Raw genomic sequence first — 56,058 nt, forward strand, 5'->3', positions numbered from 1 at the left:
ATTACTGGCAGAAATTTCCACAGCCGGCAGTGCTGCTGCAGCGCTATCTATTGGGCGACACGGCCATCGAAGCGTACTGGAAGAGCGTGGCCTGGCCCGCGCAAGGCGTCTTTATCGGCGAACCGCTGAGCACGCCATACCGCCGCTAAGGCTTAGTGGCGGCGGCGCTTGAGCGCCAGGCTGACCAGCCCCAGGCCGGCCAGCAGCATGGCCCAGGTCGATGCTTCCGGGATGGCCGGGATATTCGGATCGACCGGTGTCACGATGGGCGGGGTGACTACCGGTGGCCCGACGACGGGCGGGATCGCCGGCAAGTCGGTGCCTGGGGTGTCTGGTGTACCGGTACCACCCGAAACAGGCGGATTGGTGCCGAACAGGCCCGGGTCGCCGGAGCCGCTGCCAAAGCCGCCAGGGCTGCTGAAGCTGGAAGCCGCCAGGCGTTCGGTGCCGCCCACATTGCCAGGCCGCCAGCCTACCGCTGCCGCCGGCTGGAACGGCTGTATCGTCGAGGTCGCATTAAAACTGTCCGTGCCCGCACTGAAGGCGGGACCATTGCCGGACGCCAGCGGACGGCTCGCCACGCTGGGGAAATTCAGCGCATCCGACGGCAGCCGTTTCACGCCCGTGTGGCCGTCGTCGCTGGCCAGGCTGCGGTGATAGGCGGCATCGTCGCCGAGACTGCTCACCGTGCCCGGACCCACGCCATCATTCTTGAATTCATCGTAATTGATATCGCCATTGGACAGGCTGCAAGGGCTGGACACGCCTTCCAGGCTGACGCCCGAGGTGGCCTGGTTCTGCGCCTTGCCTTTGTCATCTTGCATCGATTGTGAGCAATTGGGCTTTTTGGCAGGCGGCACGGCCTGCGGATTGACATAGTAGCCAGTGTAGCTGTTCGCTTGCGCGGCCAGCGGGGACAGCAGCAGTGGCGACAGCAGGGCTGCAAGCAAGAAGGTTGGGGTTGAACGGTGGTTATTTTTTCTCATGATCAATCTTCCCTGTCTCTGCTGTTCACCAGTTGTTATTGCTTGTGCGGCCGCTCGTGCGATCTGTTCCTGCTTCTTGATGGCAGATGTTTTATTGATACCGACACTAATACTAGCATGCTTGCACTGGAAGTAACATGCAATAACTTATTTTCATTGCCTCACAGGAAATAAAAGCGTACTTTTATACAACAAAATAGTGTGCATAAGACCAACTTGTCAGTCCTGCATCTAGCGGGGGCATGCATACCAATTAATTTTTGTCATCAAGTTGTCATGGTTGATAATTATGATTGCGTCAATAACAAAAAGACTAGTTAATTATTCAATTTTGTTGTCAGATTTTTAGTGCCTTCTGCCATTCATGGTAGGACGGAAATCTTAATTGCCATCAGGAATTCTTTATGAAAAATAGTTTTAATCCGGGCTATCCGGCATTGCCTGGACTGCCCTGCCGCGCGCCATGGCGCCTGACCGTCATGGCAGGCTTGCTCGCCTCGTTGAGCCTGCCTGCGCTGGCGGCTTCCGATATCGTCATCAGCCAGGTATATGGCGGTGGCGGCAACACGGGAGCCTTGTACCGTAATGACTTCATTGAAATCTTCAACCGCAGCGCCAGCCCCGTCAACTTGACGAACTGGAGCGTGCAATATGCGTCGGCCGCTGGATCGAGCTGGGCTGTGACAGCCTTGCCAGCCATCAATCTGCAGCCCGGACAATATCTGCTGGTGCAGCAGGCCCAGGGGGCAGGCGGTACGCAGGACTTGCCGGCGCCTGATGCCACGGGCAACATCGCCATGTCCGGCACGGCGGGCAAGGTCTTATTGAGCAATAGCAAGACGGCGCAGACCAGCGCCAACCCGAGCGGTGCGCAAGTGGTGGACCTGGTCGGTTTCGGCACGGCCAATGGCTTTGAGGGCGCCGTCGCGCCGGCCCCGTCGAACACGCTGGCGATCCTGCGCGCCAATGGCGGTTGCGTCGATACCGATGACAATAGCCTGGACTTTGCCACCGGCAGTGTCGCGCCGCGCAATACGGCTACCGAGCGCCGCGTGTGCGGTGGTCCCGTGCTGCACCCGATCGTCACCAGCTGCCCGGCCAGCCTGTCGCTGGCGCTGGGCAGTGGCGGCAACGCCGTGCTGCGCGCTTCCGACGTCGATGGCGTGGTCAATGCCGCCGTGCTGGCGTCCCCGGCCGTGGCCGGCATCAGCCTGGGCCAGTTCAGTGCCGCCGGCGTGGCGGGCGAGAGCGCCAGCGTGAACCTGCTGGTGGCTGCTGGCGTGCCGGCGGGTAATTACCCGGTGGTCGTCAAGTTCAGCAATGACCAGCAGCAAACGGCGACCTGCCAGGTGAACGTGGCCGTGCAGGGTGTCGCTGCCGTCAGCCACACGATCCCGCAAATACAAGGTCCGGGCGCAACCAGCCCGTATGCCAATTCCGTGCAGACCACGGAAGGCGTGGTGACCCTGAAAGTGGGCACAGGCTTCTTTATCCAAGACCCGGCCGGCGATGGCGACCCGACCACCTCGGACGGCATCTTCGTCTACACGGGCAGCACGGTCGCGCCTGTACAGCCGGGCGACCTGGTGCGCGTGACGGGTACGGTGTTCGAATACACGCCATCGGGCGCGAAAAATTCGTACACGGAATTGAAGGACGTGACTTCCATCATCACGCGAAGCAGCGGCCACAGCATCGTGCCGACCAATGTGACATTACCCAACGATAATCTGGGCCAGGTGGAAGGCATGCTGGTGCGATTCACGCAGCCATTGACCGTCTCGCAAAACGCCTACCTGGGCGCGCGTGGCGAACTGAGCTTGTCGGCCGGCCGGCGCGAAATACCGACCAACCGCTATCCGGCCGGGTCGGCCGAAGCGCTGGCGCTGGCGGCCGCCAATGCCAGCAACCTGATCGTGCTTGACGACGGTATTTTCGTGGCGCCCACCACCATCCCCTACATCGGCGAAGACAATACCGTGCGCAGCGGCGACACGGTGGCCGACCTGACGGGCGTGGTCGACTTCGGCGCCATCGGCGGCGGTGGCGCAGCGTATAAACTGCAGCCGACCGTGACGCCGCAATTCTCGCGCGACAACCCGCGTACCGGCGCGCCTGACTTGCCAGCGGGCAACGTCAAGGTGGCCAGCGCCAACGTGCTCAATTTCTTCACGACCTTTACCAATGGCAATACGGTGTTTGGACAAACGGGGCAGGGCTGCACCGTGGGTTCCTCGACCACCAGGAGCAATTGCCGTGGCGCCGACAACCTGGCCGAATTCATCCGCCAGCGCGACAAGATCGTGGCCGAGCTGAAAGCCATCGATGCCGACGTAGTGGGCTTGATGGAAATCCAGAACAATGGCGAAACGGCTGTCAGCTACCTGGTCGACCAGCTGAACGCGTCTATCGGCGGCGTCAGCTACGCGGTGGTGCCCAAGCCGGCCGCCACCGGCACCGACGCGATCCGCGTGGCGATGATCTACAAACCGGCCAAGCTGGGCCTGGTAGGCGGCGCGCTGTCCGATGCGGCCGCCATCAACAACCGTCCACCGATGGCGCAAACCTTCCGTGCCGCCAATGGCGAGAAATTCTCGCTGATCGTCAATCACCTGAAGTCGAAAGGCAGCTGCCCGTCCGGCAGCGGCCCGGATGCCGATAGCAACGACAGCCAGAGTTGCTGGAACGCCACCCGCGTGCAGCAGGCGCAGCGCCTGGTGAACAGCTTCGTGCCGCAAGTGGCCGCAGCCGCCGGCGACGCCGACGTGCTGATCATCGGCGACTTGAATTCCTATGGCGCGGAAGATCCGATCCAGGTCATCACGGGCGCCGGCTTCGTCAATGAGCTCGAGCGTTTCGTGCGGCCTGCCGGCATGCCGTACTCGTATGTGTTCGGCGGCTTGAGCGGCTACCTGGACCATGCACTGGCCAGCGCCAGCCTGAGCCCGCAAGTGGCTGGCGTGGCGGAGTGGCACCTGAATGCCGACGAGCCGGAAGTGATCGACTACAACATCGATGCGAGCAAGCCGCAAGACTTGTACGACGCCTCGCCGTACCGCGCTTCGGACCATGACCCGGTCGTCATCAGCCTGGACTTGCAGCCATCCTACCGCGACATCAGCGGCGCCGTTGCAGTGTCCAGCTCGGGCTTTGCCTACAACCGCATCACGCAAAAGTACACGGGCACCGTCAGCTTCACCAATACGGGGGCAAGCGCCATCAACGGCCCATTCCAGGTGGTCTTCGGCGGCTTGCCTGCCGGCGTCAGCCTCGACAACGCCAGCGGCAGCCGCGCAGGCGCGCCGTATGTCAGCGTCAATGCCGCCAGCCTGGCGCCAGGCGCGACAGCGTCGTTTGCCCTCAGTTTCACCAATCCGTCGAAAGTGACGATCAGCTATAACGCCGGCATTTTCGCCGGTAAATTCTAAGGAAACTGCCATGTTTGCAATCAACTTCAACCTGACCCTGCGCCGCGCCGTCCTGGCTGCCCTGCTGGCCGCCGGCAGCAGTGCTGCCCTGGCAGCGCCCTCGGCCGATCCGCTGCACTACCACGTGGAAATCGATACCAGCCAGTTCTCTGGCGCGGGTTTCCTGGACTTTACCTTTCTTGCTGGCAATAGCCCGGCGCCTGGCGCCACCGCCACGCTGAGCCAGTTCTCGGGTGCTTTTGGCGCGCTCGACAGCAAAGACGGCAATGTCAGTGGCAGCGCGCCAGGCACCCTGGTGTTCGGCAATGGCGGCGGTTATAACGACTGGTTCCAGAACGTGACCCTGGGCGGCAAGTTTGCCTTCGATATCGTGTTTGGCGGCGAATTCCTGGGCACCAGCGGCAATGCGGGCACCACCTTCAGCCTGGGCTTGCTGGACCAGTCGGCCTCGGCCTACCTGGGCAATCCGAATGGCAACTTGCTGCAGTTCGATTTGATGCCGCGCAACGGCGCCTTGCCCGCATCGATCGCTGCCAGCACCTATGCCAGCATCGCGTCGATCTCGGCCGTGCCGGAAGCGTCGGAATGGATGATGCTCACGGGTGGCCTGGCGCTGATCGGCTTTGCCCTGCGCCGCCGTACGCTGCCGACCGCCTGAGTACTTGCCGACTATTGTTGATTGTTCTTTAACGCCGGCCCGTTGAGCTGTTCAACGGTGTCCGGCGACACCTGCATCACGCCTGGCGCCGCTTTCAAGCAGGCTACTTCGGCTTGCGTCAGCATGGCGGCAAAGCCGTTCAAGGTCACCGTGTAGTGGTACTGCACGGGCGCCTTGCCAATCAGCGCCAGCACGGCGCGCTGCTTTTCTTCCAGATAACCCACATAACGGCGCGCCGCCTCGCTATCCGTCTCCAGATGCCGTCCCTGCACTGTATAAGACACCAGCGGCGGATCGGTCAGCTGCACGATATAGGCCCGTCTTTCCTCTGATGCTATCTGCATGGAAATACTCCCCTGTATTGAAGGCTGGCCAGGCATCATAGACCTTGCACGGGTGTCGTACGCATAAAAAAGGCTCTGTCCTCGTTAAATAGGGGAACCTGTCTGCAAAGCGGAGGCCCGACTGGTCAAGCTTGCGAGAATTCCCACATCTGACGGTGACATAGCCAAAAAAAACGCGCCCCGCAGGGCGCGTTTTGTGCCAGTAGCGAGACTGCGTTACAGCGCGCTATCGACTTTCACTTCGCGCAGGGCAGGCGCCGCCAGTGGCAGCGGGCTGTTGGTTTCTACCGACAGCACGGTGGTGGCTGCAGCTGCGTTGCTGCCGTCAAGGAAGACTACGCCGCCCAGGTAGCGTTTGCCGCTGTCCAGCGCAGACCAGCTGATGCCGGCCGTGGCGCTGCCGCCCACATACACTTTGCTCGGCAGGGTGGCTTTCAGGTTGCCGCCCTTGTCGGCTGTCGTGACGACCGCCGACGACAGGCCGAAGCCGGTCGACACGCCATTGGCCACCGAATAGCCGATCACGCACAGGCGGTAGTTGCCGGCTGCTGGCGTGCTCAAGGTGATGGACTCGTTCGAGCCGGTATTGGCCGAGGCGGCGACGGTGGTACCGGCGCTGTTCAACAGCAACAGGTCAAGATCGTTGCCTGCGCCTTCCGTCGTATCGCGGTCAAACGTTTCAAAGCGGGCGACCACGGTATTGGCAGGAATCGGCACGCTGAGCAGGCGGGTGCCAGCGGCGCCCGTACGGCATGCCGTATTCATTTGCGCCAGCGTTTCCACGCTGCCTGGCACCGACTGGCCCACGGTTTGCGCCGTGCGGACGACTTCCTTCAAGCCGCCCGTCGTCGCGCCAACCTTGCCGGCAAAGCCGGTCGACAGGGTGAGCGAACGCAAGCCGCTGACGGTGTTCGCCTGCACCAGCGCCGGCGATTGCACCGAGCGTCCCGAGCGCGCCGTCACAGGGCTGCGCACCGAGTGCACGCCATCGCTCCACACCAGTGCGCCGTATTGCCACACATTGTCTGGCGCCGTGGTGCGCGTCAGGGTCACGGTGAACGATTTGGTTTCGCCTGGAGCCAGGCTCAGGCTGCTAGGCGCAACCGCGACGGTATAACCCGTGATCGAGGCGCTGGCGTTGTAGGTGGCGCTGCTGCTGCCCACGTTGGTCACGCGGCGGGTGACGGTTTGCGTGCCGAGCACATTGCCGATGGTGATCGATGGCAAGTTCAGGTTGTAGCCAGCGATGCTGCCGGTGGCGCATTCCGCCGCCATGCCCGCGCCGCACATGTATTTCTTGTAGTCGGACAGGTCGGCGTCATACACCAGGCCTGGATCGGTCGCCTTGTTTGGCGTCACATGGCCGGCGCCCTGGCCCCATGGCAAGATGCCGCGTGCATCACCTGCCTGCACATCGGGCAGGGTGCTGCTGCCGGTGGTCATCAGGGCCGACTTGATGGCGGCAGGCGTCCAGGTCGGATGCTGCTGGCGCAGCAGCGCGGCCAGGCCGGCTACGTGCGGGCTGGCCATCGAGGTGCCTTGCAGGAAGATGTACGCTTGCTGCGGCACCAGGCTGCCATCTTGCACGGCGTCGCGCTGGACGCGGGTCAGGGCTGGCGTGCCGCCGGCCAGAATATCGACGCCAGGCGCGCTGACGTCAGGCTTGAGCACGTTGACATCGAACAGGTTCGGGCCGCGGGACGAGAAGTCGGCCACCACCGGTGCTGCTGGGCCATTGCCATTGGTCACGAAACGCGAGATGGCCGCCGTCGAGGCGCCCGTTTGTGCCTGTGCATTGATCAGCGCGCCATCGGCAGCGCTCACGTGGACGGCTGGCAAGACGTGCGGATCGGACACCAGGCCGATGCCCGTATCGACCAGCACCATGCCGGCGCCGCCGGCTTCCAGCACGGCCACGCCCTTGTCGGTGCGCGCCGTGGTGCCGCGCAGGCAGCTGACGACCTTGCCGGCAACCTTGGCCGGGTCCAGCAGGGCCACGCCGCCGTTGTCGCCGGCGCGGTAGCACAGGGCCAGTTTTTGCGGATCGGCGCCAGGCAGGCCCGCATCCTGCGCGCGGATCAGGGCGGTGGCAGGCAGCGGATTCCAGTTCAGCGATGCGCCCGTGTACTTGGCGCCATTGGCCAGGGTCACGGTGGCCTGATTGGCGCGGTTGTGCGTCGAGGCCGCCACGGTGGCCAGCCATGGGCTGATGTGGGCGACCGTATTGGCGGGGCCCGAGTTGCCGGCCGATGCAGCCACGAACACGCCGGCGTTCGAGGCGTGCAGGAAGGCTTGTTCGACCGGGTCGTTGATGACGGTGCCGCCACTGATCGAGTAATTGATCACGTGAACGCCATCCTTGACGGCCTTTTCGATCGCCGCCACGCTGTCGCCACCCCAGCAGCTGTTCTTGGCGCCGGTCGCCTGGGTCGCCAGGTTGTAGGACCAGCACACTTTGTAGACCGACAGGCGGGCGCGCGGCGCAATGCCGGAAATCTCGCCCAGCGGCGAACCGCTGACCGTGACAGGCACGCCGCTATTGCCGCCGGCGGTGGACGAGGTATGCGTGCCGTGGCCGCCTTCGCCATTCGGATCGCCGATCGAGTCGCGCGGCGAGGTGAATTCGCTCCAGTGGGCGATCTTGTCTGTCTCGGTCAGGCGCACGGCGTTGAAGTACTGCGCACCGATCAGTTTATTGTTGCAATGGGCTTCCGTAAAACCTTCGCCGGTCTGGCAGGTGCCGCGCCAGTTGGCGGGCGCCGGGCCATAGGCCAGGCTGGCGGACGCATCGAAGGTGGGCTTGCCGTTGGCGTCGGCGCGGTCTGCATACGACAGGTTTTCCGGCCAGACGCCGCCATCGACGACGCCGATGATGATGTCTTCGCCGGCATGCTGCTTGCCGCCCAGCTGGTTCCACAGGCCGCCCGGCTGGTCCAGGCCCAGGAAGATCGGCGTGTAGTTGGTTTGCAGCTGGCGTGGCTCGTCCGGTTCGATGCTGGCGACATCGCCGCTCGCTTGCAACTGGCGCACTTCGGCGTCGGTCAGCAGGGCGGAAAAGCCGTTGAGCACGATCTTGTACTGGTATTGCACGGGTGCCGCGGCCACGATGGCTTGCACGCGCGCCTGTTTCTGTTCGAGGTAGTCGGTGTACAGCTGCACTTCGGCGCTGGCCAGGTCGAGGCGGCTGCCGGCGGCCGGCTGGGTAGCGCTCAGGCCCGGCACCGCGCCGGCATAGGAAGCGACTGGTTTATCGGTCAGTTGCACGATGTAGGGGCGGCGCAGATCGTCGGCGTGGGCGTGGATGCTCAGGCTGGCAAACAGGCTCAGGACGGCAAGCGAAATGGGACGCAAAACGGGACGGAATGTCATGTATGGGTTTCCTGGTAGCAGTATCGGGATCAACAGGGAGAGGGAATCAGGCTTGTTTGCGGCGGCGCGCCACGAAACCGATGCCGGCCAGGCCCAGCAGCATCATGGCGTAGGTCGATGGTTCCGGTACCGAGGCGATGATGTTGTCGAGTGCAAACTGGCCCTTGTTGCTATTGAACGCGTTGCAATTGCCGCTGGTGTTGCAAGTGAAACCGAAGAAGGCCAGCGATTCGAAGCGCTGGCTGGAAAAGCCGGCGCTGGTGTCGAAATGCTGGAACTGGAAGCTGCCGCCCACGGGGCCGCCCAGTTGATAGGTTTCATACAGAGAAGAACCGTCGGCATAGAAGCCTTGCACGCGCAGCAGGCCGGCAATCGCCGGATAGCTGGCGCCCTGTGCGTAGCCGATGAAGCTGGCGTCGAAGCCTTGCAGGCTGACCGTGCCGCCCGCTTTCAGGGGATCGAGGTAGACGATGCCGTCGTTGAGGGCGGCGTAGTAGTTATTCGGATTGTTGGTGGGACAAGCCTGGCCGCAAGAGGCGGGGTCGCTGCCACTGAAGATCGCGCCGACCAGGTCGCCAGGGCTGGCGCCAGGGACATTCGAAATGCCGGTCAGCGAAAAGTTGGCGAAGTCAAAGGAATCACCGTGGCCGACGAATTGATTGTCCAGATTGTTGAAGGTGAGTACGTCGGCCATGGCGACAGGCGAGGCGGCCAGCGCCGCACCGAGCAGGGCGCCACCGAGCAATTTCTTCAGCGGAAAACGAGATGGGATGGATAGTTGTTGCGCATTACCGTACATAAATTGACTCATGAGCTCTTCCCTTGTGTATTTTGATGAAATTTTTTTAATATGCTTATGTGGATCTCGCCGTATGTCGCCGTTGAAATCTGGCCTGCATAAGGTTGGCTTTTAATATAGCAAAAGAGGAAATTAAATTTGCAAATATTGTTGTATTTTTTATTTGTAAGTTACAAAAAACAACAGAATTAAATTTTCTTTTTACTATCAAGTATTAACCAATAGTCACTCAGTTTTGAATTGAAAATAAGTCATGCCTTTAATGAAATGGTATTTTTGCATTCATGCTGGCGTAGCCGAGAGCTATTTCAAATTAGTTTCCATGGAAATAAGTTGCACTCAGGAAAAAATAAAACATTGTCTCAACCATTCGCACATGGTAGGCTGACGAATGGGGCCACTTTATTGCGTCATCATGGCGCAGGGGGGCAGCGATCAATTGAGGAGCGCCGCGGATGCACGCAGTACACAGTCAGGCAGTACACAGCCAGCCATTGAAGCAGGCAGGCCATGGTTTATCATGCGATAAAAGCAATAAAAAGGCGGTTCAAGCAGGCTTTACCTTGCTGGAATTGCTGGTCGTTATCGTGATTATTGGTTTGCTGGCCGCGTATGTCGGTCCCAAGTATTTTGCGCAACTGGGCAAGTCCGAAGTGACCGTGGCCAAGGCGCAAATCGAGGCGTTTGAAAAATCGCTCGATACCTATCGCCTGGACGTGGGCCGCTATCCCAACACGGAAGAAGGACTGGCCGCCTTGCTGGCCGCGCCGCCGGCCGCCGGCACCAAGTGGAATGGCCCGTACCTGAAAAAGGCCGTGCCGCTCGATCCCTGGGGCCACCCCTACCAGTACCGCGCGCCAGGCACCAAGGGCGAGTACGAGATCATTTCCCTGGGCAAGGATGGCCAGCCCGGCGGCAGCGGTGAAGACGCCGACATCACTTCACAATAAGATTCCAGCGCCATGCAGTTCGATGTTCGGGTCTTGTCTGCCGACATGACCGTCTCCAGTCTGATCATCGATGGCCGCGATGAAGCCGACGCCCGCCAGCAGGTCGAGGCGCGCGGCCTGTTCGTCAGCGCCATCGCCCCCTTGCGCGGCACGCCCTTCAATGCCGTCAGGCGGCGCCAGGGCAAGAGCCTGTCGCTGGTCCTGTTCAGCCAGGAATTGCTGGCCCTGCTGACGGCCGGTCTCGGCATCGTCGAGGGGCTGGAAGCGCTGCTGGAAAAAGAAGCCAATCCGGGCACCCGTGGCGCACTCGGCCGCCTGCTCGAAGGCTTACGCGAAGGCAAGCGCTTTTCGGCCGTGCTGGCCGACCAGGCCGATCTGTTTCCGCCGCTGTACATCGGCATCGTGCGCGCGGCCGAAGGCACCAGCGACTTGCCGCGCGCCCTGTCGCGCTACATCGACTACCAGCAGCGCATCGACCTGGTGCGCGCCAAGATCGTCAGCGCCGCGATTTATCCGGTGATCCTGCTGCTGGTCGGCGGCGGCGTCAGCACTTTCCTGATTACCTATGTGGTGCCGCGTTTTGCCGAGGTGTACCAGGGCGCCGGCCGCAGCCTGCCATGGATGTCGCAATTGCTGCTGAGCTGGGGCCAGTTCGCCAGCAACCACACCACCATGCTGCTCGGCGGGATTGCCGCGGTGATCGCGCTGGGCACCTTGCTGGTGCGGCGCATCACGGCCAATGGCGGCGCGATCCGCCTGGTGGCCAAGGTGCCGGGCATCGGCGAGCGGGTGCGCATCTATGAATTGTCGCGCCTGTACCTGACCCTCGGCATGCTGTCCGAAGGCGGCATCACCATCGTGCAGGCGATTGCCACGGTGCAAGACATGGTCTCGCCTGGCATGCGCAGCGCGCTGCAGGCGGCGCGCCTGAGCATCGAAGCGGGCTTGCCGCTGTCGACCTCGTTTGAAGTCAACCACCTGACCACGCCGATTTCGCTGCGCATGCTGCGCGTCGGCGAACGCACCGGCGACATGGGACCGATGCTGAGCCAGTCGGCGGCCTTTTACGATGGCGAGATCAGTCGCTGGATCGAGCGCTTCACGCGCACCTTCGAGCCGCTGCTGATGGCCGCCATCGGCCTGGTGGTCGGCGCCATCGTGGTGTTGTTGTACATGCCGATTTTCGATCTGGCCGGAGATATTTCATGAATGCTGTTCCCTTGGCCAGTGCGGCGCCCGCCATCGCAACCATCGATGCTGCGCTGCTGGGACGTGCGCGGGCCTTGCGCGCCATCTCGAAACGTTCGCTGGTGGAGGAGCTCGAAGGGCTGACCGGCATCGAGCCGCGCCTGGTGGTGCAGGCGCTGGCGCAGCCGTTCGGCCTGGCCGTGCTGGAAACGGCCGACATGCTGGCCTTGACGCCGGCCTTCGACTTGCTGCCGCTGTCGCAGGCCTTGCCGCGCCACGCGGTGCTGTTGCGCAGCGCGGACGGGCAGGTGATCGGCGTGATCGCCGACCCGTTCGACCTCGACCTGCAAACCTGGCTGGGCGCGCGTGCGCGCAGTTCGCCGCATTCCGCGCAATCACCGCTGCAATTGCGGCTGGCGCTGCAGGCCGATATCGGCGCCTACCTGTCGAAGCAGGAAGAATCGGCGCGCGCCGTCGACAGCCTGCTGCCGGGCGCCGCAGGCGATGCCCGGCGCGACGGCAAGACGGCCGCCGTGCTGTCGTTCGCCTCGGTGTCGGAAGCGGGCAGCCCGGCCGTCAAGCTGGTCAACTCGACCTTGTACGACGCCTTGAAAGCGGGCGCCTCGGACATCCACCTGGAAAGCACGGCCGGCGGCCTGGCCGTCAAATACCGCGTCGACGGCGTGCTCGACCACGCCACCTCGGTCAACGGCATCGAAGTGGCGGAGCACATCATTTCGCGCATCAAGGTATTGGCCGAACTCGATATCGCCGAACGGCGCGTGCCGCAGGACGGCAGCTTCCGGGTCGAGGCGGGCGGCCGCGAAATCGACTTGCGCGTCTCGATCATGCCCAGCATCCACGGCGAAGACGCGGTGATCCGGATTCTCGACAAGCGCGCCATGATCGAAGCCTACGGTTCGCTGACCCTGGAAGCGCTGGGTTTCGACGCCCCCTCGCTGGCGACCTTGCGCACCCTGGCGCAGGAAGCCTACGGCATGCTGCTGGTGACGGGGCCGACCGGTTCCGGCAAGACCACCACCCTGTACGCGGCGCTGACGGAAATCCATAACGGACGCGAAAAAATCATCACCATCGAAGACCCGGTCGAATACCAGCTGCCCGGCATCCTGCAAATCCCCGTCAATGAAAAGAAGGGCCTGACCTTCGCCAAGGGCTTGCGCTCGATTCTGCGCCATGACCCCGACAAGATCATGGTCGGCGAAATCCGCGACCGCGAAACGGCGGAAATCGCCGTGCAGTCGGCGCTGACGGGCCATCTGGTCCTGACCACCGTGCACGCCAATAACGTGTTCGACGTATTCGGCCGTTTTACGCACATGGGCATCGATCCGTACGCATTTGTCTCGGCCTTGAACGGCATCTGGGCGCAGCGCCTGATCCGCACCAACTGCCCCCATTGCGCCACCGAATACACGCCCGACGAGCAGGAACTGGCCAGCGTGGGCCTGTCCCGGGCCGACGTCATCGATTACCAGTTCATGCAGGGCAAGGGCTGCGGCGATTGCCGCGGCACCGGCTACAAGGGGCGCCGCTCGATTGCCGAGATATTGACCTTGAACGATGAAATCCGCGAACTGATCGTCGATAAGCGGCCGATCCGCCAGATCAAGGCCGCCGCCTACCAGAACGGCACGCGCAGCCTGCGCCTGGCCGCGCTGGAGCTGGTCAGGCGCGGCGCCACCACCATTACTGAAATCAAACGGGTGACTTTGCATGCGTAGAAAGTGGGGACAGGCATTGCGGATCGGCGTGTCGCGATCGGCTGTCGCCGTGCTGCGCAGCAGCCGCTGGTCCGGTGACAAGCTGAGCCGCCTGGCCGAGCAGGCCGTGGCGGCGGACGCCGAGGATATCCATGCGGCCATCGGCCAGGCGATCGATACGGTGCTGCGCAGCGCCGCTTGCGCCGGCCATGCCGGCTGGCCGGTCAGCTTCGTGCTGGACGACGACTTGCTGCGCCTGTGGCAGGTGGCGCTGCCGACGGGCGCGAGCCGGCCGCAAGACCTGGCGGCTGCTGCCGCGATGCGCTTCCAGGTGCTGTACGGTGAAAGCCCGGCCGCCTGGAGCATCAGTACGGGATGGGCTGCCGGCGCGCCGTTTTTCGGCGCCATGCCGCGCAGCTTGCTATTCCAGCTCGAACGGGCCGCTGCCGCCCATAAATTGCATATCGTCGCCATCGTGCCGCATTTCGCCGCCGCCTGGAACCGCTGGCAAGGGGCGCTGGCCAAGGGCGCCTGGTTCGGCTTGCTGCATGACGGCGTGCTGACCGTCGCCGCCGTCGAGGCAGGCGTATTGCGCGCGCTGCGGCCCTTGCCGGTGCCGGCCGGCGCCGGGCATGACTGGCTGAACCAGGCCCTGCGCCGCGAAGCACTGCTGCTGGACCTGGCGACGCCGTCGAAACTGATGTTGTCCGGCCAGGCGCCAGTCTTGTGGAGCAAGCCGTCGGCCACCGCCGGCGACTTGCCGCTGGCCTGGCTGGAGCCGGCCATGGCCGGTGGCGACTGGCCGCCCAGCGCCCGGCTGGCGCGGGCAGGGAGCATTGCATGAGCCGTTTGCATATTGATTTTGCGCCGCGTGGCTGGCGCCGCACGGTATTCCATACGCACCCGGCCGTGTGGGCCGGCGCCGTGCTGGGCCTGCTGCTGTGCGGCGGCGCCGCGCTGGCCGGCTATCACGTGTTCGAAGCGCGCCAGCAGCGCCTTGCCGCCATCGAGCGCGCCGCCCAGCGCCAGGCGATCGCGTCGCAACCGAAGCTGCCGGCGAAAAGCGCCGTACAGATTCCCGAGGCGCAGGCGGCGTTCATCAATGCGGCGGTGCTGCAATTGAATTTGCCATGGCGCGACTTGCAGGAGGCGGTCGCCGCCGCCACGCCACCGACGGTGGCCTTGCTGGCGCTGGAGCCCGATGCGCGCAAGCGGGTGTTGAAAATTACCGCGGAAGCGAAGAACAGCGATGACATGATTGCCTATATCGAGCAATTAAAGCAGCAGGAATTATTCAACGGGGTGCAGCTGGTGCGCCATGAAATCAGCCAGCTCGATCCGAACCGGCCGATACGCTTCCAGGTCGAAGCCGGCTGGAGTGCGCCATGAAGCCGTTGCAGCAACTGGATCTCCAGCAAGCGCTGTTGCCGCTGCGGCTGATGCTGCTGCGTGGCGGGCAAGCCCCGTTGATCGCTGGCGCGGTGCTGCTGTGCGTGCTGGGTGCATGCGGCTGGGGCTGGGTATTCCAGCAGCGCGCCGCCTTGCAGCATATGGTCGTTCCGCTGCCCAGCGCGCCGCCGGTGCTGGCTGCCGCGCCGGCGCCGGCCAGCGCCGAGCAGAACCTGGCCCTGTTCTACGACACGCTGGGCGAAAAGCGCTATGCCGAACAGCAGGTCAAGACCTTGTTCGACCTGGCTGCCAAGAACGGCCTGAGCCTGTCGCAGGGCGAATACAAGTCGGCCTACGACAAGGCCAGCCGGGTCAGCACCTATCAGGTGGTGTTGCCGGTCAAGGGCTCGTACCAGGCGCTGTGGTCGTTTGGCTTGCAGGCGCTGCGCGCGGTGCCGTTCGCCTCGCTCGATGAACTGGCTTTCCGGCGTGAACAGATTGCCGAGACCAGCCTGGAAGCGCGTGTGCGGCTGACGTTTTATCTGAAGGACGGTCTGCCGCAGGCGACTAGGGAGCAGCCATGAAGCGCCAGCATGTGATCATGGGCCTGGCCCTGGTGGGCGCTGCCGCGCTGCTCTTGTTCGGCGACCGCCAGGCCGGCTCCGAAGTGTCCGAGGCGGTCGAGCGCAAGCCGGCCGCGCCGCGTGACGATGCCGCAGCCGTGGCCAGGCCGGGCAAGCCAGGAGACAAGGAAGTGGCGATCCTGGCGCTGCGTCCGCGCGCCGAACTGGTCGGCGAAGCCGGCGAGGCCGTGTTCGATGGCGGCGATGCGGTGTTCCTGAGCCAGAACTGGAATCCGCCGCCGCCGAAGGCCAGCCTGCAGCCGTCCGGCCCGCCGCCTCCGCCACCGGTGCCGGTGGCGCCCGCGATGCCGTTCACCTATATCGGCAAGGCGGTCGGCGGCGGCGTGTGGGAAGTCTTCCTGTCGCGCGGTGCCGACAAGACCTATGTGGTGCGCGAACACACGATTATCGATGGCAGTTACCGGGTGGAAAAAATCGCCCCGCCATCGATGACGATGACGTATTTACCTTTGAACCAGGTTCAACAGATCAACATTGGAGCACTCGACTGATGCTTAGTCCATTACAGACCGCCGGCGACAGCCTGCCGTACAGGAAGCTGGCGCTGGCCGCGGCCGCCGCCATGTTTTTGTCCGGCTGCGCAGGCCCGATCGCTTACCGCGACGGCAACGATCTGATCGAAAAAAACCAGATCGAGGCGGGGCTGAAAAAGTTCCAGGATGCGATCGCGGCGGACCCCAGGAATGCCAAGTACCGCAGCACTTACCTCAATGTGCGCGATAGCAACAGCCGGCGTTATGTGCAGCAGGCCGATGACGAAGCGGCGGCCGGCAAGATCGAGCAGGCGCGCGAGACCTACCGCCAGGTGCTGGCGCTGGATGCGCAAAACGAACGCGCGCTGGCCGGCTTGCGTTTGATCGACATCAACCTGCGGCAAGCCAAGATGCTGGCCGAAGCCAGCACTGCGATTGCAGCCAGGCAATATGAACCTGCGCGCCAGCGCCTGAACGCGATCCTGACCGAAAACCCGAACAACGACAAGGCGCGTGCCATGCTGCACGACTTGAACGACAAGACCGCGCCGCCGCTGATCGAATCGGGCCTGGCGCGTTCGTACAAGCAGCCGATCTCGATCGAGTTCCGCGACGCGCCGCTGAAGCAGGTGTTTGAAGTGATCGCGCGCCGCTCCGGCCTCAATTTCGTGTTCGACAAGGATGTCAAGGCCGATAACCGGACCTCGATCTTCCTGAAGAACAGCACGGTCGAGTCGGCGATTTATTATCTCTTGATGACCAACCAGCTGGAACAGCAGGTGATGGACGCCAACACGGTGCTGATTTATCCGAACGTGGCGGCCAAGCTGAAGGAATACCAGGAAGTGATGGTGAAGACCTTCTTCCTGTCCAACGCCGACGCCAAGACGGTGGCCAATACCTTGCGCACCATCTTGAAGACGCGCGATATCGTGGTCGATGAAAAGCTCAACCTGGTGATCATGCGCGACACGCCGGAAGCGATCAAGCTGGCCGAGCGCATCGTCAACCTGCAAGACGTGCCGGAAGCCGAAGTGATGCTGGAAGTCGAAGTGCTGGAAGTGCAGCGCAACCGCACGCTCAACCTCGGCATCAACTGGCCGCAGTCGGTGGGCCTGACGCCACTGAGCACGTTTAACGGCAACAACCTGACGCTCGATGATCTCAAGCATATCAACAAGGGCACCATCGGCGTGACAGGCCTGGCGGCGACCACCATCAATGCCGGCAAGGTCGATGCCGACGTCAATCTGCTGGCCAATCCGCGCATCCGCGTGCGCAACAAGGAAAAGGCCAAGGTCGTCATCGGCGACAAGGTACCGGTGATTACCTCGACCATTTCGCCCGGCTTCAGCAGCCTGACGTCGGAATCGGTCAGCTATATCGAAGTCGGCCTGACCCTGAACGTGGAGCCGACGATTTACCTCAATGGCGACGTGGCGATCCGCGTGGCGCTGGAAGTAAGCAACCTGGGGCCGCAGACCGTGACCAACTCGGGCTCCAAGGTGTACCAGATCGGCACGCGCCAGGCGTCGACCCTGCTGCAGTTGAAGGATGGCGAAAACCAGGTGCTGGCCGGCTTGCTGAGCAGCGAAGAGCGTAGCGGCAGCAACAAGGTGCCCGGCATCGGCGAGTTTCCCGTGCTGGACCGCCTGTTTGGCACCGACAAGAGCGATGACAATAAAACCGAGATCGTGCTGTCGATCACGCCGCACCTGATCCGCAAGGTACAGCGGCCCGAAGCGCAGGATTCCGAATTTTCGGCCGGCACCGAGGGCAGCTTCCGGCGCCGTCCCGACCTCAGCGTCAAGGGCAACGTGGCGATGCCGAGCGCGGCCGCCGGTGGCGGCAATGTGATCGTCAGCGGGCGCGCTGGCGCCAGCGGCGGCAGCTTGCCGCCAGCGCCGCCGCAATCGCCGATGGCGCCGCCGCCAGTCGCCATGCCGCAAAGCATCGCTACGCCGGAAATCACGCCGGGTGGCTCGGCAAGCGCCCCGGCGCCGCAGGCCGGCACGCCGCCCGAGCAGACGCCGGCGCCGGCAGCCTTGCCGGCCAGCCAGCCGAGCCAGCCAGTACCGCTGGGCGTGCCCTTGTCGCCGAGCCAGCCGGTCCCGGTGCAAATGCTGCAGCCGCCGTCAAAATGAAGTTGCGTGCCGGCTTCACCTTGATCGAACTGCTGGTGACCCTGGCCATCCTGGGCGTGCTGGGCACCCTGGTGTTGCCCGTCACGCAAGTGACGGTGCAGCGGCGCCAGGAACAGGAGCTGCGCCGCTCCTTGCGTGAGATCCGGCAGGCCATCGACGCCTATAAAAAAGCGTACGACGATGGCCGCATGGTCAAGGCGGTCGACGGTAACGGTTATCCGAAAAAGCTGGAAGTGCTGGTCGAAGGCGTGCCGGACTTGCGCAGTCCGAAACACAGCAAGATGTTTTTCCTGCGCCGCGTGCCACGCGATCCATTCAATCCCGACGCGAGCCTGAGCGATGCGCAAACCTGGGGCAAGCGCAGCTATGCCAGCGAAGCCGACGATCCGCGCGAAGGCGACGATGTATATGACGTCTATTCGACTTCCGCCAAGATCGGCTTGAATGACGTGCCTTATCGCAAATGGTGAACATGAAGCCGACTTTGATACACCGCCGTGGCGGTTTTACCCTGATCGAACTGCTGGTGGTGCTGGGCATTATCGCCTTGCTGCTGACCTTGGCCGTGCCGCGCTATTTCCCCAGTTTCGACAAGGCGAAGGAAACCGTGTTGATGGATAACTTGCGCAATCTGCGCACCACCATCGACCAGTACCATAGCGATACAGGGCGCTATCCCGATTCGCTGGAGCAACTGGTGACCAAGAAATACCTGCGCGCCATGCCCATCGATCCCATCACGGATAGCGATGCCAGCTGGACCATCGTGGCGCCGCCCGACGATACGCCGGGCCAGGTGTATGACGTGAAGAGCGGCGCGCCGGGCAAGGACCGCAGCGGCACGCCGTTCGCCGACTGGTAGCGCGCATGCGCCCCATCGGCCGCCAGCGCGGCTTTACTTACCTGGGATTGATCATCCTGGTCGCCATCCTGGGCCTGGTGGGGGCGGCTGGCCTGAAGATGGGCTCGCTGTTGCAGCGCCAGGCGGCCGAGCAGGAGCTGCTCGATATCGGCGCGCAGTTTTCCGATGCGCTGCGCAGCTATGCCAAGGCCACGCCGGCGGGCCAGCTGCCACAGCCGACCAGCCTGGCCGCGCTGCTGCGCGATCCCCGTTATCCGCAAGTGCGCCGCCACCTGCGCAAGCTGTTTGTCGACCCGATCACCGGCCGTGCCGAATGGGGCTTGCTGTACCAGCCTGGCGGCAATGGCATCATCGGCGTGTATAGCCTGTCGCGCGCGGCGCCGTTAAAAGTTGGTCACTTTGAAACGCGTTTTGCGGGCTTCGAAGGCAAGCTGCATTTGTCGGAATGGCAATTCATGGGAAGTGATGAATTGCTTGCGCCGCCAGGCACAGTCCAGCTTCCTGCACCACTCCCCGTCCCGGCACCCACCGGTCTGCCTGCCACCTCGCCACCAGCAGTCCCTCCGGCCTTGCCTGCGCCGCTGGAACCCGTACATCCCGCTGACGATGCGGATGTGCCGGAACCCACGCCTTCTTAATTCAAAAGAAACAAGCACGCCATCCGAACTATTTTCGAATAGAAAGTACTCGATGCTTGCAACTATTTCGCGCTGAAAATAATTGTAATAAAAGAAATTAAGATAAAATATTTATAAGTAATTCAGTGATTTTATGCTACCATCCTCATCAGTACTTTTAGTAACAGTACTATCGGTGGCATGCACGGGGCAGCCATATTTTTAAAGGGATAAACTATGCAATTGAAATTTATCGCTGCAGGCGTGCTGGCTGTGGCTTCGTTCAGTGCTTATGCTGGCGATCAGACGATCAATGTGATCGCTGATGGCAACACCCATAGTTTCGACGCGGTGGTGGGTGACGGCATCCTGTCTGGCGGCCGTGACTTGATCACCCTGGGTAACCTGGGGGCTGGCAAATATGACATCGGCCTGACCGTCAGCGGTCAAAACCTGGCCTTCAACGACCTGCTGTCCAACCTGAACGGGGTGAAAGGACAATCCTTTGCCTTCGGAAAGCTGCAATTCTTCGGCGTGGAGTTTTCCGGCACGGGGCCATTCGTACTCGACCTGGTCGGTACCGCTTTTGCGGGCGCGGGTTATTCCGGCACCTATACGGTCAGCGCCGTACCGGAACCGGCAACCTATGGCATGTTGCTGGGCGGCCTGGGCCTGCTGGGCTTCGTGGCACGCCGCCGCAATGCGGTGAAAGCAGCCTGAAAAACGCTGCTGCCCAGATGTTGAAAAACCCGCCTGGTGCGGGTTTTTCTTATTGTGCTAGCGGGTATCAGGCGTTGCGCTTGAAGTCGCGGAAACGGAATCCGACGAGTAATAAAGTGCCGAAATAAGCGGCGCCGCAGACGGCGACCAGCAGCGCCAGGGCGCCTATGCGCAGCAGCGGGTGGTGCTGCATGGCAATCCAGTCGATACGCGATGCGCCCAGGGCCGCCACGCCGCCCATGATGGCCAGGGCGGGCAGCAAGCGCAGGAAAAACTTGCCCCAGCCCGCTTCAGGCTGGTAGATGCCGCGCTTGCGCAAACCCCAGTACAGGAAGCAGGCGTTCAGGCAGGCGCCCAGGCCGATCGACAGGGCCAGGCCGGCGACGGCCAGGTGGGGCACGAACAGCATGTTCATCAGCTGCGTGGCGACCAGCACGCCGATGGCGATTTTCACGGGGGTACGGATATCCTGGCGCGCATAAAAGGCGGGCGCCAGGGTTTTCACCAGGATGATGCCGATCAGGCCCAGGCTGTAGGCGATCAGGGGTTCGGTCGACATGGTCACTGACTCGGCCGTGAATTTGCCGTAGTGGAACAGGGTGGCGATCAGGGGCGTGGCCAGGGTGGCCATGCCGACTGCCGCCGGCAGGGCCAGCAAGAAGGTCAGGCGCAGGCCCCAGTCCAGCAGGGCCGAGTATTCGGTCTTGTCGCCATCGGCATTTGCTTTCGACAGGCTGGGCAGCAAGATGGTGCCCAGGGCCACGCCCAGCATGGCGCTAGGAAACTCCATCAGGCGGTCGGCATACGACAGCCAGGAAATACTGCCTTCGGCCAGGCGCGAGGCGATACTGGTATTGATCATCAGGCTGATCTGCGCGGCCGAGACGGCGAACACGGCCGGTCCCATCTTTTTCAGCACGCGGCGCACGCCGCCGTCGGACAAGCCCATGGCGGGGTTGATCGACAAGCGCGGCAGCATGCCGATACGCACCAGTGCAGGAATCTGCACGGCCACCTGCAGCAGGCCGCCGACAAACACGGCAATCGCCATGGCATAGACCGGCTGTTTCAGGAAGGGCGCCAGGAACAGCGAGGCGGCAATGAAGGCGACATTCAGCAGGACCGGGGTGAACGCAGGAATCTTGAACTCGCGCCAGGTATTGAGGATGCCGCCGGCCAGCGCCACGAAGGACATGCAGGCGATATACGGGAACATCAGGCGCGTCATCCAGACGGCCGCATCGAAGGCGCCCGGGTCTTTATTGAGGCCGGTAGCGATCGCATAGACAAACCAGGGCGCAGCCAGGATGCCGATCAGCGAGACGATCATGGTGGCCCAGACCAGGGTATTGCCCACGTGGTCGGCCAGCTTTTTGCTGGCTTCCTGGCCATATTGGCTCTTGTATTCAGACAAGATGGGGACGAAAGCTTGCGAAAATGCCCCTTCGGCGAACAAACGCCGCAGCAGGTTGGGAATCCGGAAGGCAACAATGAAGGCGTCCGTGTAGGCGCCGGCGCCGAAAGCGCGCGCGAACAGGCTCTCGCGCAATAAACCGGTTACACGGGACAGCATGGTCATGCTGGAGATGGCAGCGAGGGTTTTAAGCAAGTTCATGGGGGCAGATTATAGCTGGGCGCAGCCTGTGCCAGCGGTTAAAATACTGTAACAATCAACTGTGATTGCCCCATGATTCGCCCTTGCCAGCCCCGTTTTTGGCTGTTTTGGCGACGATAGTCGGTTTTTTGAATTGCCTCTGCTGCAAATTATCGCTATAATCGAAGGCTGTACAGAATTCTGTTACGCAGACACTAATGTTTGACAGGCACTGGTTTGGCACACATGGTTCGGCAGACGCACAGAACGCACCGGTTGGCAAACACTAATGTTTGCAAACGCACTTTGACCCTGTTTTAGGAAATTCCATGGCAAATACCGCACAAGCGCGCAAACGCGCTCGTCAAGCAGTTAAGCAAAACGCACACAATTCGTCCCAACGTTCGACCTTGCGCACGGCTATCAAAGCTGCTCGCAAAGCGATCCAAGGCGGTGACAAGGCAGCTGCTGCTGCAATCTTCCAGGCATCCGTGTCGACCATCGACCGTATCGCTGACAAGAAGATCATCCACAAAAACAAGGCAGCTCGCCATAAGAGCCGTCTGGCAGCTGCTTTGAAAGCACTGTCCGCTTAATATTAGCCGGCAGGCAAGCCGCCAAGGCGGCCTTGCCTGTGCCAGTCCGCTGGCACTGGTAAAAAGCAAAAACCCGCAGATTCGTTCTGGCGGGTTTTTTCGCGTTTCTGCATTGATTTTTGATAGGGAAAATCGCCGGCTTGCGGCGCATCCCGGCTACAGGTTTATCGCAATGGCGGCAGATTGCCTATCGTGATGCCCGGCTTGATATTCTTTTGCCTGAACCAGCCCAGGTTCATCTCCAGCGCATAGCGCACCGGCACGCCCTTGGTCGAACAATGGCTGTCGAGCGTGTGCGGCTGCATGTCTTCGATATTGACGATCTTGCCGGTGGCGTCGATGAAGGCGACCGACAGCGGCAGCGGCGTATTTTTCATCCACATGCACTGCGTGGCAGGTGCCCCGAAGACGAACAGCATGCCCGCATTGGCGGCCAGTTTTTCGCGGTACATCAGGCCCAGTTCGCGCTGGTCGTCGGTGGCGGCCACTTCCGCCTGGATCAGGTGCATGCCGGCCGACAACTGTGTGGTTTTCAATGACTGCGCCATGGCGCCGCTGGCGCAGGCCGCCAATGCAATCGCCAGACTGAAACGGAGGTAGGGATTTTTCATGGGGAGCGGATGCGCTGATGCGTGGTAGCAAGAGAAGCGGCGATTAAGCCATGCTGGCGCGCGGTGCGTCAAGCGCATGCTGTTGCGGGTGTCGCCAGGCAGGGCGTGCGGCATGAATTTGTTGCAATATTGCTGCAGCACGCCGGCCTGGAACAAGCGCCGGCGGCCGCAGCAAGCCAGCCTTAATTTGCCGGTTTGGCGGCGTCAGGCTGCTGCTTGTTTTTGCGTGCCTGTGGAATCAGGCGTTTTGGCGCATCGGTGCCGGCCGAGGCGTCAACCGTAGCGGCAGCCGGGCGCGCAGCATCGGTGCCGGCGGAAGCATCAAACGAGGCAGCGGCAGGACGTTTCGGACGCGCGGCGTCGGTACCGGCCGAGGCGTCGACGGTTGCGGCGGCTGGACGCTTGGCGCGTGGCGCATCCGTGCCGGCCGAAGCATTCACGGAAGCGGCGGCCGGGCGTGCAGCGTCGGTGCCGGCGGAAGCGTCAAACGAGGCAGCGGCAGGACGTTTCGGGCGCGCGGCGTCGGTACCGGCCGAGGCGTCGACGGTTGCAGCGGCTGGGCGCTTGGCGCGTGGCGCATCGGTGCCGGCCGACGCATTCACGGAAGCGGCAGCCGGACGTGCGGCGTCGGTGCCGGCGGAAGCCTTGAGCGATGCGGAAGCGGGGCTTTGCGCGCGCGGTGCATCCGTGCCGGCCGATGCATCAACCGTGGCGGCGGCTGGCTGGGGGCGCGCCGCATCGGTGCCGGCGGAGGCAGCCACGCGTGCGCCCGATTGTGCGAAGGCGGTACTGGCAAGCAGGGAAAATACCAGGCTGAGTGTAACTTTCGACATCGTCATTCCTTTGTGGTCATGAGGGTGACGATGATTTTAACGTATTATCTAGAAATAAATAGTGCTTGTTGGTAAATAATTTTTTACTAAGCAGATGCCTGCCATGCCGCCTGCCATCCTGACCGGCATGGGCCGCTTTCCCTTGCGCTGGCGGTGCTTATTTGCCGATGGCCTGGGCCGGTACTTCACACCATTCGCCCGGCATCAGCGGGTGGCTGGCCAGGGAAAACGGGCCGATCGCGCTGCGCACCAGGCGCAGGGTGGGCAGGCCGACGGCGGCCGTCATGCGCCGCACCTGGCGGTTCTTGCCTTCCTTGAGCGTGATCGCCAGCCAGGACGTAGGCTGTTCGGCGCGTGTGCGGATAGGAGGATGGCGCGGCCACAGCCATTCCGGTTCGGCGATGCGCACGGCATGGCAAGGCTTGGTGATGAAATCGCCCAGGTCCAGCGGCGCCTGCAGGCGCGCCAGGCTGGCCGCATCGGGTACGCCATCGACTTGCACCAGATAGGTTTTTGCCTCCTTGCGGTCGGGGTGGCTGATGTCGTGCTGCAGGCGGCCGTCGTCGGTCAGCAGCAGCAAGCCTTCGCTGTCGGCATCGAGCCGGCCGGCCGGATAAATGCCGGGTATCGACAGGTGGTCGGCCAGGGTCGCCTTGCCTTCTTGCGGGGAAAACTGGCACAGGACCTGGAACGGTTTGTTAAATAAAATGAGTGGCATGGTGAAAGTAGGTGGTTCGGTGCTGATGAAATTCTATGCTGAGTGGGTCGGAATTGCGCTGCGCATGACCTGGGTGTGCTATCCCTGCTAAAGTGCGTTATTGCTGTCATGTACGCTAATGGTTTTACAACTCTGCCATTGCAGAGTGCTTCCCACTTCGGAGATTACGATGTATCAACATATCACTGTACCTGCTGACGGCCAAAAAATCACCGTCAACGCCGATTTTTCGCTCAATGTTCCCGATAATCCCATTATTCCTTATATCCAGGGCGATGGCACGGGCATCGATGTCACCCCCGTGATGATCAAGGTGATCGATGCGGCCGTCGCCAAGGCCTATGAGGGCCAGCGCAAGATCCACTGGATGGAAATTTTTGCAGGTGAAAAATCGACCCAGGTATACGGCTCCGATGTGTGGCTGCCGGAAGAAACCCTGGCTGCGCTGAAAGAATATGTCGTGTCGATCAAGGGGCCATTGACGACGCCGGTCGGTGGCGGCATCCGTTCGCTGAACGTGTCGCTGCGCCAGAAGCTGGACCTGTATGTGTGCCTGCGCCCGGTGCGTTATTTCAAGGGCGTGCCTTCGCCGTTGAAAGAGCCGGAAAAGACGGACATGGTCATCTTCCGTGAAAATTCGGAAGACATCTATGCCGGCATCGAATACCAGCAAGGGTCCGAAGGCGCCAAGAAGCTGATCGACTTCCTGGTCAGGGAAATGGGCGTTACCAGCATCCGCTTCCCGGAAACCTCGGGCATCGGCATCAAGCCGGTGTCGATCGAAGGCACCGAACGCCTGGTGCGCAAGGCGATCCAGTACGCGATCGATCATGACAAGCCATCCGTGACGATCGTCCACAAGGGCAACATCATGAAGTACACGGAAGGCGGCTTCCGCGATTGGGCGTATGCGCTGGCGCAAAAGGAATTCGGCGCGCAATTGATCGACGGCGGTCCATGGTGCAAGTTCAGGAATCCGAAGACGGGCCGCGATATTGTGATCAAGGATTCGATTGCCGATGCTTTCCTGCAGCAGATCCTGTTGCGCCCGGCTGAATACAGCGTGATCGCCACCCTGAACCTGAATGGCGACTACATGTCGGACGCGCTGGCCGCGCAAGTGGGCGGCATCGGTATCGCGCCGGGCGCCAATCTGTCCGATTCGGTGGCCATGTTCGAAGCGACCCACGGTACTTCGCCCAAGTATGCGGGCAAGGATTATGTGAATCCCGGCTCGCTGATCCTGTCGGCGGAAATGATGCTGCGCCACCTGGGCTGGGTGGAGGCGGCCGGACTGGTGATTGCGGCGATGCAGAAATCGATCGCCATCAAGCGCGTCACCTACGATTTTGCGCGCCAGATGGAAGGCGCGACGCAAGTGTCGTGCTCGGGCTTTGGCGAGACCATGATCGCGCAGATGTGACGGCGAGGGCAGGGCGCACGCGCCCTGCAGGCGAAAAAAAACCCCGATTCGCAGAAACGGGGTTTTTTACACATCTGAGGGCTGGACTTGCTTAACCTGCCTGGATGTTGGAAGCTTGCTTGCCTTTAGGGCCTTGCGTGACTTCGAATTGAACTTTTTGACCTTCTTTGAGGGTCTTGAAACCGTTCATGTTGATTGCGGAGAAGTGAGCAAACAAATCTTCGCCGCCGTCATCTGGGGTGATGAAGCCAAAACCTTTGGAATCATTGAACCACTTAACTGTACCTGTTGCCATAAAAAGAACTTTCAAAATTAAAACAAATCACACGAGCCATAAAAGCAAGAAGCTTCTTGCCCCCTCCTCGACGTCTCACTTCTTATCAAGCTGTACATTACTGCAACAGTCGATACAGCATTGTTGGCGGAATAAATAATGAAGTCAAGCGCTTTTCCATTGATATTGCCAAAATCTCCACATGCGATAAAAAAGCAACTCTTGATTTTGGCAGCAGTATCGCCATCTGCGCAGTATTGAGAAAACGCGTAAGATTGAAAACAATTGGAAACGCGCAGATATTGCGCATGACAACCACTGTGAAAGCATTAGAATAAGCGTATGGCAACCAAGCACGACACAGAAACCCTGCTGGAGCGGCAAGTCCTCAAGCCGCCGCCGCTCTACCAGGTGGCCTTGCTCAATGACGATTACACCCCGATGGAATTCGTGGTGGCCATCATTCAGGAGTATTTCAACAAGGACCGTGAAACGGCGACGCAAATCATGCTCAGTGTTCATCGCTACGGCAAAGGAGTGTGCGGCGTGTTCTCTAAAGATATAGCGTGTACCAAAGTGGAGTTCGTTTTAACGCATGCGCGCAAGGCGGGGCATCCCCTGCAGTGCGTGATGGAGGAAGTATGATTGCGCAGGAATTAGAAGTAAGTTTGCACATGGCGTTTGTCGAAGCTCGGCAGGCACGGCACGAATTCATTACGGTTGAGCATCTACTGCTGGCACTGCTGGATAATCCCTCCGCTGCTGAGGTATTGCGTGCCTGCGCGGTCAATATTGATGACCTGCGCAAGACCCTCACCAATTTCATCGGCGATAACACGCCGACCGTGCCTGGCACGGGCGAAGTCGACACCCAGCCGACGCTTGGTTTCCAGCGCGTGATCCAGCGCGCCATCATGCATGTCCAGTCCGCTTCGAACGGCAAGAAGGAAGTCACCGGCGCCAATGTGCTGGTGGCCATCTTCGGCGAAAAAGATTCGCACGCTGTTTACTACCTGCACCAGCAGGGCGTGACGCGCCTGGACGTGGTCAATTTCATTTCGCACGGCGTGCGCAAGGACCAGTCGACCGAAAGCGCGAAAGCCTCGGACGGCGTGGAAGAAGCGCCTGTCGATGGCCAGCCGAAAGAAAGCCCGCTCGACCAGTTCACGCAAAACCTGAACAAGGCCGCCGCCGAAGGCAAGATCGATCCGCTGATCGGCCGTGAAGACGAAGTCGACCGCGTGATCCAGATCCTGTGCCGCCGCCGCAAGAACAATCCGCTGCTGGTCGGCGAGGCCGGCGTGGGCAAGACGGCCATCGCCGAAGGCCTGGCCTACCGTATCACGCAAAGCGACGTGCCGGAAATCCTGCAGAATGCCGTCGTGTATTCGCTGGACATGGGCGCCTTGCTGGCCGGTACCAAATACCGCGGCGATTTCGAACAGCGCCTGAAGGCCGTGCTGAAGCAGCTGAAAGACAATCCGAACGGCATCCTGTTCATCGACGAAATCCACACCATCATCGGCGCCGGTTCGGCCTCGGGCGGTACCCTGGATGCATCGAACCTGCTGAAACCGGCTCTGGCGAATGGCCAGCTGAAATGCATCGGTGCGACCACCTACACGGAATTCCGTGGCGTGTTCGAAAAAGACCATGCCTTGTCGCGCCGCTTCCAGAAGGTCGACGTCAACGAACCGACCGTCGAGCAGACCGTGCAGATCCTGCGCGGCCTGAAATCGCGCTTCGAAGAACACCATGGCGTGAAATACTCGGCCTCGGCCCTGTCGACGGCAGCCGAACTGGCGGCGCGCTTCATCAACGACCGCCATTTGCCCGACAAGGCGATCGACGTGATCGATGAAGCGGGTGCGGCACAGCGCATCTTGCCGAAGTCGAAGCAAAAGAAAACCATCGGCAAGACGGAGATCGAGGACATCATCGCCAAGATCGCCCGTATTCCGCCGCAAACCGTCAACCAGGACGACCGCAGCAAGCTGCAAACCATCGACCGCGATTTGCGCAACGTGGTGTTCGGCCAGGACCCGGCCATCGAAGCGCTGGCCTCGGCCATCAAGATGGCGCGCGCCGGCCTGGGCAAGACGGACAAGCCGATCGGCTCCTTCCTGTTCTCCGGTCCGACCGGCGTCGGCAAGACCGAAGTGGCGAAACAGCTGGCCTTCATCCTCGGTATCGAGCTGATCCGTTTCGACATGTCGGAATACATGGAACGCCATGCCGTCAGCCGCCTGATCGGCGCGCCGCCGGGCTACGTCGGTTTCGACCAGGGCGGCCTGCTGACCGAAGCGATCACCAAGAAACCGCATGCGGTGCTGCTGCTCGATGAAATTGAAAAAGCCCATCCGGACATTTTCAATATCCTGCTGCAAGTGATGGACCATGGCACCTTGACGGACAACAATGGCCGCAAAGCCGATTTCCGCAACGTGATCATCATCATGACCACCAATGCGGGTGCGGAAAGCCTGCAAAAGGCCTCCATCGGTTTCACCACCTCGAAACAGGCGGGCGACGAGATGGCCGACATCAAGCGCATGTTTACGCCGGAGTTCCGCAACCGTATCGATGCGACCATCAGCTTCCGCGCGCTGGACCAGGAAATCATCCTGCGCGTGGTCGACAAGTTCCTGATGCAGCTGGAAGAGCAGTTGCACGAGAAAAAGGTCGAAGCCATCTTCACGGAAAAGCTGCGTGCCTTCCTCGGCAAGAAAGGTTTCGATCCGCTCATGGGGGCGCGTCCGATGGCACGTTTGATCCAGGACATGATCCGCAAGGCGCTGGCCGACGAACTGCTGTTCGGCCGCCTGGTGTCCGGTGGCAAGGTCACGGTCGACCTGAACGACAAGGACCAGGTCTTGCTGGAGTTCCCGGAACCGCCTGATGCGGCGCCGACGGCTGCCCCGGAAACGGTGGAAGTAGAATAAGCGCAAGATAGAAATCGTTGTCATAAAAACCCGCCCACGCAAGTGGCGCGGGTTTTTTTGCGTGTTTCGCTAATTTCGCAACTGTGTTGCATTTATGCACCTCGCCGAAAATTAGTATTGCAATTGCGCAAGCTATGCAAGAATCATGCTCCGATGTCGGCCCTGTCCCACGTCGTTTTGTTTCCATGACCGCTATTTCATAAAAAGATTGACGATCGCTCCCATGAAAATTTCCCGTACGCTTGCCTTACTGTTATTGTCCGCCGGCTTGCTGGGCACGGCCGCCACGCAAGCCCTGGCCGCTGCTGCTGCCACGGCTCCTGCCACGGCTGCTGCCACCAATATTGCTGCTGCTGCTACCGCCTCCAACGCCTATTTCCGCTTTCCCGCCATCCGTGGCGACACCGTGGTCTTCACGGCCGAGGGCGACCTGTGGAAAACCAGCGTGCGCGGCGGCCAGGCCGAGCGCCTGACCACGCATCCCGGCTATGAAACCAACGCGGCCATTTCGCGCGACGGCCTGTGGGTGGCGTTTTCCGCGTCGTATGAAGGCGCGCAGGAAGCGTACGTGATGCCGCTGGCCGGCGGTTTGCCGCGCCGTATTTCCTTTGATAATGGCGGCGTGGTGGTACTGGGCTGGACGGCGCAGGGCGAAGTGCTGGTCAGTACGCAAAACACGGACGGTCCCGCCTCGCGGCGCGTGGTGGCCGCCATCGATCCCGTAAAACAGACGCGGCGCGTGTTCCCCGTGGCCGACGCCAATGACGCTGTGCTCGATGATGCCGGCAAGACCTTGTATTTCACGCGTTTTGGCCTGGCGGCAACCAATGACAATGTGCGCAACTACCGTGGCGGCGCCCACGCCCAGCTGTGGCGCTATGACCTCGACGGCAAGACGGAAGCCGTACCCATGATCACCGATGCGGCTGTGCGAGCAGGCAATAACAAACGCCCCATGTGGTGGCAGGGCCGCGTGTACTACATCAGCGATGCGGGCGGCGGCGACAATCTGTGGAGCATGCTGCCCGACGGTTCCGACCGCCGCGCGCTGACCAGCTACAAGGACTGGGACGTGCGCAATGCGTCGCTGGGCGATGGCAAGATCGTCTACCAGCTGGGCGCCGACCTGCATGTAGTGGATTTGGCAGCGCCTGCCGCCACGTCATCGCCGCTGGCCATCAGCCTGGTGTCGGACTTCGACCAGCAGCGCGCGCGCCAGATCCGCTCGCCGCTCGATACCCTGAGCAGCGTGCAGCTGTCTGGCAAGGATGAGCGCATCATCGTCACGGCGCGCGGCCGTGTCAGCATCGCCGGCACGGGCAGCCAGCGCAGGGTCGATATCGCCATTCCGGAAGGCGCGCGGGCGCGTGACGCGGTGTTTTCCAGCGATGACAAATCCGTGTTCGCGATCGTCGATACGACCGGCGAAAACGAAATCTGGAAGTATGCAGCCGATGGCTCCGGGCCGGGCGAGCGCCTGACCACGCAGGGCGACAACCACCGCTGGAAACTGTATCCATCGCCGGACGGCCGCTGGCTGGCGCACACGGACAAAAAGGGCCGCTTCTGGCTGCTGGACCTGGCCAGCAAGGCCAATCTGCTGATCGATGACGCGGGCAAGGCCGGCGTGGACAAGCACGATGAAGTGTTATGGTCGCCCGACAGCCGCAACCTGGCCCTGGTGCGCCCGGCCAGCGATCAGCAGCGCGAGCAGATCGGCCTGTACAACCTGGCCTCCAAACAATTGCATTTCGTCACCAGCGATCGTTATATGTCGGGTTCGCCCGTGTTCTCGCCTGACGGCCGCTGGCTGTATTTCCTGTCTGACCGCAATTTCAAGTTGTCCAATGGCTCGCCATGGGGCGACCGCAATATGGGTCCCGTATTTGACAAGCGCACGGGCCTGTATGCGCTGGCGCTGCAGCCGGGTAACCGTTTCCCGTTCCAGCCTGACGATGAGCTGAGCCGCCCTGGCGTGAAACCGGCCGAGACGGACGATGAAAAGGCCGCCGAGCAGGCTGCCGAAAAGGCGCTGGAAAAAGCCGGCGGCAAGACGGCTGCGAAGAAGGATCCCAAGGCCTTGCCCGACATCGTGTATGCGGGCCTGGCCGACCGCCTGTACGAAGTGCCGCTGCCGGCCGGTAATTACAATGGCCTGGACGTCGATGACAAGCGGCTGTATTTCCTCGACCGCGAGATGGGCGAAAACAAGTCCAGCCTGAAGACCCTGGCAATCGGCAATGCCGGTTCCAAGCCGGAACTGCTGGTGGCCGGAGTGCGCGATTTCGACCTGGCGCGCGACAAGAAGCATTTGTACTATCGCACGGCGGCGCCGAATGGCCCAGGCGACATGCTGGTGATCGACGCGGGCGCCAAGCTGCCGGGCGACCTGTCGAAAGCCAAGGTCAAGATCGACGACTGGACCTTCATTTCCAATCCGCGCCTGGAATGGAAGCAGATGTTCAACGACGCCTGGCGCTTGCACCGTGACTTCCTGTTCGACGCCAAGATGCGCGGCGTGGACTGGAACGCTGCGCGCCTCAAGTATGCGCCGCTGGTGGACCGCGTGACGGACCGTGCCGAACTCAATGACGTGCTGGGCATGATGGTGGCCGAAGTGGGGGCCCTGCATTCGCAGATCCGCCCTGGCGAATTGCGCCGCACGGAACAGGAAGGTTCACCGGCGGGCCTGGGGGCGGTACTGGTAAAAACGGCGGCCGGCTACAAGGTCGAGCATATCTACCGCAGCGAGCCGGAACTGCCATCCGAACGCGCGCCGCTGGCCCGTCCCGAAGTGGACGTCAAGGAAGGCGACGTGATCACGGCCGTCAATGGCAAGGACGTGCTGGCCGCGCGCGACATCAGCGATTTGCTGCTGAACCAGGCCGACAAGCAGGTGCTGCTGCAGGTGAAGCGGGGCAATGCCGCGCCACGCGCCGTGATCGTCACGCCGGTGAACATGGGAAAACAGACGGCGCTGCGTTATGGCGACTGGGAACTGAGCCGCGCCGAACAGGTGGCCAAGGTCTCGCAAGGGCGCATCGGCTACCTGCATCTGCGCGCCATGGGGGCCGGCGACATCGCTTCGTTTGCGCGCGACTTTTACGCCAATATCAACCGCGATGGCCTGATCATCGATGTGCGCCGCAATAACGGCGGCAATATCGATAGCTGGGTCATCGAAAAACTGCTGCGCAAGGCATGGGCATACTGGGCGCCGCCTGGCGTGCAGCCATCGCCGAACATGCAGAACAGCTTCCGCGGCCATCTGGTGGTGCTGGTCGATGAGCTGACCTATTCCGATGGCGAGACTTTCGCTGCCGGCATCAAGGCCCTGGGCCTGGCGCCGCTGGTGGGCCAGCGCACGGCAGGCGCGGGCGTGTGGCTCAGCGACAATACGCGTTTGAGCGACAACGGCATGGCGCGCGTGGCCGAAAATGGCCAGTTCGGCGTCGATGGACAATGGCTGATCGAAGGCGTGGGCGTGGTGCCTGACGTGGTGGTGGAAAATCCGCCGCACGACACCTTCAATGGCGGCGACCGCCAGCTGGACGTGGCGCTGGACCTGCTGGCGAAAAAACTCAAGGACCAGCCACTGCCGCGCTTCCAGCCGCAAGTGATCCCGGCCTTGAAGTAAAACAGGTGCATCTTTGATCCAGACGCCCGGGATATTTTCCGGGCGTTTTTTTTTGGTGCTACAGGCTGGTGATAGCCTTGAATTGCCGATCAGATCCAGAAGGCCTGGTCTTCGCCATCTTCCGGCAGATAAGTCAGGTATTGCACCATGCGGGGAAAGGCGCCGCGGTTGGCGCTGGCGCAATGGGGCAGCGCCTGGTGCCAGATGATGAAGTCGCCGGCCTGGCCTTCGACAGGCACGGGATGCAGATGGTCGATGGCCCATTCGCGCGGCGCCTGGCCGGGCGGCACGCTGGCCAGCCAGCCGCCGATGCGGCGATGGAAGCCGGGCACGCAGTGGAAGGCGCCATGCCCGGCCGGGCAGTCGGACAGGTACAGCATGCCTTGCAGCTTGAACGGGATCGGCTGCTGCAGGCTGGTGTCCCAGTGCAGCGGGCTGCCCATGAAGCGGTAGCCGTCGTTTTCCGGTGGATTGAAGCTGGTCTTGTCGACCGAGGCGTAGATGGCTTGCTTGCCATACAGCTGCTGGTACGCGCGGCGGATGCGGACACTGTGCCGGTTCGCTGCCAGTGCCGGGTGATCGGAAAACTGCAGCATCAGTCCCCGCTTGCCAGGGTGCGCCTTGTACCACGATGCCGGATCGTCCGGGCGGGCGTCCAGAAAGTCCCAGATAGCCGCCTGGGCGGCCAGGCACTGCGCCTGCGGCACGGCATGGCGCAGCACCAGGTAGCCATTTTCTTCCCAGAAGCGCAGCTCGGCGCCGGTCAGCACGTCTGCATGCGGCAGCAGCGCTTCGGCCGGCATAGGGCGGGTACGCGCCGCTATCCAGCTGAGAAAATCGTCTTCGGCCGGCTGCGCGTGAAACAGCAATTGCAGGGTATCTTCCAGTGTAATGCCACGCGCATACAGCGCCCGGGCTGCCTGCCGGCTGTTGGCCGCTGGGCCGCCCTGGGTGCAGTGTTGCCACAAGCCGTGCAGGATCTCCCTGTCGTCCATGGATTTCAGCCGGCGCGCAGCCGGCGCCAGAAGGTGGTGCGGCTCACGCCCATATATTGCGCGGCAGCGTCGTGGCGTCCGCCGAAGCGGGCCAGTACCTCTGCTGCGCTTTCCTGCGGCGGCGGTGCCGGAGCGGCAGCGGGAATCTGCGGCGCCGCGCTGGCCAGCTCAGGCGCTACCGCCAGCATGAAGCCTGGTGTCAGCGCCTGCAGCGGTTCGGCCGCCAGGAATAGCGCCAGGCGTTCGGCCAGGTTGCGCAGTTCGCGCACATTGCCAGGCCAGCCGTAGCGGCGCAGCAGCGGCGCGCAGGCGGTAATTTCCGCGTGCAGGTTGGGATGCGGGCGGGCGCCCAGCGCGGCCAGTGCGTTTTTCAGCGACCACTCGAGCAGGCCGACGATGTCGCTGGCCCGTTCGCGCAGGGCGGGCAAGTGCAAACGCAGCACGGCCAGGCGGTAGAACAGGTCGGCGCGGAAGCGGCCTTCGCGGATGCGCTGCTCCAGGTCGCAATGGGTGGCGCTGATGATGCGCACATTGATGGCGATCGGTCGCGTGCCGCCCACGCGCACCACTTCGCGCTCTTCGAGCACGCGCAGCAAGCGCGTTTGCAGGGCCAGCGGCATTTCGCCGATTTCATCGAGGAACAGGCTGCCGTGGTTGGCCGCTTCGAACAGGCCGGCATGGCCGCCGCGCCGCGCGCCCGTAAACGCCCCGTCTTCGTGGCCGAACAGTTCCGATTCCAGCAAGGACTCGGCGATGGCGCCGCAGTTGATCGCCAGGAAAGGCCGGTTGGCGCCCAGGCTGCGCGGGCTTTCGCGGTGGATCGCCTGCGCCACCAGTTCCTTGCCGGTGCCCGTTTCGCCCTGGATCAGCACTGTCGCCGGCGAGCGGCCGAACAGCACCACCGATTGGCGCAGCGCTTCCATGACTTCCGATTCGCCGCGCAGGTCGTGCAGGCCATGCTTGGCGCGCAGGGTGTCGGCCACGCTAGTGCGGCGCCCGCGGTTCGATTCGAGCTGGGTCAGGCGCGCCATTTCCAGCGCATCATCGAAAGCGCGCCGTATCGAGGCGGCCGAATACACGAAGACGGCGCCCAGGCCTGCCTCTTCGGCCAGGTCCGTCACCAGGCCTGCACCGACGATGGCTTTCACGCCGGCCGCCTTCAGTTCATTGATCTGGGCGCGCGCATCTTCTTCGGTGGCGTAGGTGCGCTGGGCCAGCTCAAAACCGAAGGTGGCGGCAAATTCGCCCAGTTCCGGCATGGTGTCCTGGTAGGTGACGACGCCGATGTGCGGCGTGATGCGGCGCGCCCGCGCCAGCGCCTGCATCACGTCGTAGCCGCTGGCCTTGGCGATGATGACAGGCACCGACAGCCGGCCTTTCAGGTAGGCGCCATTCGAGCCGGCGGCAATCACGGCGTCGCAGCGCTCGGTGGCCATGCGCTCGCGGATGTGGCGCACTGCATCGTCGAAGCCCAGGTTGATCGGTTCGATCTCGGCCAGCTCGTCGTATTCCAAGGTGATGTCGCGGAACAGGTCGAACAGGCGCGACACGGACACGGTCCAGATGACGGGCTTGTCGCGGTGGTCGAGCGGTGGAAGAGGGGAGCGGCGCATGGCTTTATTCTAAACGATTTGCTTCCGGGCATAGAGCATCTCCTCTAGCGATGGAAGTTGGAGAAATGCACAGAAACTGGGCTATGATCTGTCAGCACCGTGTTGCCCAGGTGTATAAACTGTATGGCTGACCATGAACCGCGTGCCGACTTCCTTCAATACCCTAGACGATGCCTTGCAGCTAATTGCCTTGCCCGCCTGTGCTTGCGATGCGGGTGGCCTGGTGCTGGCGGCCAATAGCGCATTGCACGCGCTGTTGGGCATGGAGGTGGTTGGGCGCCAGCTGGCCGACTGTTTCAGCGATACTTACCGGACGTCGAGCAGCAGCATGCTGCGTGGCGCACTGGGCCCGGCAGGGCGTGAGCGCCACTGGGAAAGCAATCTGCAAGGTGGCGTCGCGGTGCAAATCTGGAGCAAGCCTTTGCTGCTCCCTGACGGCAGCAGGGGCGCGACCCTGGTGTTTGCCGATATCAGCGTGCGCCAGCTGGACCAGCAGGCGCTGCGCAAGACTTTGCTGGAGCAGCAGGCCATTCTGGAAAGCGCGGCCGTCGGTATCCTGTTTACCCGTGCCGGCGTCATCGAGGAGTGCAATATCCGCGCGGCCGACATGCTCGGTTATGCGCGCCACCAGCTGACGCGGCTACCGAGCGTGGCGCTGTACCGCTCGGCGCAGCACTACCAGGAACTGGGCAGGGCGGCCACGCCGCTGCTATCGAAAGGCAAATCCTTCCGCACCGAACTGGAGTTGCAGCGCCAGGATGGCAGCTTGTTCTGGAGCCGCCTGCATGGCCGCGCCGTCGATCCCCTGCATCCTGACGATGGCACGGTGTGGATACTCGAAGATATCAGCGAACACCGCCGCGACGAGGACCAGCTGCGCCACGCCATGCTGGAGCAGCAGGCGATCCTGGACAATGCCTCGGTCGGCATCCTGTTTTCGCGCTCGCGCCTGATCCTGCGCTGCAATCCCCGCTTTGCCGAGATGTTCGGCTACACGCAGCAGGAACTGACGGGCCGCGCGGCGGCCGAGCTGTTTCCCTCGCCGGAGGCCTATGCCCAGTTTGGCCTGCAGGCGGCGCCGCGGCTGGGCCAGGGATTGCCATATGAGCAGGAAGAGGCGCAGTTCCGCCGCCGCGACGGCAGCCTGTTCTGGTGCCGCATCCGCGCCAATGCCGTCGACCAGGAACAAAGCGAAGAGGGCGCCATCTGGATACTCGAGGATGTCAGCGTCAGCCGCCAGACGCAGATGGAAGTGGCGGCCATCATGACCAATGCCTCGGTCAGCATCCTGTTTACCAAGCAGCGCCTGATCACGCGCTACAACACGGGTTTTGCCGAGATGTTCCGCTACCGTGGCGACGAGGCGCTGGGCATGCCCGGCCGCGCCCTGTATGTATCGCAGAATTCCTACGACATGCTGGGGGCGGCCGCGTTTCCCTTCCTGTCGGTGGGCAAGCCGTTCCAGACCGAAGTGGAGATGCAGCGCAGCGACGGCACCACCCTGTGGGCGCAACTGATCGCCTACGTGGTCAATCCGGACGATCCTGGCGCCGGCACCATCTGGATCATCGAGGACCGCACGGAAGCCAAGCGCGCCGAAGAGTCCTTGCGCAATGCGCTGCTGGAAAACCAGGCCATCCTCGACAGCGCCGTGCTGGGCATCGCGGTGGTGGAGGGCGGCTACAACCTGCGCTGCAACAGCAAGATGGAAGAGCTGTTCGGCTATGCGCCGGGCGAAGTCAACCGCCTCTCCGTGCAGGCGCTGTATCCGGACCTGGCTTCGTGGAAGGCGGCGCGCGGCGAGACGGCGCGCGATTTCGAGGCGGGCCGCGTGCACATGGCCGAATACCAGCTGGTGCGCAAGGATGGCAGCCGCTTCTGGGCGCGGCTATCGGGCCGGCCGTTTGACCTGGCGCAGGTGCATGGCCGGTCGGTATGGATGGTCGACGACGTGACGGCGCGCCGCGAGGCGGCCGATGCCGTGCGCCGCGCGCGCGATGAACTGGAGTTGCGCGTGTTCGAACGCACGGCCGAACTGGCCGGCGCCAACACCCAGCTGCAGGATGAAATCATCGAGCGGCGCCAGGCCGAGGCGCGCGTGCACCACATGGCGTATCACGACAGCCTGACGGGCTTGCCGAACCGGGCCCTGCTGACGGACCGGCTGGAACGCGCCATCCTGGCGTCGCAGCGCTCGGCGCGCAAGCTGGCCGTGATGTTCATCGACCTGGATCGCTTCAAGACCATCAACGATTCGCTGGGCCACATGACGGGCGACAGCCTGCTCAAGGAAGTGGCCAGCCGGCTGTGCCGCGCGGTGCGCGCCAGCGATACGGTGGCGCGCCTGGGCGGCGATGAATTCGTGGTGCTGGTGCCCGGCATCCGTGGCGCGGATGAAGCGGCGCGCGTGGCCGAGAAAATCATCGAATCGCTGATGCCCGCGTTTCCGCTCGACGGCCATGTGCTGCATATCACGCCATCGATCGGCATCTGCCTGTATCCGGACGATGGCGGCGATGTCGATGCACTGATGCGCCATGCCGACGCGGCCATGTATCACGCCAAGGGCAATGGCCGCAATAACTACCAGTTTTTCACGCATGCGATGAACCAGGCGGCGGCCCTGCATTTTGACCTGGAAAGCAGCTTGCGCACGGCGCTGGCGCAAGACCAGTTCGAGCTGGTGTACCAGCCCGTGATCGATATCGCCACGCGCAGCCTGCATGGCATGGAAGTGCTGCTGCGCTGGCGCCGCCCGGGCCACGGCCTGGTGCTGCCGGACCGCTTTATTCCCATCATGGAGGAAAACGGCCTGATCGTGCCGGTTGGCGAATGGGTGATGCGGCGCGCCTGCGAACAAAGCATGGCCTGGCAGGCGCAGGGCTTGCTGCCGGTGCCGCTGGCGGTCAATCTGTCGCCGCGCCAGTTCATGCACAAGGGGCTGGTGGCGTCGATTGCCACCATCCTGCGCGAGAGCGGCATCGATCCGGCTTTGCTGGAGTTTGAAATCACGGAAACGGCGCTGATGCAGCATGGCGAACATACGCTCGACATCCTGCGGCAGATCAATGCGATGGGCTTGCGCCTGTCGATCGACGACTTTGGAACCGGCTATTCCAGCCTGGCGTATCTGAAGCGCTTCCCCGTCAAGAAGGTCAAGATCGACCGCGCTTTCATCAAGGACCTGGGACAGAGCGCGGAAGACCGCGCCATCGTCTCGGCCATCATCGCGCTGGCCGACAGCCTGCAATTGTCGGCCGTGGCCGAAGGCGTGGAAACGGAAGAGCAGTTCGCCTTGCTGCAGGCCAGCGGTTGCCGTTATGCGCAGGGCTATTTATTTTCCGCGCCAGTGCCTGCAGCGAATGTGCAGGCGCTACTGGAGCGGCGATTAACTTAATCGATGGTGGCTACCACGGGAGCATGATCCGAAGGCTGCTCCCACTTGCGCGGCACCCTGTCGATGATGCAGGCGCTGCAGCGCGATACCAGGGCGGGCGACAGCAAAATATGGTCGATGCGCAGGCCCTTGTTCAGGCGGAAGCCCAGTTGGCGGTAATCCCACCAGCTGAACGATTTGTCGGCTTGCTCGAACAGGCGGAAGGCGTCGGCCAGGCCGATGTCGAGCAGGCGCTGCAGGGCGGCGCGTTCCTTGCCTGATACCAGGACCTGGCCGGCCCAGGCGACCGGATCGTGCACGTCGCGGTCTTCGGGCGCGATATTGTAGTCGCCCACCACGGCCAGCTGCGGATGCTGGCGCGCTTCTTCGGCCAGCCAGTCGTGCAGGGACGCCAGCCAGCCCAGCTTGTATTCATACTTGTCGGAGTCCACGCTCTGGCCATTCGGTACATACGCGCACACCACGCGCACGCCATCGATGGTGGCCGCCAGGATGCGCTGCTGCGCATCTTCATACAGCGGATTGTTTTTCACCACGTCGGTGATCGGCAGTTTCGACAGGATCGCCACGCCGTTATAGGTTTTCTGGCCGCTGAAGACGACCTGGTAGCCAGCCGCTTCGATCTCGGCGACGGGAAATTTGTCATCCGTCAGTTTGGTCTCTTGCAGGCACAGTATGTCGACCGGGTTGTCGGCCAGCCACTGCAGCACTTGTGGCAGGCGTACTTTCAGCGAGTTGACGTTCCAGGTGGCGAGTTTCATGGGGTAAATCCTTGTTTGATGGGCTGACGATAGGCGCGAATCTTACCGCATGCGTGTCACTAGCGTCCTGCCAGCCTGGCGCTTGTTTTATCCTGGCCACTGTTTCGTACTGAAAATATGTGCAAGTTTATTTGCCCTAGGGTAAAATTAATATAGAAAAAGTATTTATTTTTAGCCAATCGTAGCGCATAAATATTATGTTTTTGTGTATGATTGATCAAGCCCTATGTTTGATTTGGCATAAGTACTTCGATTGGTGCGCCGCCTGTCGCTTTTTCATGCGATAAAGCTTAAAGTTTCTCGCTAAATCGCGATAAAAACTACTAAAATGGCGCAATGTAACAACTGTGTCACACAGATTTGTTGCAGCTTATAACTAAACAAGTAGGAATCAGTTGTAATTGCTATTCCGAATTACATGACCACTGCGCCGCGGGCGAATCGCAGAATCCGCCCGTAGGCGCCGCCAGACTTGTTATGCAAATTGCAGTACTACATCTCGGATACTATTTTGCAGCATCAATAAATGGTACTATTTGGAAATATTGCAGTTTTAATAGTGAGACTTGCGCGTAGCATTTGCAAAGGAAGAAAATGCGAACTGCATTTGAAGCGTGGGCGCAGCGTGACGGCCACATTGTGCGGCGAAGAGAAGACAAGCCGGAAGAGTACCTGATTTTTGAAACCCAGCGCCGCTGGGTGATCTGGCAGGCTGCTTTGACGCATGGCAAGACGGCTAGCAAGCCGCGTGTCAGTGCGGCTGAAAAAGCGGCCAAAGCCCAGGCGCAGCGTGCACTGGAAATTTCGTCCGATGAGGCGGCCGTGCGCAACAAGGTGCTCAATGAAGTACTTGAGGCTTTCAGCGGCGCCGATGGCGCTGCCGGCATGGAAAGCATTTTGAAAGTGATCCAGGGCCTGAAAATGAAGCAAAAGGCGCTGACCGACGACAAGAGCGAAGATTCCACAGCTTGAGGGGACGGCCATGCGTTATCGGCATTACAAGGGCGGCATTTACGAACTGGTGTGCGAAGCCACGCTGGAATCGGACTTGACGCCCATGATCGTCTACCGCGCCGCTGACGGCTCGATCTGGACCCGGCCGAAAGACGTGTTCTTTCAGCTGATCGAGGTCGAGGGCGTCATGGTACAGCGTTTTGCTCCCATCAACTGAACTGTCAACGGATGCCTGACTCGGCGGACTTCATGAAAACACCTTTGCTGGCCAGTGCCTTGCTGCTCGGTTTGGCCTGCGCCACGGTGCAGGCTGAAACGATCGGTTCCGTCGATACGGTATTCAAGCTGATCGGCCCTGACCACAAGATCGTGGTGGAAGCGTACGACGACCCCCGGGTGGGCGGCGTCAGCTGCTATCTGTCGCGCGCCAAGACGGGCGGCATCAAGGGCGCCGTCGGCCTGGCTGAAGACAAGGCCGATGCGGCCGTCGCCTGCCGCCAGGTGGGGCCGCTGCAATTCAAGGGCAAGCTGCCGCAGCAGGAAGAAGTCTTCAGCGAACGCGCCTCGCTCTTTTTCAAGCACGTGCGCGTGGTGCGCATGGTGGACGCCAGGCGCAATGCGCTGGTCTACCTCGTGTATTCAGACCGCCTGGTCGATGGCAGCCCGAAAAACAGTGTCACCGCCGTCGCCGTGCCGGCTGACCAGCCTATCCCCGTACGCTGATCCTCCATGCGCCATCGAACCGCTATTGCCACTGTTGGATTGCTGTCGGTGCTGGGCGGCTGCGCCACCCTGACCGGCAACACGGACCAGATGGTGCTGGTGCAAACCATCCAGGATAACCGCGAACTGGTTGGCGCCGGTTGCATCATCAGTAATGACGTGGGCAAGTGGTTTGTTACCACGCCCGGCCGCATCACCATCCGCAAGAGCCAGGCTCCGCTCAAGGTCGATTGCCGGAAAACCGGCTCGCCGGCCATCGCCACCGATAACACCATCGACCCCAAGCTCAATGGCAGCGTATGGGGCAATGTGATCCTGACCCTGGGCGTCGGCTATTTTGTCGACCGCAATACGGGCGCCGGCTTCGATTACCCGTCCGTGCTGACCATCGTCATGCAGGACCCCGCGCGCCTGGCGCCACCACCGGCCCCCGTCGCTCCTGTCGCCGCCAGGCCAGTCGCCGCGCCGCTGGAAGCAACGCCGCAACCGGTGGTCCAGCCCAGGGTGACGCCGTCACCGGTGCCCGATCCGGTGGTCTACTAAATACATCCCGCACACGTAAAAAAGCCGCCATGATTATTTGTCATGGCGGCTTTTTTTCTGAATCAACAGTTTATACGCGGTTGATCAGGAAGGTGGTGAGCAATGGTACTGGACGGCCCGTTGCGCCTTTGGCTGCGCCCGATTTCCAGGCCGTGCCGGCGATATCCAGATGCGCCCAGGTGTACTTCCTGGTGAAGTTTTCCAGGAAGGCCGCTGCCGTCACCGAACCGCCGCCTGGCGTGCCGATATTGGCCAGGTCGGCGAAGTTCGATTTCAGCTGCTCGTTGTAAGCCTCTTCGATCGGCATGCGCCATGCGGTGTCGCTCGCTTGTTTGCCGGCTGCCAGCAGTTCGTTGGCCAGTGCGTCATGCGCGGCATCGCTGCGTGTAAACAGGCCGCTGTTGTGGTGGCCCAGCGCGATCACGCAGGCGCCCGTCAGGGTGGCGATATCGACCACGGCTGCCGGCTTGAAACGTTCGGCGTAGGTCAGTGCATCGCACAGCACCAGGCGGCCTTCGGCATCCGTGTTCAGGATTTCGATGGTCAGGCCATTCATCGAGGTGACGATGTCGCCCGGTTTGGTGGCGCGGCCCGATGGCATGTTTTCGCAGGCGGCGATCACGCCGATCACGTTCAGTTTCAGGTTCATTTCGCCGATGGCGCGGAAGGTGCCCAGTACCGACGCGGCGCCGCACATATCGTATTTCATCTCATCCATGCCAGGACCGGCCTTGAGCGAGATGCCGCCCGTGTCGAACGTGATGCCTTTGCCAACCAGTACTACTGGTGCATCCTTGGCCTTGCCGCCCATGTGTTTCAGGACGATGAACTTCGGCGGCTGTTCGCTGCCGTTGGTAACCGACAGGAAGCTGCCCATTTTCAGCGCTTCCAGCTGTTTGCGGTCCAGTACTTCGACTTCGAACTTGTAATCCTTGGCCAACTGCTTGGCCGTGTTGGCCAGGTAGGTCGGGTTGGCGATGTTGGCCGGCAGGTCGCCCAGGGAGCGGGTCAGGTCCGAACCGTTGGAAATGGCAATCGCTTGCGCCAGGGCGCCGCGCGTGGCAGCGGTGGCTGGGGCCGACAGGACGATCTTGCGCACGCCTGCTGGCGCCGGGTCTTTCTTGCTCTTTTGCGTATCGTTGCGATATTCGCTATCGTGTGCGGCTTGCACTACGCAACGGATCGCCCAATTCACGTCGCGCTCTTTCACTTCCTGCAGCGGTAATGCGATAATGGCGTCCGCAGCGCCCAGCGAGCCGAATGCCTTCAAGGTGGCCTGCACGCCGGTGGCGAAGCTTTTCTCGCTGACGGATTCATCGCTGCCCATGCCGACCAGCAGGACGCGGTCGGCGGTGACACCTTCCACGCCGCGCAGCAGCAACGTGCTGCCAGGCTTGCCGCTAATGTCGCCGGACTTCAGCGCAGCCGTAATGGCACCCTTGCTGTCCAGCGATTTTGCCGCTGGCGACAGTTTTTTGTTTTCGAATACCGCAACCGCGATGCATCCGCTTTTGGCAGCGCCCAGGGTGCTCTTGGTATCGAATGCTTTTATGCTAAAGTCCATTTTGTTCTCCGTTTTCATTTACTAGTAACGTGTTACTCAACTAACTGACCCGAATTATAAACTCCGAATGATCTTTCAACGCGCCCTTCGACGTGAATTGGCTAGTGCCGCCGGGGCCACCTTCACTGTTTTATTCAGCATCCTGCTCACCTGGATGCTGATCGGCATACTCGGCAAGGCCGCCGGCGGCAAGATCGCCTCCTCCGACGTGCTGTCCCTGATCGTCTTTTCCGCGCTGATGCAGCTGCCCACGATCCTCATCCTCACCGGTTTCATCGCGGTGCTGATGGTCGTCACGCGCAGCTACCGCGAATCGGAAATGGTGGTGTGGTTTGCCTCGGGCCTGAGCCTGCGGCGCTGGATACGGCCCGTGCTCAGCTTCGGCCTGCCGCTGGTGCTGCTGACCGCCGTCCTGAGCCTGTACGCCACGCCATGGGCGCAGAAAAAAAGCGATGAATACGTCACGCGCTTTGAAAAACGCGAAGATTTGCAAAAAGTCACGCCGGGCCAGTTCCGCGAATCGGCCGGCAGCAACCGTATCTTTTTCGTTGAAGGCGCCAGCGGCGAGAAAAACCTGGTGCACAATGTTTTCGTCAATACCGTCGATGACAAGGGCAGCGCCGTGGTGGTGGTCGCCAGGGAAGGCGTGATCAATACCGATGCCAAGGGCGAGCGCTTCCTGGTGCTCAAGAATGGCCGCCGCTACCAGGGCACGCCGACCCAGCCCGATTTCCAGACCATGGAATTCGAGCAGTACATCATGCGCATCGAAAGCAAGCAGCAGGACCTGGGCGCCGACCTGGGCGTGCGCGCCATGAGCACCATGGCGCTGGTGCGCGATCCGAACCCCTTCACCATGGCCGAATTGCTATGGCGGGTCAGCGCGCCGCTGATTGCCCTGATGCTGATCCTGCTGGCCATCCCGCTGGGCTTCGTCAATCCGCGCGCCGGCAGCTCGGCCAACCTGATCGTGGCGCTGCTGATCTTTTTCACCTACAGTAACCTGATCAAGGTGGCCGAGGCCAGCGTGAAACAGGGGCGCGTGGGCTTTGGCGTGGCATGGTGGCCCTTGCACCTGCTGGCGGCACTGGCCGTGGTGGCCCTGTTCGCCTGGCGCCTGAATGTGAATCACCGCTACCATCCGCTGGTGCTGCTGGCGTCCTTCAAGCGTGCTCGCCGCAGTGGCAACCCATGTAAAAAAGCGGATCCGAAATGAAGATTTTACAGCGCTATTTCGCCGTCTCGATATTTCAGGCGGTGTTCTTCGTCCTGCTGGCCTTTCTGGCGCTGCAGGCCTTTATTGACCTGACGGGCGAGCTGCCCAAGGTGGGCAAGAACGGTTATAGCATCCAGTACGCGTTTCTGTATGTGCTGGTGCTGGTGCCGGGCCACGTGTACGAGGTGATGCCGATTGCGGCGCTGATCGGCACCATCTATACGATGGCGCAGTTTGCCGCCAGTTCCGAATTCACCATCATGCGCGCGTCGAGCATGTCGACCGCCATGGCGGCCGGTTTCCTGTTCCGCATCGGCGTCGTCTTCGTCGTCGTGACCTTCATCTTTGGCGAGTTGATCACGCCGCGCACGGAGCCGCTGGCCGAACGGCTCAAGCTCGCGTCCAGCGGGGCGGCTGTATCGAGCGAGTTCCGTTCCGGCCTGTGGACCAAGGACATGGTCAAGAGCGACGGCCTGACGGGCACCGTCACCGGCTCGCGCTTCTTCAACGTGGGCGAGGCGCGCCCGGATGGCCAGCTGAAAAACGTCAAGCTGTACGAGTTCGATGCCAGCATGCGCTTGCGCAGCCTGATCATCGCCGCCAGCGCCACTTACCAGGGACAGAATGTCTGGCGGCTGCTGGATGTGACGGAAACATCGTTCTCGAATAGCGCCACCGTCAAGCCTGGCTATGAGCCCCGGCTGGAAAATTACTATGGCCAGGAAACCAGCCTGGTGAAAACCGTGAAAAGCGCCAGCAAGGACATGGTGTCGGAAGTGACGCCGAAGATCCTGACCGTGTCGTCCTCCGATCCCGACCGCATGTCGGCCAGCGAACTGGCCGTGTACACGCGCCACCTGGCCGAGAACAAGCAGGAAACGGAGCGTTTCCGCATCGCCTTCTGGAAAAAACTGATCGATCCGCTGGCCATTTTCGTGCTGATGGCGCTGGCGCTGCCGTTCGCCTACATGCATACGCGCAGCGGCGGCATCAGCCTGAAGATCTTCATCGGCATCATGATCGGCGTGAGCTTCATGCTGGTCAACACCCTGTTCTCGCATCTGGGCTTGCTCAGTACCTGGCCGGCCTTTTTGACGGCCGTGGCGCCGAGCGCCCTGTATCTGCTGCTGGCGCTGGGGGCACTATGGTGGGTGGAGCGGCATTGATGGGTACTCAGCCTAACGAACAGCAGGCGCTGGTCCTGTTCGCGCATGGCGCGCGCGCCGCTTCCTGGGCCGCGCCCTTCGAGCGCCTGCGCGACTTGACGCAAGCGCGTTTGCCCGACACAAACGTGCACCTGGCCTTCCTTGAACTGATGACGCCGCGCCTGCCCGAACTGGTGCAGTCGCTGCTGGCGGACTTGCCCGGCGAGGGCACGCTGGACGTCACCGTGGTGCCCGTCTTCCTGGGGCAGGGCGGCCATGTGCTGCGCGATCTGCCGCTGCTGGCCGAACAATTGCGCCACGCTCATCCACGCCTGCGCCTGAAGGTGGTCGAGGCCGTGGGCGAGAATGCCCAGGTGCTGGCCGCCATCGCCGACTACTGCGTGGCCGCTCCCGGTTCACCCAGCGACGCTTGAGCGCGATCGATATCGTGTATCTGTGGGTCGATGGCGCCGACCCGGCCTGGCAGACGCGCCGGCAGCAGGCGTATGCGGCGTGGAGCGAAGCACATGCGGGCACGCTGGCCCTGCATGGCAATGTGGCGGGCCGCTACCGCGACAATGGCGAGCTGCGCTACAACCTGCGGGCGCTGGAGCAATTCTTCCCCGGCCACGGCCATATCTATCTGGTGACGGACCGCCAGGTGCCGGCCTGGTTGCGTGCCTCGACGCGCTTGAGCGTGATTGATCACGCCAGCCTGATGCCGGCCGCCGCGCTGCCTGTATTCGATTCCGGCCATATCGAATCGTACCTGCACCATATCCCCGGCCTGTCCGAGCAGTTCCTGTATTTCAATGACGATGTGTTCCTGGGGGCGCCGTTCGAGCCCGCGCTGTGGTTTGGCGGGGAAGCGGCAGGCGTGAATGTGTTTGTCGAAGGCGAAACTGCACCATCGTTTGATGATTTGCGCCCCGATGTGGCGGCGCCCGTCAATTGCGCCACCTTGTCGCGGCACTGGCTGTCGGCAAAGTATGCCGGTTATGTGCACGCGCCTTGCCTGTATGCGCATGCGCCGCGGCCCATGCTGAAAAGCGTCCTGCACGAGCTGGAAGCGCTGGCGCCGGAACTGTTCATCAATGTGCGCCAGAGTACGTTCCGCTCCTGGCAAAATCCGGCCTTGCTGCCGGACCTGGTGCCGCGCTGGATGGTGTATATGGGCCATGCGCGCCAGCAGGTGCTCGACCCGCTGCATGTCGCCAGCGGCGCCGACGATGCCCCTGAGGCGTTGGGTCAATTGTTGCGGCGCTTCGGTCAACTGCCTTTTTTCTGCATCAACGATACCTGCGACGAGGCGGAAGACGATGATCCGAGATTGTTACGCGTGGCAGCTACCTTGCAGCAGCTGCTGCCGCAGCCTTCCTCGTTCGAACTGGAATCAGCCTAGGCGCGCAAGGCCAGCTTGGGCAGGTCCACGCTTTGCGTGGCCCGCGTGGCCATCGCTTGACCCAGCATCACCAGCACCGGACCTTGCGTGGCGCCCAGGCCTTGCGCCAGCCCGCCCAGCGCCATGCGGGTAATGCGCTGTTCGGGGCGGCTGCAGTTTTCGATGACGACCACCGGCGTATCGGCAGGCCGGCCCTGGGCCAGCAGGCGCTGCGCCGTGGCGATCGCTTCGCGCCCGCCCATGTATTGCACCAGGGTGTCGCAGTCGGGGATCGCCGCTTGCTCCGGCTGGTCCGGCGCCGTGCTGGACGTAAAAAAGGCCACGCTGCGCGAAACGCCACGCTTGGTCAGCGGCTGCAAGGTGGCGGCGGCGGCGGCCAGCGCGGTGGTAATGCCGGGTACCACTTCCACTTCAATGCCGGCTTCTTCGAGTGCGCGCAATTCTTCATCGGCGCGGCCGAACAGCATCGGGTCGCCGCCTTTCAGGCGCACCACGATGGCGTGCTTGCGGGCGTTGTCGACCAGCTGCTTGTTGATGAACGCCTGCGCCGTCGACAACTGGCCGCAGCGCTTGCCGACCAGGATTTTCTGCGCCTGCGGGCACAGCTCCAGCATCTCTTCGGTGACCAGTGCATCGTGCAGCACCACGTCGGCCTGCGCCAGCAGGCGCGCGCCGCGCAGTGTCATCAGGTCTTGCGCGCCGGGGCCGGCACCGATCAGATAGACTTTGCCAGGGAGTGAAGATGGGGAGCTGTTCATGGTGTTGTCTTCCTTAGCCGAGCCTAACCATGCCGGCCGCGACGGTTTGGTGGGTGACTTCATCGATCAGGATAAACGCGCCCGTGGCGCGGATATCGGCGTAGGCGTCGGCCGCCAGCGGCTGCTGCACGTTCAAGCTGATGCGCGCGATGTCGTTCAGTTTCAAGCCGTCTGCCGGGTGGCGCTGCTGCGTGTTGATGTCGAGGATGGAGTCGATCAGAGTGACCTTGGCCGCCGTCTGTTTCGTGCCGTGCTTGATCCAGTATTTGCGGCGCAGGTCCAGCCCGTCTTCGGACAGCCAGCACACGTCGGCCACCACCTGTTTCAGCAGGGTTGCCGGGCGGTCGCTGCTGGCCAGCAGGTCGCCGCGTGAAATGTCCAGGTATTCGTTCAGCAGCAAGGTCACCGACTGGCCCACCACGGCCGAGGGCAGCGAGCCATCCAGGGTGACGATGTCCTTGACGGTGGCGTTCTGGCCCGAAGGCTGGACCACCAGCGTGTCGCCCACGCTGACCTTGCCCGCCTCGATGCGGCCCATGTAGCCGCGGAAGTCGTTCGCTTCATGGCCGTTGTGGCGCGCCACCAGCTGCACCGGGAAGCGGAAGGGCGCGTCGTGCGATTCATCGTAGACGGACAAGGACTCCAGCAGCTCGATCAGGGTCGGCCCCGTGTACCAGCCCAGCTTGTCGCCGCGCTCGACCACGTTGTCGCCGGTCAGGGCCGACAGCGGAATCGGCGTGATGTCTTTCAGGCCCAGCGACTGGGCAAATGCACGGTAGGCAGCCACGATGCGGTCGTACACCGTTTGATCGTAGTCAACCAGGTCCATCTTGTTGACGGCAACCACCACGTGCTCGATCTGCAGCAAATGGGCAATCGTCGAATGGCGCTTGGTCTGGATCAGCAATTCCACGCTGCCGTCGTCGCCCAGTTTGACTTTCGACACGTCGATCAGGATGATCACCGCGTCGGCGGTGGAAGCGCCGGTGACCATATTGCGCGTGTACTGTTCATGGCCCGGCGTGTCGGCGATGATGAATTTGCGTTTCGGCGTGGCGAAGTAGCGGTAGGCCACGTCGATGGTGATGCCTTGTTCGCGTTCCGCTTCCAGGCCATCCGTCAGCAGCGACAGGTCGACCGTGTCGCCCACCGTGCGCTTGTGCTTGGAGCGCGACATGGCGTCGAGCTGGTCGGCGAAGATGCCCTTGCTGTCGAACAGCAAACGGCCGATCAGGGTGCTCTTGCCGTCATCGACGGAACCGGCCGTGATAAAGCGCAGCATGCCGCGCTCCAGGCTGTCGGTAGAGGTGGTGTTCAGGACTGCTGCGTTCATTAGAAATACCCTGCTTTCTTGCGTTTTTCCATCGAGGCTTCGGAGGTCTGGTCGTCCATGCGGGTGGCGCCCCGTTCCGTGATTTGCGTGATTGCCGTTTCGGCAATGATGGCGTCGACTGTCGCCGCATCCGACGAGACGGGGCAGGTGCACGAAATATCGCCGACGGTGCGGAAGCGCACGACCTGCGTTTCCACCGTTTCGCCATCGCGCGGCGGTGTCAGCTCGGTCAGCGGCACCAATAAACCGTTGCGCGGGATCACCTGGCGTTCGTGGGCGAAATAGATCGGCGGCAATTCCAGTTGCTCGCGGGCGATGTATTGCCACACGTCCAGTTCGGTCCAATTCGAAATGGGGAAGACGCGCATGTTTTCACCGGGGTGGACGCGGGTGTTATACAAGTCCCACAGTTCCGGGCGCTGGGCTTTCGGGTCCCAGGCGCCGAATTCGTCGCGGAAGGAAAAAATGCGTTCCTTGGCGCGGGCTTTTTCTTCATCGCGGCGGGCGCCGCCGATGCAGGCGTCAAAGCCGTGTTCGGCGATGGTTTCCAGCAAGGTCACCGCTTGCGCGGCGTTGCGTGAATCGGTGGCCGGGTTGCGCAGGCGCACCGTGCCCCGTTTGATCGACTCTTCGACCGAGCCGACGATCAGGCGTTCGCCCAGCTGCGCCACTTTTTTATCGCGGAAGGTAATCACTTCCGGGAAATTGTGGCCCGTGTCGATATGCACCAGGGGAAAGGGGAACTTGCCTGGACGGAAGGCCTTCTCGGCCAAACGCAGCAGGACGACGGAATCCTTGCCGCCCGAGAACAGCAGGGCGGGGTTGGCCGATTCGGCCGCCACTTCGCGCAAGATGTGGATGGCTTCCGATTCAAGGCTGTCGAGGTGACGCTGGTTCAAAATATTGCTCATATTGGATGCTTTCTGGTTCTGCTGCTTATGTCTGTTCAGGCTGTCACGGATTTGATGCGTATCAACTTGCCGTCCACCATGTGCAAGCCGCATTCCTTGGAATCGGGGTTTTCCCACCACCAGCGTCCGGCGCGTACATCTTCGCCCGGTTCGATGGCGCGCGTGCATGGTTCGCAGCCGATCGATGGATAACCCTGGTCGTGCAGCGCGTTGTACGGCACGTCGTTGGCGCGGATATACGCCCACACGTCTTCTTCCGACCAGTCGGCCAGCGGATTGAATTTCGTCATGGCGTGCGCCGCATCCTCTTCCTGCACGTGCAGTTCGGCGCGCGTGGTCGACTGGGCCCGGCGCTGGCCCGTGACCCAGGCCTTGTTGCCGGCCAAAGCCCGTCCCAGCGGCTCGACCTTGCGGATGCGGCAGCATTCGCGGCGCATCTCGACGCTGTTGTAAAACGCGTTCAAGCCGTGCTGTTCCACGTAGCTGGCCACGGCCTCGGCTTGCGGGCGGTACAGCACGATATCATGCTCGTAATGCTGTTTTACCTTGTCCAGCACGGCCAGGGTTTGCTGGTGCAGCCGGCCCGTTTCCAGAGAAAAGATGCCGATAGGCAGCTTTGCTTTCAGGATCATGTCGGTCAGCACCATGTCTTCGGCTGCCAGGCTGGACGCAAACACGGCTGGCGAGAACTCGGCAGCGATGCGTGTCAGCGTTTGCTGGGTAGCGTCGATTAAAGTAGCAAGATCACTCATGATGTAGCCTTAAATACCTGCCGCGTTGTCAAGGTCAGGATTCTGGCCTTCACGGTGGTGGCGGCGGAACAGCGGCGACTTCTGGTCCCACGACGCCTGGTAGGTTTCCGAAAACACGGACAAGCCTTTCAGGGCGTCATGGATGCTGCGGTCCGGGCGCGTGGCATACGCGTCGAAACCGACCCTGTGCATGGAAAACAGCTGGTCGCGCAGCACGTCGCCGATGGCGCGCAATTCGCCCGTGTAGGCAAGGCGGGCGCGCAAATTGAACGCGATCGAATAACCGCGGCCATCGGTGAATTTCGGGAAGTCGATGGCGATTACTGGCAATTGCTGTACATCGGCCGCCAGTTCTTCGGGCCGCTCGTCGCTGGCCAGCCACACGCCGATCTCGGGCAGGCGCGCAGCCAAGGTGTCGCGCTGCGCTTTCCATACGCTCAGGGGCACGATGGCCTTGCCGGCTGGCACGACCACCGTTTCCGGCGTGTCGCCCTCGTCCAGGCGCAGCAAGCCCCAGTCATTGGCCACCACGGCGGCGTTCTTGATGATTTCTTCGCGTACTTCAAACATATTCGTCTTCCCCCACCAGGTTGCCGACGGTGATCGGCGTTGCATATACGTGTTCCTTGAACGGCGCCAGGCCCAGGCGCTGGGCCGTGTCGACGAAACGTTCGTCTTCGTAGCGGTCGCGCACGTAGACGTGCAGCAGGCGCGCGATGACTTCCGGCATTTGCAAGGCGGAGAACGATGGTCCGATGATCTTGCCGATGGCGGCGTGGTTGCCCTGCGCGCCGCCGATCGACACTTGATACCATTCGCTGCCATCCTTGTCGACGCCGAGGATGCCGATGCTGCCCACGTGGTGGTGGCCGCAGGCATTGATGCAGCCGGAAATATTCAGTTCGATTTCACCGATGTCGTGCTGGAAGTCGATGCTGTCGAAACGTTCCGCAATCGCGGCCGCGATCGGCAGCGACTTGGCATTGGCCAGCGAGCAGAAATCGCCGCCGGGGCAGCAGATCATGTCGGTCAGCAAGCCGATATTCGGCGTGGCCAGGCCGTGCGCCTTGGCTTCCTGCCACAATGTGAACAGTTTCGACTGTTCCACGTCGGCCAGCACCAGGTTTTGTTCGTGCGTGACGCGCAATTCGCCAAAGCTGTAGCGATCGGACAAATCGGCCACGAAGTCGATCTGCTCGGCCGTTGCATCGCCGGGCGGCACGCCGGTTTTCTTCAGCGACAGTACTACCGCCACGTAGCCGGGGCGCTGGTGCGGCTTGACGTTGCGGACCAGCCAGTTGGTGTACGCCTTGTTGTCGGCGTGTTCGCCTGCGTAATCGAGGTCCGGCAGGGTGGCGTACGCCGGTGGCTGGAAGAAGTCGGCCACGCGCTGCATTTCCTCGACCGTCAGGGTTTCCGCACCATCCTTCAGGTCGGCCCACTCTGCTTCCACCTGGCGCGTGAATTCTTCCACGCCGATGGCCTTGAGCAAGATCTTGATGCGTGCCTTGTATTTGTTGTCGCGGCGGCCGTGCAGGTTGTACACGCGCATGATGGCCTGCACATAGGTCAGCAAGTGCTGCCACGGCAGGAACTCGCGCACCACGCTGCCCAGGATAGGCGTGCGGCCCATGCCGCCGCCGGCCATCACCTTGAAGCCCACTTCGCCGGCGTCATTGCGCACGGCCGTCAAGCCGATGTCATGCACGGCGATGGCGGCGCGGTCTTCTTCGGCGCCATTGATGGCGACCTTGAATTTGCGGGGCAGGGCGATAAACTCGGGATGGAAAGTACTCCACTGGCGCAGCACTTCCGCATACGGGCGCGGATCGATGATTTCATCGGCCGCGACGCCGGCAAACGGATCGGATGTTGTATTACGGATACAGTTACCCGAGGTCTGGATCGCGTGCATTTCCACCGAGGCCAGGTCGGTCAGGATATCGGGCGTCTGTTCCAGCTCGATCCAGTTGAACTGGATATTCTGGCGCGTGGTGAAGTGGCCATAACCACGGTCGTATTTGCGCGCGATATGGGCAAACATGCGCATCTGCTTGGACGACAGCAAGCCGTACGGCACGGCGATGCGCAGCATGTAGGCGTGGCGCTGCATGTACAGGCCGTTTTGCAGGCGCAGCGGAATGAATTCCTCTTCCGTCAGTTCATTGGCGATACGGCGTGCAACCTGGTCGCGGTATTGCGCGATGCGTTCTTTGACGATGAGGTGGTCATACTGATCGTAGTGGTACATATCGAGTCCTAAAAGCCGGGGTGCTGGAAGATTGCCTGGGTTATATTTTTTACTGTCGCTATTTTTTACTGCGCTCTCACACTCTCGCATCGAGTAGCTTCAGAGTAGCGCCACGGCGATGCTGTTCAAGGTCGTGGCCATCGATAAAGCATGGGGATGCCGGCACGCTGTCGTGCTCCAGGCAATCAACGGTGGTTCCGGCAGGAATCCAACGGTAAAACCGGAGACTATATAAGACAAAGTCATGCTTGTACCCCCAAAGTACCGACAATAGTAATAAACTTAGTGTTTAATCCAAACTACTAAGTACGCATTTGCTTATATGCGATATGGGTATATGCATGAACGTAAAATCATGGGTAGGGCGGAAATCCCGGTCTATCACCGCAATCTAGGGCAAAACCAGCAATGAACCTCCATCAACTGCGCTTCGTGCGCGAAGCGGTCCGGCAGAATTACAACCTGACCGATGCCGCCAAGGCTTTGTTTACGTCGCAACCGGGCGTGTCGAAAGCCATTATCGAGCTGGAAGAAGAGCTGGGCGTGGATATCTTCACGCGCCACGGCAAACGCATCCGTGGTTTGACGGAGCCGGGCCGCCTGGTGCTGGAATCGGTCGAGCTGGTGATGCAGGAAATCGATAGCATGAAGCGCATCGGCAAGGAATATGCAGCGCAGGACAGCGGCAGCTTCACGATTGCCACTACGCACACGCAGGCGCGCTACACCTTGCCCAAGGTGGTGCAAGCCTTCATGCTCAAGTTTCCCAAGGTGCGGTTGTCATTGCTGCAAGGCAACCCGCGCCAGATTGCCGAGATGGTGCAGCGCGACCAGGCCGACCTGGCGATCGCCACCGAATCGATCGCCGCCATCGATGGCTTGATCACCTTGCCGTGTTACCAGTGGGAACACGTGGTGGTGGTGCCGGCCGAACATGCGCTGCTGAAATCAAAGTCCGTGACCCTGGAAGAAATCGCTGCCTACCCGCTGATTACCTATGACAGCGCGTTTGCCGGACGCAACAAGATCGACCATGCTTTCGTGCTGCGCGGCTTGAAACCGGACGTCTTGCTCGAAGCCATCGATGCCGACGTGATCAAGACTTATGTCGAGTTGGGCATGGGGATTGGTATCATAGCGGGTATGGCGTTTGATGCCGAGCGTGACAAAGGCTTGCGCGCGATTCCTGTGGGCCACCTGTTCGGCATGAATGTGTCGCGCGTGGCCGTCAAGCAGGGCGCTTATTTGCGCAGCTATATCTACACCTTTATCGAGCTGCTGACCCCGACCCTGAACCGCAAACTGATAGAACAGGCGATGAGCGGCGATAAAGAACATTACGAACTATAACAACGCCTGACAAGGCCGGGTGTTTTGCCTGGCCAGGACTATATTTAAGAGAAGAAACATGATTACCGATCAGCTTGCCCAGTATTACGCCACCATCGCGCAGCAGTACGAGCGCGTCTATGACAAGCCCGAACGCCAGGAAGACCTGGAAGTGCTGCGCGACAAGGTCGCCGACGCCCTGGAAGGCCACACCGTGCTGGAACTGGCGTGCGGCACCGGCTACTGGACGGAAGTGATTGCCGAGACGGCCGATGCCGTGCTGGCCACCGATATCAATGATGAAATGCTGGCGCTGGTCCAGGCACGCGGCTTGCCGGACAACGTAAGCTTCTCCAAGCTGGACGCCTTCAATTTGCCTGACGACCTGGTGGGCAAATTCACCGCCGTGTTCGCCGGTTTCTGGTGGTCGCATGTCAAGCGCGAGGAGCAGGACAAGTATCTGAAGCAATTGCGCAGCAAGCTGGGCAAGGATATCTTGCTGGTGCTGATCGACAATTCCTATGTCGATGGCAGCAGCACGGTGATCGCGCGTACTGACCTGGAAGGCAATACCCACCAGTTCCGCACGACGGATGCCGGCGAGCGTTATGAAGTGCTGAAGAATTTCCCTTCGGACAGCCACCTGCGCAAGAAGTTTGCCAATGCGGCCCGCGAAATCCGCATGAAGCGTCTCGAGTATTACTGGCTGCTGAGCTGCCGCCTGAAATAAGGCTGGCCAGTCCCGTAGCACCAGACCGCCCACGGGCGGTTTTTTTTCGTCTGTTTCTTTTATGAAGTTGTTATACAAGTTGTGTAAAGAAGTTGTGAAAATAAGTGTGTAAGAAAACAACAACTTGTCGTTGTCATATTGTTGAAGCATTTGCTAGGCATGATTCGGTTCGGTATCCAAGCAGCAACAAATCTTGTCCAACTTAATATAGAGAATCTCAAGTGAAAAAAATTACTCTGGCAGCACTGATCATCGGCGCCTTCGCCACTTCCGCACAGGCGCAATCGAATGTGACCGTCTACGGCGTAGTCGACCTCGGTATCGCCAAAACCACGGGCGGTGCATTGCTGGAACGTGAAAACCAGGCTTCGCGCATTGGTTTCAAAGGCACGGAAGATCTGGGCAACGGCTTGAAAGCCATCTTTAATCTGGAAAACGAATTCAAGGCTGACACCGGCGCCCAGGCGACCACCAACACCTTGTTCGACCGCCAGGCATGGGTAGGCCTGACCGGCAACTTCGGTACTGTGTACCTGGGCCGTACCAAGGACTTGATCGACGGCACCCTGGCGCGTGTCGATCCATTCAACACCTACGGCGTGATCGGCAAGATCAATGAGCCAGTCATGCGCGGCGGCCAGTCGCCGAATGGCGCCCAGGCTGTGCCGAGCGCATCGGTGGTTGGCGTATCGCGCGTCAGCAATGCCGTCACCTACAACAGCCCATCGTTCAGCGGCTTCGTCATCAGCGGCCAATAT

51 protein-coding genes (2 of these 51 running past the window's edge) are annotated in these 56,058 nt (G+C 61.6%); 32 read left to right on the forward strand and 19 right to left on the reverse strand.

The window, feature by feature from the left end:
- On the forward strand, nt 1-149 hold the final stretch of the coding sequence (locus ACL9RI_RS23310) for a TIGR03790 family protein (protein WP_422728864.1). 871 nt of this gene lie to the left of the window's left edge; 149 of the gene's 1,020 nt are visible here — the last part of the coding sequence; its start codon lies off the left edge, out of view; it ends in the stop codon at nt 147-149.
- A 3-nt stretch (nt 150-152) separates the two neighbouring features.
- Here the strand turns inward: ACL9RI_RS23310 and ACL9RI_RS23315 are convergent, their stop codons facing one another.
- Complete coding sequence (locus ACL9RI_RS23315) at nt 153-986, reverse strand: PEP-CTERM sorting domain-containing protein (RefSeq protein ID WP_422728865.1); 834 nt, start codon at nt 984-986, stop codon at nt 153-155.
- Nucleotides 987-1,390: 404 nt separating this feature from the next.
- On the opposite strand from ACL9RI_RS23315, the gene ACL9RI_RS23320 reads away from it, so the two are divergent.
- Both ACL9RI_RS23320 and ACL9RI_RS23325 read left to right on the forward strand, forming a co-directional pair.
- A complete protein-coding gene (locus ACL9RI_RS23320) occupies nt 1,391-4,414 on the forward strand; it encodes an ExeM/NucH family extracellular endonuclease (protein WP_422728866.1) in 3,024 nt (1,007 codons plus the stop codon).
- Between the two features lie 10 nt (nt 4,415-4,424).
- Nucleotides 4,425-5,072, forward strand: coding sequence for an NF038129 family PEP-CTERM protein (locus ACL9RI_RS23325; protein WP_422728867.1), 648 nt, complete (start codon nt 4,425-4,427; stop codon nt 5,070-5,072).
- An 11-nt stretch (nt 5,073-5,083) separates the two neighbouring features.
- Here the strand turns inward: ACL9RI_RS23325 and ACL9RI_RS23330 are convergent, their stop codons facing one another.
- The 3 genes from ACL9RI_RS23330 to ACL9RI_RS23340 all read right to left on the reverse strand — a co-directional run bounded on the left by ACL9RI_RS23330 (nt 5,084) and on the right by ACL9RI_RS23340 (nt 9,596).
- Nucleotides 5,084-5,416, reverse strand: coding sequence for a protease inhibitor I9 family protein (locus ACL9RI_RS23330; RefSeq protein ID WP_422728868.1), 333 nt, complete (start codon nt 5,414-5,416; stop codon nt 5,084-5,086).
- A gap of 216 nt (nt 5,417-5,632) precedes the next feature.
- Nucleotides 5,633-8,785 carry a S8 family peptidase gene (locus tag ACL9RI_RS23335; protein ID WP_422728869.1) on the reverse strand — a complete coding sequence of 1,051 codons (3,153 nt, stop codon included), beginning with the start codon at nt 8,783-8,785 and terminating at the stop codon, nt 5,633-5,635.
- Nucleotides 8,786-8,831: 46 nt separating this feature from the next.
- Nucleotides 8,832-9,596, reverse strand: coding sequence for an NF038120 family PEP-CTERM protein (locus tag ACL9RI_RS23340; RefSeq protein WP_422728870.1), 765 nt, complete (start codon nt 9,594-9,596; stop codon nt 8,832-8,834).
- A 443-nt stretch (nt 9,597-10,039) separates the two neighbouring features.
- On the opposite strand from ACL9RI_RS23340, the gene gspG reads away from it, so the two are divergent.
- The 12 genes from gspG (at nt 10,040) to ACL9RI_RS23400 (ending at nt 20,295) form a co-directional block, all read left to right on the forward strand.
- Nucleotides 10,040-10,534 (forward strand): type II secretion system major pseudopilin GspG, encoded by a 495-nt coding sequence (gene gspG, locus ACL9RI_RS23345; protein WP_422728871.1) that lies wholly within the window; start codon nt 10,040-10,042, stop codon nt 10,532-10,534.
- A 12-nt stretch (nt 10,535-10,546) separates the two neighbouring features.
- Entirely contained in the window at nt 10,547-11,743 is a 1,197-nt protein-coding gene (locus ACL9RI_RS23350; protein ID WP_422728872.1) for a type II secretion system F family protein, read from the forward strand.
- Complete coding sequence (locus ACL9RI_RS23355; RefSeq protein WP_422728873.1) at nt 11,740-13,467, forward strand: GspE/PulE family protein; 1,728 nt, start codon at nt 11,740-11,742, stop codon at nt 13,465-13,467. Before ACL9RI_RS23350 ends, ACL9RI_RS23355 begins: the two co-directional genes overlap by 4 nt.
- Complete coding sequence (locus tag ACL9RI_RS23360; RefSeq protein ID WP_422728874.1) at nt 13,460-14,290, forward strand: hypothetical protein; 831 nt, start codon at nt 13,460-13,462, stop codon at nt 14,288-14,290. The genes ACL9RI_RS23355 and ACL9RI_RS23360 overlap by 8 nt, the downstream gene beginning before the upstream one ends.
- Entirely contained in the window at nt 14,287-14,835 is a 549-nt protein-coding gene (locus ACL9RI_RS23365) for a PilN domain-containing protein (protein ID WP_422728875.1), read from the forward strand. Before ACL9RI_RS23360 ends, ACL9RI_RS23365 begins: the two co-directional genes overlap by 4 nt.
- The gene (locus ACL9RI_RS23370) at nt 14,832-15,419 is read left to right on the forward strand and encodes a hypothetical protein (RefSeq protein WP_422728876.1); all 588 of its coding nucleotides are present in this window, start codon (nt 14,832-14,834) and stop codon (nt 15,417-15,419) included. Before ACL9RI_RS23365 ends, ACL9RI_RS23370 begins: the two co-directional genes overlap by 4 nt.
- Complete coding sequence (locus ACL9RI_RS23375; RefSeq protein WP_422728877.1) at nt 15,416-15,970, forward strand: hypothetical protein; 555 nt, start codon at nt 15,416-15,418, stop codon at nt 15,968-15,970. Before ACL9RI_RS23370 ends, ACL9RI_RS23375 begins: the two co-directional genes overlap by 4 nt.
- On the forward strand, nt 15,970-18,096 hold the full coding sequence (locus ACL9RI_RS23380) for a secretin N-terminal domain-containing protein (RefSeq protein ID WP_422728878.1): 2,127 nt from the start codon (nt 15,970-15,972) through the stop codon (nt 18,094-18,096). Before ACL9RI_RS23375 ends, ACL9RI_RS23380 begins: the two co-directional genes overlap by 1 nt.
- Nucleotides 18,093-18,566: a type II secretion system protein gene (locus tag ACL9RI_RS23385; protein ID WP_422728879.1), complete on the forward strand. Its 474-nt coding sequence runs from the start codon at nt 18,093-18,095 to the stop codon at nt 18,564-18,566. Before ACL9RI_RS23380 ends, ACL9RI_RS23385 begins: the two co-directional genes overlap by 4 nt.
- Nucleotides 18,560-18,958, forward strand: coding sequence for a type II secretion system protein (locus ACL9RI_RS23390; protein ID WP_422728880.1), 399 nt, complete (start codon nt 18,560-18,562; stop codon nt 18,956-18,958). Before ACL9RI_RS23385 ends, ACL9RI_RS23390 begins: the two co-directional genes overlap by 7 nt.
- Nucleotides 18,959-18,963: 5 nt before the next feature.
- Nucleotides 18,964-19,596, forward strand: coding sequence for a type II secretion system protein (locus ACL9RI_RS23395; protein WP_422728881.1), 633 nt, complete (start codon nt 18,964-18,966; stop codon nt 19,594-19,596).
- Between the two features lie 216 nt (nt 19,597-19,812).
- Nucleotides 19,813-20,295: an FxDxF family PEP-CTERM protein gene (locus ACL9RI_RS23400; RefSeq protein WP_422728882.1), complete on the forward strand. Its 483-nt coding sequence runs from the start codon at nt 19,813-19,815 to the stop codon at nt 20,293-20,295.
- Between the two features lie 67 nt (nt 20,296-20,362).
- On the opposite strand, the gene murJ is transcribed toward ACL9RI_RS23400, so the two are convergent.
- The gene (gene murJ, locus ACL9RI_RS23405; RefSeq protein ID WP_422728883.1) at nt 20,363-21,910 is read right to left on the reverse strand and encodes a murein biosynthesis integral membrane protein MurJ; all 1,548 of its coding nucleotides are present in this window, start codon (nt 21,908-21,910) and stop codon (nt 20,363-20,365) included.
- Nucleotides 21,911-22,218: 308 nt separating this feature from the next.
- Between murJ and rpsT the strand changes: the two genes are divergently transcribed.
- Nucleotides 22,219-22,485 (forward strand): 30S ribosomal protein S20, encoded by a 267-nt coding sequence (gene rpsT / locus ACL9RI_RS23410; RefSeq protein WP_010395935.1) that lies wholly within the window; start codon nt 22,219-22,221, stop codon nt 22,483-22,485.
- Between the two features lie 164 nt (nt 22,486-22,649).
- Here the strand turns inward: rpsT and ACL9RI_RS23415 are convergent, their stop codons facing one another.
- The 3 genes from ACL9RI_RS23415 to ACL9RI_RS23425 form a co-directional block, all read right to left on the reverse strand.
- The gene (locus tag ACL9RI_RS23415; protein ID WP_422728884.1) at nt 22,650-23,096 is read right to left on the reverse strand and encodes a DUF192 domain-containing protein; all 447 of its coding nucleotides are present in this window, start codon (nt 23,094-23,096) and stop codon (nt 22,650-22,652) included.
- 182 nt (nt 23,097-23,278) lie between these two features.
- Nucleotides 23,279-23,929, reverse strand: coding sequence for a hypothetical protein (locus ACL9RI_RS23420; RefSeq protein WP_422728885.1), 651 nt, complete (start codon nt 23,927-23,929; stop codon nt 23,279-23,281).
- Between the two features lie 157 nt (nt 23,930-24,086).
- Nucleotides 24,087-24,647 (reverse strand): pseudouridine synthase, encoded by a 561-nt coding sequence (locus ACL9RI_RS23425; RefSeq protein ID WP_422728886.1) that lies wholly within the window; start codon nt 24,645-24,647, stop codon nt 24,087-24,089.
- Between the two features lie 169 nt (nt 24,648-24,816).
- Between ACL9RI_RS23425 and icd the strand changes: the two genes are divergently transcribed.
- Nucleotides 24,817-26,070: an NADP-dependent isocitrate dehydrogenase gene (gene icd / locus ACL9RI_RS23430; protein WP_422728887.1), complete on the forward strand. Its 1,254-nt coding sequence runs from the start codon at nt 24,817-24,819 to the stop codon at nt 26,068-26,070.
- A 91-nt stretch (nt 26,071-26,161) separates the two neighbouring features.
- On the opposite strand, the gene cspE is transcribed toward icd, so the two are convergent.
- On the reverse strand, nt 26,162-26,365 hold the full coding sequence (cspE, locus tag ACL9RI_RS23435; RefSeq protein ID WP_038495037.1) for a transcription antiterminator/RNA stability regulator CspE: 204 nt from the start codon (nt 26,363-26,365) through the stop codon (nt 26,162-26,164).
- A 321-nt stretch (nt 26,366-26,686) separates the two neighbouring features.
- On the opposite strand from cspE, the gene clpS reads away from it, so the two are divergent.
- The 3 genes from clpS to ACL9RI_RS23450 all read left to right on the forward strand — a co-directional run bounded on the left by clpS (nt 26,687) and on the right by ACL9RI_RS23450 (nt 32,923).
- Nucleotides 26,687-26,989 (forward strand): ATP-dependent Clp protease adapter ClpS, encoded by a 303-nt coding sequence (gene clpS / locus ACL9RI_RS23440; RefSeq protein ID WP_034751577.1) that lies wholly within the window; start codon nt 26,687-26,689, stop codon nt 26,987-26,989.
- Nucleotides 26,986-29,286, forward strand: coding sequence for an ATP-dependent Clp protease ATP-binding subunit ClpA (gene clpA, locus ACL9RI_RS23445; protein WP_183678230.1), 2,301 nt, complete (start codon nt 26,986-26,988; stop codon nt 29,284-29,286). The genes clpS and clpA overlap by 4 nt, the downstream gene beginning before the upstream one ends.
- A 223-nt stretch (nt 29,287-29,509) precedes the next feature.
- Nucleotides 29,510-32,923, forward strand: coding sequence for a S41 family peptidase (locus ACL9RI_RS23450; protein ID WP_422728888.1), 3,414 nt, complete (start codon nt 29,510-29,512; stop codon nt 32,921-32,923).
- A gap of 89 nt (nt 32,924-33,012) precedes the next feature.
- Here ACL9RI_RS23450 and ACL9RI_RS23455 read toward each other — a convergent pair whose 3' ends face one another.
- Together ACL9RI_RS23455 and prpR are read right to left on the reverse strand one after the other, a co-directional pair.
- A complete protein-coding gene (locus ACL9RI_RS23455; RefSeq protein WP_422728889.1) occupies nt 33,013-33,918 on the reverse strand; it encodes a phytanoyl-CoA dioxygenase family protein in 906 nt (301 codons plus the stop codon).
- Between the two features lie 5 nt (nt 33,919-33,923).
- The gene (gene prpR, locus ACL9RI_RS23460) at nt 33,924-35,531 is read right to left on the reverse strand and encodes a propionate catabolism operon regulatory protein PrpR (protein WP_422728890.1); all 1,608 of its coding nucleotides are present in this window, start codon (nt 35,529-35,531) and stop codon (nt 33,924-33,926) included.
- Nucleotides 35,532-35,664: 133 nt separating this feature from the next.
- On the opposite strand from prpR, the gene ACL9RI_RS23465 reads away from it, so the two are divergent.
- Nucleotides 35,665-38,928 carry an EAL domain-containing protein gene (locus ACL9RI_RS23465; protein WP_422728891.1) on the forward strand — a complete coding sequence of 1,088 codons (3,264 nt, stop codon included), beginning with the start codon at nt 35,665-35,667 and terminating at the stop codon, nt 38,926-38,928.
- Here the strand turns inward: ACL9RI_RS23465 and xth are convergent.
- Nucleotides 38,925-39,689: an exodeoxyribonuclease III gene (gene xth / locus ACL9RI_RS23470; RefSeq protein ID WP_422728892.1), complete on the reverse strand. Its 765-nt coding sequence runs from the start codon at nt 39,687-39,689 to the stop codon at nt 38,925-38,927. The two genes, ACL9RI_RS23465 and xth, sit on opposite strands and share 4 nt — an antisense overlap.
- 594 nt (nt 39,690-40,283) lie before the next feature.
- Between xth and ACL9RI_RS23475 the strand changes: the two genes are divergently transcribed.
- Genes ACL9RI_RS23475 through ACL9RI_RS23490 form a run of 4 tightly spaced genes read left to right on the forward strand, consistent with a single transcriptional unit; the run spans nt 40,284 to nt 41,909 of the window.
- Nucleotides 40,284-40,661, forward strand: coding sequence for a hypothetical protein (locus ACL9RI_RS23475; protein ID WP_422728893.1), 378 nt, complete (start codon nt 40,284-40,286; stop codon nt 40,659-40,661).
- Between the two features lie 10 nt (nt 40,662-40,671).
- Entirely contained in the window at nt 40,672-40,860 is a 189-nt protein-coding gene (locus tag ACL9RI_RS23480) for a DUF1653 domain-containing protein (protein ID WP_065306721.1), read from the forward strand.
- Nucleotides 40,861-40,892: 32 nt separating this feature from the next.
- Nucleotides 40,893-41,366, forward strand: a complete 474-nt coding sequence (locus ACL9RI_RS23485) for a CreA family protein (protein ID WP_422728894.1) — start codon at nt 40,893-40,895, stop codon at nt 41,364-41,366.
- A 6-nt stretch (nt 41,367-41,372) separates the two neighbouring features.
- Nucleotides 41,373-41,909 carry a hypothetical protein gene (locus ACL9RI_RS23490; RefSeq protein WP_422728895.1) on the forward strand — a complete coding sequence of 179 codons (537 nt, stop codon included), beginning with the start codon at nt 41,373-41,375 and terminating at the stop codon, nt 41,907-41,909.
- A 70-nt stretch (nt 41,910-41,979) separates the two neighbouring features.
- Here ACL9RI_RS23490 and ACL9RI_RS23495 read toward each other — a convergent pair whose 3' ends face one another.
- Nucleotides 41,980-43,473 carry a leucyl aminopeptidase gene (locus ACL9RI_RS23495; RefSeq protein WP_422728896.1) on the reverse strand — a complete coding sequence of 498 codons (1,494 nt, stop codon included), beginning with the start codon at nt 43,471-43,473 and terminating at the stop codon, nt 41,980-41,982.
- A 67-nt stretch (nt 43,474-43,540) separates the two neighbouring features.
- On the opposite strand from ACL9RI_RS23495, the gene lptF reads away from it, so the two are divergent.
- From lptF to ACL9RI_RS23515, 4 genes are read left to right on the forward strand one after another with little or no spacing between them, the layout of a single operon-like run.
- Complete coding sequence (lptF, locus tag ACL9RI_RS23500; RefSeq protein ID WP_422728897.1) at nt 43,541-44,689, forward strand: LPS export ABC transporter permease LptF; 1,149 nt, start codon at nt 43,541-43,543, stop codon at nt 44,687-44,689.
- The gene (gene lptG / locus ACL9RI_RS23505; protein ID WP_422728898.1) at nt 44,686-45,855 is read left to right on the forward strand and encodes an LPS export ABC transporter permease LptG; all 1,170 of its coding nucleotides are present in this window, start codon (nt 44,686-44,688) and stop codon (nt 45,853-45,855) included. Before lptF ends, lptG begins: the two co-directional genes overlap by 4 nt.
- Nucleotides 45,855-46,268 carry a sirohydrochlorin chelatase gene (locus tag ACL9RI_RS23510; RefSeq protein WP_422728899.1) on the forward strand — a complete coding sequence of 138 codons (414 nt, stop codon included), beginning with the start codon at nt 45,855-45,857 and terminating at the stop codon, nt 46,266-46,268. Before lptG ends, ACL9RI_RS23510 begins: the two co-directional genes overlap by 1 nt.
- Complete coding sequence (locus ACL9RI_RS23515; RefSeq protein ID WP_422728900.1) at nt 46,265-47,236, forward strand: Stealth CR1 domain-containing protein; 972 nt, start codon at nt 46,265-46,267, stop codon at nt 47,234-47,236. Before ACL9RI_RS23510 ends, ACL9RI_RS23515 begins: the two co-directional genes overlap by 4 nt.
- On the opposite strand, the gene cobA is transcribed toward ACL9RI_RS23515, so the two are convergent.
- From cobA to ACL9RI_RS23545, 6 genes are read right to left on the reverse strand one after another with little or no spacing between them, the layout of a single operon-like run.
- The gene (gene cobA / locus ACL9RI_RS23520; RefSeq protein WP_422728901.1) at nt 47,233-47,994 is read right to left on the reverse strand and encodes a uroporphyrinogen-III C-methyltransferase; all 762 of its coding nucleotides are present in this window, start codon (nt 47,992-47,994) and stop codon (nt 47,233-47,235) included. The genes ACL9RI_RS23515 and cobA overlap by 4 nt on opposite strands.
- A gap of 13 nt (nt 47,995-48,007) precedes the next feature.
- The gene (locus ACL9RI_RS23525) at nt 48,008-49,327 is read right to left on the reverse strand and encodes a sulfate adenylyltransferase subunit 1 (protein WP_422728902.1); all 1,320 of its coding nucleotides are present in this window, start codon (nt 49,325-49,327) and stop codon (nt 48,008-48,010) included.
- Nucleotides 49,327-50,331 (reverse strand): sulfate adenylyltransferase subunit CysD, encoded by a 1,005-nt coding sequence (gene cysD / locus ACL9RI_RS23530; protein WP_422728903.1) that lies wholly within the window; start codon nt 50,329-50,331, stop codon nt 49,327-49,329. The genes ACL9RI_RS23525 and cysD overlap by 1 nt, the downstream gene beginning before the upstream one ends.
- The gene (locus ACL9RI_RS23535) at nt 50,274-50,990 is read right to left on the reverse strand and encodes a phosphoadenylyl-sulfate reductase (protein WP_422728904.1); all 717 of its coding nucleotides are present in this window, start codon (nt 50,988-50,990) and stop codon (nt 50,274-50,276) included. Before ACL9RI_RS23535 ends, cysD begins: the two co-directional genes overlap by 58 nt.
- Before the next feature lie 9 nt (nt 50,991-50,999).
- Complete coding sequence (locus tag ACL9RI_RS23540) at nt 51,000-51,560, reverse strand: DUF934 domain-containing protein (RefSeq protein WP_422728905.1); 561 nt, start codon at nt 51,558-51,560, stop codon at nt 51,000-51,002.
- Nucleotides 51,553-53,241, reverse strand: a complete 1,689-nt coding sequence (locus ACL9RI_RS23545) for a nitrite/sulfite reductase (protein ID WP_422728906.1) — start codon at nt 53,239-53,241, stop codon at nt 51,553-51,555. The genes ACL9RI_RS23540 and ACL9RI_RS23545 overlap by 8 nt, the downstream gene beginning before the upstream one ends.
- A gap of 408 nt (nt 53,242-53,649) precedes the next feature.
- Here ACL9RI_RS23545 and ACL9RI_RS23550 point away from each other — a divergent pair, with 408 nt between their 5' ends.
- The 3 genes from ACL9RI_RS23550 to ACL9RI_RS23560 form a co-directional block, all read left to right on the forward strand.
- Entirely contained in the window at nt 53,650-54,591 is a 942-nt protein-coding gene (locus ACL9RI_RS23550) for a CysB family HTH-type transcriptional regulator (protein WP_422728907.1), read from the forward strand.
- A 58-nt stretch (nt 54,592-54,649) separates the two neighbouring features.
- Nucleotides 54,650-55,300: a class I SAM-dependent methyltransferase gene (locus ACL9RI_RS23555; protein ID WP_422728908.1), complete on the forward strand. Its 651-nt coding sequence runs from the start codon at nt 54,650-54,652 to the stop codon at nt 55,298-55,300.
- A gap of 221 nt (nt 55,301-55,521) precedes the next feature.
- Nucleotides 55,522-56,058, forward strand: partial view of a porin gene (locus ACL9RI_RS23560; protein WP_422728909.1) — the 5' portion only. The gene runs 459 nt beyond the window's last position; the window shows 537 of its 996 coding nt (coding positions 1-537); its start codon is at nt 55,522-55,524; its stop codon lies off the right edge, out of view.

The sequence above is a fragment of the Janthinobacterium sp. Mn2066 genome, assembly GCF_049319705.1.
GTDB lineage: Bacteria > Pseudomonadota > Gammaproteobacteria > Burkholderiales > Burkholderiaceae_D > Janthinobacterium.

What these genes read in the sequence shown, in the direction of transcription:
- ACL9RI_RS23480 (WP_065306721.1), top strand. Translation starts at nt 40,672, where the DNA reads ATGCGTTATCGGCATTACAAGGGCGGCATTTACGAACTGGTGTGCGAA.
- ACL9RI_RS23365 (WP_422728875.1), top strand. Translation starts at nt 14,287, where the DNA reads ATGAGCCGTTTGCATATTGATTTTGCGCCGCGTGGCTGGCGCCGCACG.
- lptG (WP_422728898.1), top strand. Translation starts at nt 44,686, where the DNA reads ATGAAGATTTTACAGCGCTATTTCGCCGTCTCGATATTTCAGGCGGTG.
- ACL9RI_RS23550 (WP_422728907.1), top strand. Translation starts at nt 53,650, where the DNA reads ATGAACCTCCATCAACTGCGCTTCGTGCGCGAAGCGGTCCGGCAGAAT.
- ACL9RI_RS23370 (WP_422728876.1), top strand. Translation starts at nt 14,832, where the DNA reads ATGAAGCCGTTGCAGCAACTGGATCTCCAGCAAGCGCTGTTGCCGCTG.
- ACL9RI_RS23455 (WP_422728889.1), bottom strand. Translation starts at nt 33,918, where the DNA reads ATGGACGACAGGGAGATCCTGCACGGCTTGTGGCAACACTGCACCCAG.
- clpA (WP_183678230.1), top strand. Translation starts at nt 26,986, where the DNA reads ATGATTGCGCAGGAATTAGAAGTAAGTTTGCACATGGCGTTTGTCGAA.
- cspE (WP_038495037.1), bottom strand. Translation starts at nt 26,365, where the DNA reads ATGGCAACAGGTACAGTTAAGTGGTTCAATGATTCCAAAGGTTTTGGC.
- clpS (WP_034751577.1), top strand. Translation starts at nt 26,687, where the DNA reads ATGGCAACCAAGCACGACACAGAAACCCTGCTGGAGCGGCAAGTCCTC.
- prpR (WP_422728890.1), bottom strand. Translation starts at nt 35,531, where the DNA reads ATGCGCCGCTCCCCTCTTCCACCGCTCGACCACCGCGACAAGCCCGTC.
- ACL9RI_RS23360 (WP_422728874.1), top strand. Translation starts at nt 13,460, where the DNA reads ATGCGTAGAAAGTGGGGACAGGCATTGCGGATCGGCGTGTCGCGATCG.
- gspG (WP_422728871.1), top strand. Translation starts at nt 10,040, where the DNA reads ATGCACGCAGTACACAGTCAGGCAGTACACAGCCAGCCATTGAAGCAG.
- ACL9RI_RS23545 (WP_422728906.1), bottom strand. Translation starts at nt 53,241, where the DNA reads ATGTACCACTACGATCAGTATGACCACCTCATCGTCAAAGAACGCATC.
- ACL9RI_RS23495 (WP_422728896.1), bottom strand. Translation starts at nt 43,473, where the DNA reads ATGGACTTTAGCATAAAAGCATTCGATACCAAGAGCACCCTGGGCGCT.
- ACL9RI_RS23330 (WP_422728868.1), bottom strand. Translation starts at nt 5,416, where the DNA reads ATGCAGATAGCATCAGAGGAAAGACGGGCCTATATCGTGCAGCTGACC.
- ACL9RI_RS23450 (WP_422728888.1), top strand. Translation starts at nt 29,510, where the DNA reads ATGAAAATTTCCCGTACGCTTGCCTTACTGTTATTGTCCGCCGGCTTG.
- lptF (WP_422728897.1), top strand. Translation starts at nt 43,541, where the DNA reads ATGATCTTTCAACGCGCCCTTCGACGTGAATTGGCTAGTGCCGCCGGG.
- ACL9RI_RS23315 (WP_422728865.1), bottom strand. Translation starts at nt 986, where the DNA reads ATGAGAAAAAATAACCACCGTTCAACCCCAACCTTCTTGCTTGCAGCC.
- ACL9RI_RS23485 (WP_422728894.1), top strand. Translation starts at nt 40,893, where the DNA reads ATGAAAACACCTTTGCTGGCCAGTGCCTTGCTGCTCGGTTTGGCCTGC.
- ACL9RI_RS23375 (WP_422728877.1), top strand. Translation starts at nt 15,416, where the DNA reads ATGAAGCGCCAGCATGTGATCATGGGCCTGGCCCTGGTGGGCGCTGCC.
- ACL9RI_RS23335 (WP_422728869.1), bottom strand. Translation starts at nt 8,785, where the DNA reads ATGACATTCCGTCCCGTTTTGCGTCCCATTTCGCTTGCCGTCCTGAGC.
- xth (WP_422728892.1), bottom strand. Translation starts at nt 39,689, where the DNA reads ATGAAACTCGCCACCTGGAACGTCAACTCGCTGAAAGTACGCCTGCCA.
- ACL9RI_RS23395 (WP_422728881.1), top strand. Translation starts at nt 18,964, where the DNA reads ATGCGCCCCATCGGCCGCCAGCGCGGCTTTACTTACCTGGGATTGATC.
- ACL9RI_RS23340 (WP_422728870.1), bottom strand. Translation starts at nt 9,596, where the DNA reads ATGAGTCAATTTATGTACGGTAATGCGCAACAACTATCCATCCCATCT.
- ACL9RI_RS23415 (WP_422728884.1), bottom strand. Translation starts at nt 23,096, where the DNA reads ATGAAAAATCCCTACCTCCGTTTCAGTCTGGCGATTGCATTGGCGGCC.
- ACL9RI_RS23325 (WP_422728867.1), top strand. Translation starts at nt 4,425, where the DNA reads ATGTTTGCAATCAACTTCAACCTGACCCTGCGCCGCGCCGTCCTGGCT.
- ACL9RI_RS23535 (WP_422728904.1), bottom strand. Translation starts at nt 50,990, where the DNA reads ATGAGTGATCTTGCTACTTTAATCGACGCTACCCAGCAAACGCTGACA.
- ACL9RI_RS23400 (WP_422728882.1), top strand. Translation starts at nt 19,813, where the DNA reads ATGCAATTGAAATTTATCGCTGCAGGCGTGCTGGCTGTGGCTTCGTTC.
- ACL9RI_RS23350 (WP_422728872.1), top strand. Translation starts at nt 10,547, where the DNA reads ATGCAGTTCGATGTTCGGGTCTTGTCTGCCGACATGACCGTCTCCAGT.
- cobA (WP_422728901.1), bottom strand. Translation starts at nt 47,994, where the DNA reads ATGAACAGCTCCCCATCTTCACTCCCTGGCAAAGTCTATCTGATCGGT.
- ACL9RI_RS23465 (WP_422728891.1), top strand. Translation starts at nt 35,665, where the DNA reads ATGAACCGCGTGCCGACTTCCTTCAATACCCTAGACGATGCCTTGCAG.
- cysD (WP_422728903.1), bottom strand. Translation starts at nt 50,331, where the DNA reads ATGCGGCTTGCACATGGTGGACGGCAAGTTGATACGCATCAAATCCGT.
- ACL9RI_RS23385 (WP_422728879.1), top strand. Translation starts at nt 18,093, where the DNA reads ATGAAGTTGCGTGCCGGCTTCACCTTGATCGAACTGCTGGTGACCCTG.
- ACL9RI_RS23525 (WP_422728902.1), bottom strand. Translation starts at nt 49,327, where the DNA reads ATGAACGCAGCAGTCCTGAACACCACCTCTACCGACAGCCTGGAGCGC.
- murJ (WP_422728883.1), bottom strand. Translation starts at nt 21,910, where the DNA reads ATGAACTTGCTTAAAACCCTCGCTGCCATCTCCAGCATGACCATGCTG.
- ACL9RI_RS23380 (WP_422728878.1), top strand. Translation starts at nt 15,970, where the DNA reads ATGCTTAGTCCATTACAGACCGCCGGCGACAGCCTGCCGTACAGGAAG.
- ACL9RI_RS23540 (WP_422728905.1), bottom strand. Translation starts at nt 51,560, where the DNA reads ATGTTTGAAGTACGCGAAGAAATCATCAAGAACGCCGCCGTGGTGGCC.
- ACL9RI_RS23420 (WP_422728885.1), bottom strand. Translation starts at nt 23,929, where the DNA reads ATGTCGAAAGTTACACTCAGCCTGGTATTTTCCCTGCTTGCCAGTACC.
- ACL9RI_RS23425 (WP_422728886.1), bottom strand. Translation starts at nt 24,647, where the DNA reads ATGCCACTCATTTTATTTAACAAACCGTTCCAGGTCCTGTGCCAGTTT.
- ACL9RI_RS23510 (WP_422728899.1), top strand. Translation starts at nt 45,855, where the DNA reads ATGGGTACTCAGCCTAACGAACAGCAGGCGCTGGTCCTGTTCGCGCAT.
- ACL9RI_RS23390 (WP_422728880.1), top strand. Translation starts at nt 18,560, where the DNA reads ATGGTGAACATGAAGCCGACTTTGATACACCGCCGTGGCGGTTTTACC.
- icd (WP_422728887.1), top strand. Translation starts at nt 24,817, where the DNA reads ATGTATCAACATATCACTGTACCTGCTGACGGCCAAAAAATCACCGTC.
- ACL9RI_RS23555 (WP_422728908.1), top strand. Translation starts at nt 54,650, where the DNA reads ATGATTACCGATCAGCTTGCCCAGTATTACGCCACCATCGCGCAGCAG.
- ACL9RI_RS23490 (WP_422728895.1), top strand. Translation starts at nt 41,373, where the DNA reads ATGCGCCATCGAACCGCTATTGCCACTGTTGGATTGCTGTCGGTGCTG.
- rpsT (WP_010395935.1), top strand. Translation starts at nt 22,219, where the DNA reads ATGGCAAATACCGCACAAGCGCGCAAACGCGCTCGTCAAGCAGTTAAG.
- ACL9RI_RS23475 (WP_422728893.1), top strand. Translation starts at nt 40,284, where the DNA reads ATGCGAACTGCATTTGAAGCGTGGGCGCAGCGTGACGGCCACATTGTG.
- ACL9RI_RS23355 (WP_422728873.1), top strand. Translation starts at nt 11,740, where the DNA reads ATGAATGCTGTTCCCTTGGCCAGTGCGGCGCCCGCCATCGCAACCATC.
- ACL9RI_RS23320 (WP_422728866.1), top strand. Translation starts at nt 1,391, where the DNA reads ATGAAAAATAGTTTTAATCCGGGCTATCCGGCATTGCCTGGACTGCCC.